Origin of the sequence: Bacteroides sp. D20 (genome assembly GCF_003436255.1) — a bacterium.
GTDB lineage: Bacteria > Bacteroidota > Bacteroidia > Bacteroidales > Bacteroidaceae > Bacteroides > Bacteroides uniformis.
Genome location: NZ_QSOO01000016.1, coordinates 1 through 57,671, shown reverse-complemented (window position 1 = coordinate 57,671; position 57,671 = coordinate 1). Strand labels below are relative to the sequence as shown.

The window sequence follows — 57,671 nt, the reverse complement described above, 5'->3', positions numbered from 1 at the left end:
GGTGACGGAATGGAATCTGCGGTGGTGTAGCAGATGGATAGAGGTAGATTCTGATAGGGGTAGTTGCTTCGGTTACGAACTTCCAAAGACAGTTTGTAGTAGGTCAGTGAGTCGGTGACCTTCACGTCGAAAGAGAGCGTGTCTTCGCGCAGCCAGCCTTCGGTGGGAAGGGATTGGAAGGAATGGTATACAGTCTGTTTGTCGCAAGCGCTCAGCAGGCTTGCGACAAACAGTAGTATGATACCTTTCAGGCAGAGATTCCTATTCTTGAGCCGGTTTGTCATTTTGGGCAGGTCTTTCACCTTGAGGTTTGGGCTTATTGTTACGGGGCGGACGACGGTTGTTATTGTTCCGTTGTTGACGTTCGCCTTGTTGCTGTTCACCTTGTTTGGGTGCTTGCCGGTCTTGTTTCTGTCTCGGTTGCCGGTCTTGCCTGGATTGTTCTCTCTGGTTGTTGGATTGCGGAGCACCCTGCTGCTCACCTCCTTGCGGACGACCGTTTCCACTCTTTTTCTTTCTCTTGTTACGGCTGTTGTTGCTGTTCTCGCCACCGTTGCCGTCACTGCCACTCTTGCCTTTCCGGTTGCGGTCAAAGCGAGTGAGACTCTCTTGTTCCAGCAAGTCCACCGGCTTTTTGGGTTCGGAACGATGGGTTTCTTCTATCAGGCTGTCGGGCTTGATGCCACGTCTGTTCAAACCGATAATCTCGAAGGCGCGTCTGCCGCTGATGGTCACCAGGTTGGCGGGGATGTTCTTGTCGCTTGAGTAGGTTATCTGGTTGCTCAGAATGTCGGCTTTGAAGAAGAAGAACTCACCGTCTTTGGTCTCTAAGGTAATCTCGCGTGAGGGCAGGCGTTTCTGTGCTTCCACGTAGCAGTCTACTTCGTAGTTGAGGCAGCACTTCAGTTTGGCGCATTGTCCGGCAAGCTTCTGCGGATTCAGTGAAATGTCCTGGAAGCGCGCCGCGCTGGTGGATACCGATACGAAGGAGGTCATCCAGGTGGCGCAGCACAGCTCGCGTCCGCAGGGACCGATACCGCCGATGCGTCCGGCTTCCTGGCGGGCACCAATCTGTTTCATCTCGATACGCACGCGGAAAGCGTCGGCAAGTACCTTGATGAGCTGGCGGAAGTCCACCCGTTCGTCGGCTATGTAGTAGAAGATGGCCTTGTTGCCGTCTCCCTGATATTCCACGTCTCCAATCTTCATGTTGAGGTTGAGGTCCAGGGCTATCTGACGCGAGCGTATCATGGTGGAGTGTTCACGGGCTTTTGCCTCGTTGTACTTCTCCATATCCACAGGCTTCGCCTTGCGGTAGATGCGTTTGATGTCTGCCTCAGACTTGATATTGGCTTTCTTCATTTGCAGCGGCACGAGACGTCCGGTCAGGGTCACCACACCGATATCATGTCCGGGGGTGGCTTCTACGGCTACGATGTCGCCTTTCTCCAGAGGTATCTTGTTGCTGTTGCGGAAATATCCCTTGCGGGTATTCTTGAACTGAACCTCTACCAGCTCGCTCTCATCGGCATTGCCCGGAATGTCTGCCAGCCAGTCGTAGGTGTTCAGTTGCTTGTCCTGCCTGCCGCAACTCTTGCAGCAGAGACCTCCGCTTCCGTTATGTAGTTTAAATTCCATCATCTATTTATTTACTATTTACTATTTACGATTTGATACTTTGCATTTCATTATTTTGCCACTTTTCATTGTTTCAATAAAACAATCATTTTGAGAGAGAAGTCGAAAAACACCATGCGGGCGTTTACGTTCTGCTCGATGTGGCGTTGCGCTTCACTTAGTTCGTCCATGATACCCATGACGTTCCGTTCGTTGACAAAGGGGGCGAAACGGGTGGCGAAGTTCTGTTCGGGCAGCGTCATGTAGTTCATCTCCTTGCGGTGCAGGTTGTAGATGAAGTTCTCGCGGGTCATGCGCTGGCAGTAGTCCAGGAAGTTCTTCTGCCGTTCGCGTCCCATGGCAGCAAGCTGCTCGCTCCATTGTTTCATTTCCCGTATCTTGCGCTGGTAGGAGAGTCGCATCAGGCTGACAAAGAGGTTGAAGAACAGTTCGTTCTCTTCGTTCAGATGGATGGTCTCCAATGCTTTGATGAAGTCTCCGTTTGCCAGGTGGGCTATCGTCTCGCTGTCGCGGGGCTGCACTCCGTACTTCTGCTGCAGGGCTTCGGCTATGTCGGCTTCTTCAATCTTGGGAATGTTGAAGCGCTGCGTGCGGCTGAGGATGGTGGGCAGTATCATTTCCGGAGCTTCGGAGATGAGGAGGAATATCGTTTTCTCGGGTGGCTCTTCCAGCAGTTTCAGCAGCTTGTTGGCGCATACTTCATGCAGCTTTTCGGGTAGCCATACGATGGTGACTTTGTAACCTCCTTCACTGGATTTCAGACTCAGCTTGCGGGTTATCTCGTCGCTTTCCTTGGCATAGATGATGGCTTGTCCGTTTTCGGCATCCATCTCGTTCAGCCAATGGTTCAGTCCGAAGTAGGGGCTGTTCTGCAGCAGGTGCCGCCAGTTGGCGATATAGTCGTCGCAGACTTCCTTTTTCCCTTTGGCACTCTTGACGATAGGGTATACGAAGTGTACGTCCGGGTGCACCAGCTTGTTCCATTTCACGCAGGAGGGACAAGTACCGCAGGCATCGGTTTCCGTCCGGTTGGGACAGCAGATGTAGCGGGCATAGGCAAGTGCCAATGGGAGTTTTCCTACTCCGGCAGGGCCACAGAAAAGTTGTGCGTGGGGAATACGTCCTTCCTGCACTTCTTGTATCAGCCTTTGTTTGGCTGCCTCTTGGCCTATTATGTCCTTGAAACTGAACACGGGTTAATTAGTTATAAGTTATTACTTGTGACACTGCCAGTTGTCAATTGTCAACTGTTGATTGTCCATTGTTTAGTAGATTTGTTTGGCTACTTCCTTGATGCTGTCTGTAGCTCCTACCGAGTAGAAGTGGAGGCTTGGGACGCCATGGGCTATCAGCTCTTTGCACTGCTGCACGCACCATTCGATACCCACTTGCTGAGCTTCCGCATCGGTGTTGCACTTCAGAACCTCTTGGGTCAGTTCCTCGGGCAAATCTACTTTGAACGTCTTGGGTATCATGCTGAGTTGTGACAACTTCTTGAAGGGCTTGATGCCCGGGATAATCGGGATGGTGACACCGGCTTGACGGGCACGTTCCACGAAGTCGAAATATTTCCGGTTGTCGTAGAAGAGCTGGGTCACGGCATACTCTGCACCCATTTCCATTTTCTTCTTTAGCCAGTAGATGTCTGTATCCATGTTGGGGGCTTCTTCATGCTTTTCCGGATAGCACGCCACACCGTATGAAAACGGGGTATTGGTAACTTTCATCTCGGAGCCGTCCACAAAAATACCTTTATTGAAGTTGTTGATTTGCTCTTGTAGTTCGACGGCGTGGTGGTAACCGTTGCCCACGGGGATAAAAGAGGATTCGTGCTTTGCCTTGTCGCCACGAAGCACCAGCAGGTCGGTGATGCCGAGGAATTGCAGGTCGAGCAGCACGTACTCCGTCTCCTCGCGGGTGAAGCCGCTGCAAAGGATGTGCGGCACCATGGTGATGTTGTACTTGTTCTGGATGGCAGCAGCTACGGCTACGGTGCCGGGGCGGCGGCGCAGGCGGTTTCGCTGGAACAATCCGTTGCCGAGGTCTTTGTACACGTACTCGCTGCGGTGCGTGGTGATGTTGATGTATTTGGGGTCGAATTCCCGTAACGTATCTATGGTTTGATACAGCTTTTCGATGCCCGTACCTTTCAGTGGTGGCAATATTTCAAAGGAAAAAGCTGTTTTTTCGTTACTGTTTATCAGGTCGATTACTCTCATTTCTCTTTCGTTATCTTTGTCCGATTGGCAAAAATCTTGCACATTGGGAACAAAAATACAAAAAAGAAATGAGAAATGCCGAAATTGCCGGCTATTCTTTTATACAGCGGATGGAAAGAGCTTTATAGTAGGGCTTACCGGTGACATGGGCAGCGCTTGATACAAACTCGTCGCTTTCGCCGAGAAAATAAATGGTGCTTTCCGAAAGGGTATGCTTTGTATGATCCCAACTCCAAAAGGCGGTCATTTTATTGGGGCTGTTGTGTCCTTTGTTGTACCACATTCCTACCGGGAAAGCATTGAACCGGGTATGGTTGTTGACGGGGGCAACTTCACCGGATACCATTGCCTGCCATTCTCCTGCTTTTAGTATGGAGGCATCGTTGCCGGTGTAGTTTTTCAGCTGTTCCCAGTCTGCATCCGATGGAATTTTCCAGCCCTCGGGAGCCAGCTCTCCTGCCAGTATGGATTCTCCATTGTAAAAATAAATGTCATATTTGTCCGGCTTGTAATATCCGGCTTTGTCTGTTCCCAAGTCACTCTGTTTTTTCAAGGGAGCTCCGTCACGGTAGGTGGTGGCATGGAGCTCTTTACCCATCCAGTATTGGGCTCCAATCTTGACAATGGGGTATTCGGTAGACACTCCTTTTCTGATGTCTCGAAGGGTGTAGCATGCCACATTCACTTTGATGGCGTTTTCCGGTTTATCCAGAAGTAGCTTATGGTTATTGTCTATATAGAGCTTGTCTATGCCGGTATATTCCCCTTTAGTGTAGGTAAATCCATAGTCGTCTGTATTCCAGCTTATTCTTCCTCCGCAGATGGTGTCTTTACGGTCTGCAAGCTGTAGGATGACTCCATTGCTCAGGTCGGTCTTTTCATTTTCGCCTATGGGATAGGCTATAACGGCTCTGGAAGTCAATGACGCTGATTTGAGATATTCCTTGCAGACTTCTGCAATGGGTATCCCTTCGTGATAAATTCTGTACACATTTGAAAGAGAAAAGGAGAGAGCGGAGATATGTATGGCAGTGTAATCTTCCATATTGTCGGTGTCGATGGGAGGGAGGCTGCTCCATTCCTTGATTTTTCCGGCAAAACTGCTCAGTACGTTGCTGTTGCTCTGCATGGCTGATATGTTAATGATACATTGCGTGCTGCTACTCATTTCCACTTCGGGTATTGCACAACTGTATATACGTCCGCTCCACTCCATAATGAAGGATTGCTTGCCATCATTTATCGTTTGGGGTATGATGATGAATTCCTTGCCGGTAAGTTTGTTGTCTTTGACGCTCCATTCGCCGGAGGCTATGATGTCTTGTGTCCCCGTAAGATTACTGAAAGTCCCGTCTTCCAGATTATAATCGGCCGAGGTCTTGAGCCCGGTTGCGATGATACGCGGATTGGCTTTCAGCAAATCATTGGTGGAGTTGCTTGCGTCGGGTGTCAGAGAGATTGCCAGTTTGGACAGCTTGTGTTGGAACTCCAGGGTTACAGATTTGGTTTTACTGGTGATTCCCTGCGCTTTAGCTACCAAGAAGTCACTTTGTGCGCGGTTTTTCTCATTGCTCTGGTCTATCTGCACAGATACGGGAAGAACGGGTGTACCGGCAGCTACCCCTTCGGTTTGGTAAGGGTGGTAACTGATAAAGTCCAGTGACACATCTCCTTCCGGATAGAATACTGTCTTTTTGGGAACCAGTGTGGAGCCTTCCGTATATTCCAGGGCCAGATTGTCAATATACCGTTTTCCCTTGATGGAGCCGGAGGAAGTGGTTGCAAACAAGCCCATTCTGTCTCCTTTTTCAAAGGCGGTGTTTGTGACCTTGGTACTGGCCTTTTCCATTTTGATAGAGAACGTGATAGGTGTCGTCCCTTCCTCGATTTCCGCTTCTGATTCTTCGTCAATCCGGTTCACACAAGCTGTATTCCCTAAGGACATGCAGCAGAATAAAGAGGCAGCCAAGACTCCTCTTGCAAGAATAAGTTTCTTCATTATATTATTATTGTGGGGCAACGGTTTTTCCGCTTTCCCAATTATACTCAATGAACCTTGTCTTAAAAATGTGGATTTAGCAGAGCTATAACCGGTATGGAAAAGTCTTTTACGCTTTTGGATGCTAATTATCAGTATCACGCTTGATGCCGCAGTGCTTTTTAATCTTATTTTTAATAACTTTTAATAGGTTTCGGGTACAAATGTAATTAAACGTGTTAAATGAAGAGGGATAAATCGATAAAACTTTTATAATTTATTTATCACACTCTGATTTTTTGCCTAACTTTACACGCTAAAATCGTAGACAGTAATAAGTTAAACCATAGATATAAACTCATGCCTTTAAATTTACCCGATAAACTACCCGCTATCGAGTTGCTGAAAGAGGAGAATATATTTGTCATTGACAATTCCCGGGCAACCCAGCAGGATATCCGTCCGCTGCGTATCGTGATTCTGAACTTGATGCCGCTAAAGATTACAACGGAAACGGACCTGGTGCGTCTGCTTTCCAATACTCCGCTTCAGGTGGAAATCTCGTTCATGAAGATAAAAAGCCATACTTCCAAGAACACTCCGATAGAACACATGAAAACATTCTATACGGATTTCGACAAGATGCGCGGTGAAAAGTACGATGGCATGATTATCACCGGTGCTCCAGTAGAGCAGATGGATTTTGAGGAGGTGACTTATTGGGATGAGATTACTGAAATCTTCGACTGGGCGCGTACGCATGTCACCTCTACGCTCTACATCTGCTGGGCGGCGCAGGCAGGGCTCTATCATCATTATGGAGTGCCGAAGTATGCACTGGATAAGAAGATGTTCGGTATCTTTGAACATCGTACCTTGCAACCGTTGCATCCCATTTTCCGTGGATTTGATGATATGTTCTATGTGCCGCATAGCCGCCACACGGAAGTGCGCCGGGAAGATATACAGAAGGTTCCGGAATTGACGCTGCTTTCCGAGTCGGAGGATGCTGGTGTATATATGGCGGTGGCCCGTGGAGGGCGTGAGTTCTTCGTGACCGGCCATTCGGAATACTCCCCGCTGACATTGGATACAGAGTATCGCCGTGACTTGAATAAGGGCCTGCCCATTGAGATACCCCGTAACTACTATGTGGACGATGACCCGGACAAAGGAGTGCTGGTGCGTTGGCGTGCCCATGCCAATCTGTTGTTCTCCAATTGGCTGAATTATTTTGTATATCAGGAGACGCCGTATAATATTAATGAAATAGGGTGAGTTACTCGTAACTAAACGATGATAAAGCAACGTAAAATAGAGCTGCTGGCTCCTGCCAAGAATTTGGAGTGTGGCATAGAAGCAGTGAATCATGGGGCAGATGCGGTATACATCGGTGCACCCAAGTTCGGTGCGCGTGCGGCTGCTGTCAACTCTTTGGAGGATATTGCCGCTTTGGTGGAGCATGCCCATCTGTATAATGCCCGTATCTATGTGACGGTCAATACCATTCTGAAAGAAGAAGAGCTGAAAGAGACGGAGAGGATGATTTGGGAGCTGTACCGCATCGGTGTGGATGCACTGATTGTACAGGATATGGGGATTACGCGGTTGAATTTGCCGCCCATTCCGTTGCATGGCAGTACGCAGATGGATAACCGTACGCCGGAGAAAGTACGTTTCCTTGCCGATGCCGGTTTCCGTCAGGTGGTGTTGGCACGCGAACTTTCTTTGCAGGAGATACGCGGTATCCATGAGGCGTGTCCCGACGTGCCGCTCGAAGTCTTTGTACACGGGGCTCTTTGCGTCAGTTATAGCGGGCAGTGCTATGTCAGCCAGGCTTGTTTCGGACGGAGTGCCAACCGGGGGGAATGTGCGCAATTCTGCCGTTTACCCTTCAGTCTGGTAGATGCCGATGGCAAGACCATTGTGCGTAATAAGCATCTGCTTTCTTTGAAGGACCTCAACCAAAGCGAGGTGTTGGAAGAACTGCTGGATGCCGGAGCCACTTCGCTGAAGATAGAAGGCCGCTTGAAGGATGTGACCTATGTGAAGAATGTGACGGCGGCTTACCGTAGGAAGCTCGATGCCATTTTTGCCCGTCGCAAGGAATATACCCGTGCTTCTTCGGGTACTTGCCATTTCGACTTCCAACCGCAGCTTGACAAGAGCTTCAGCCGTGGTTTCACGCATTACTTCCTACAAGGCAGGGGAGGGGAAATCACTTCATTCGATACGCCCAAATCTTTAGGAGAGGAGATGGGCACTTTGAAGGAACAGCGCGGTGGATATATTACGGTGGCAGGCGTGAAGCCTTTCCACAACGGAGACGGCGTCTGTTTTTTGGACGAGCAAGGACGTTTGCAGGGTTTCCGTATCAACCGGGTGGATGGTAACAAACTCTATCCGGCAGGGGAAGTGCCTCGCATCAAACCTCGTACACGGCTTTATCGCAATTTCGACCAGGAGTTTGAACGTATCCTTACCCGTAAATCCTCCGAACGCAAAATCGGTGTTTGTTGGGAGTTGGCAGATACTTCTTTCGGGTTTAGCCTGACGGCTGCGGACGAGAATGATAACCGCGTGACACTTTCTTTCCCTTATCCGAAAGAACCGGCACGCACGCCACAGGCGGATAATCTGCGCAGCCAACTGGCTAAGTTGGGGAATACCCCTTTCGAGGTAGCCGGGCATTTATCAGAAGAGGCGTCGGGTATCAGGCTCAATCTCTCTGAAAACTGGTTTCTTCCTGCTTCCGTGGTGGCAGACTGGCGTCGGCAGGTGATAGATAGGCTGATTGTGGCTCGGCGTGTTACTTATCGTCGTGAGTTGGCTGTCTGGAAACCGACAAGCCATGCTTTCCCTGCTACTTCACTGACCTATCTGGGCAATGTGATGAACAGTGCTGCCCGGAGTTTTTACCGTGAGCATGGACTTTCGTCTATAGCACCTGCCTACGAGGCACAAGCGGTTCCGGATGCTGTACTCATGTTCTGCAAACATTGCCTGCGTTTCAGTATGGGATGGTGTCCCACCTATCAGAAAGGACATTCTCCTTATAGGGAACCTTATTATTTGGTTGGGACGGACGGCAAGCGTTTCCGCTTGTCTTTTGATTGCAAGAATTGCCAGATGAAAGTCATTGCTCATGAAGAGCCGCTTTAATGAAGGACGAAGAATGAGGAATTACTAATAAAGACTTGAAAATGAGGAGTGAGGAACGGGCACATAATGAAAGGCTGGCAAATGACCGGTACCGGGAAGCGGGCAGGGACAAACATCCTTTGCGTTCACTGCGTTCCCTCCTATTCTGCATTCTTTATTTTTCATGCTTCATTGCTTTAGTTTCCTGCCATTATTCCCGTCCTAATCTTGAAGATGAACATCTGTCTAAGGAGACGCGTGATTCGCTGGCCTATCTTTTTGAGCGGCATTATACTTGGAATACCAATCTGGAAGTGCTGGCAGATTCTGTGAATTTGGCTTGTCTGCCCGTGAAGGACTGCTATAATATGCTTTATCGGGGAGACCGCGTGGTGGTTGCCGAGTTCGCCATCCATCCTGCCGACAGTGTGGATAGTGTATGGGTGAAGCTTGCCCATTCGCAGGAAGTGCAGGGTTGGTTGCGGGAGTCCGAAATGATGCATGCCTTTGTTCCTACAGACAGCATTTCGCAGGCCATCTACTTGTTCAGTGATACCCATGCCTCTTATTTTATCATTATTTTTGCCTTGTTTGTGGCAGTCTGGCTGTTCCGGGCTTTTCGGCGCAAACAGTTGAGGATGGTGTACTTTAATGATATAGACAGTCTCTATCCGTTGTTGCTATGTCTGCTGATGGCGTTCTGTGCCACTATTTACGAATCTATACAAGTGTTTGCGCCGGAGACGTGGCAACACTTCTATTTTAATCCTACCTTGTCGCCGTTCAAGGTACCGCTTGTGCTTTCTGCTTTTCTGATGGGTATCTGGCTGTTTATAGTGGTGTTGCTGGCGGTACTCGACGATTTGTTTCGCCAGTTAAGTCCGGCGGCGGCCGTATTCTATCTGTTGGGGCTGGCCTCCTGCTGCATCTTCTGTTATTTCTTCTTTATCCTGACTACATCTATCTACGTCGGATACTTGTTTTTGACCGCTTTTGTATGGGTATTCCTCAAAAGGCTTCGCATTTCGCTGCTGGCTTCACGCTATCGTTGCGGCAGATGCGGGCAGAAACTGAGGGAGAAGGGAGTCTGCCCACATTGCGGAGCTATCAATGAATAAAAAAGCTTTGTAACTTTTCCATATTCAGTAGGAAAATGTAACTTTGTAGTTGAACTTTTAAAAGGAGGAATTGATTATGAGTAGTTTGGAGTTGGAAGCCGGAAAATTGGAGTTGATTCGTGAGATAGTCAATATCAATAGCAGTACTGCATTGGAGAGCCTCAGAAAATATATGAAGGAGGTTTTGAATAAGAATAGTCATTCCATTCCGACAGCGGCAGATAGCAAATTGCTGACTAAGCGTATGCTTGCAAAGTATGCCGGTAGTTGGAAGGACAATCGTGATTCTGATGAAATCAATGATGATATATATGCATCACGCCTTTCTCGAAAAGAAGAAAACTTTAGCCCCTTTGACGAATGAAACGATATTTGCTTGATACTAATATTTGTGTTCGCTTCATGCGTCAGAAATTTGGAGTAGACGAACATATTGAAAAGGTGGGCTGGGAACATTGTTGCATTTCGGAGGTTACGGTAGCAGAGTTGTTGTTCGGTGCAGAGCGAAGTAATAATGTGGAGAGAAACTTGCAGCTTGTTACTGATTTCTGCCAAGATATCAAGGTAATACCTTTGTCCTCGGCTTTATGTTGTTATGCCCGGAGTAAGGCTGCCTTATAGTCAAGGAACTCCCATTGAGGATTTGGACTTATTTATAGGATGTACAGCGGTGGCTAACCAAATGATAATGGTTACTGAAAACAAGAAACATCTGGAAAGAATACCTAATATTGAAATTGAAAACTGGGTACATAGAGGATAACTTCTCCTCTGTCAGATAGAAACATAGAAACGGTCGTTCGGGTATGCAATGTGTAAGTACCCGAACGACCGTTTCTATTTTCCTTTACTTTCGGAGGGACAAAGCTCTCCAATCAGAACCTGCACCTCAACTCTATTCCCGCCTGCACAGGCCGTCCTTTCTGCATAAATCCGTTCCCCATACTCTCAAAATAGAACGAAGCATACTCTTTGTCCAGTGCATTGCGCACCCAGAAATCAATCTGTCCATGTCCTTTCTGGAAGCTGATACGTCCGTTCAGCGTGCCGTAGAAGGCTTGGCTCACGGTATTCTTCTCGGTCCAGTAGATGCGCCCGGCACCGGTGTAGTTAGCGTTCAGCTGGATGCGGTCCAGCCAGTGTCCCGGACGGATGCGGAAGATGTACTGACCGCCCACGTTCATGGTATGCTTGGGAACAAAGGGTACGTGCTTGCCGTTGTAGCTGATTTCCTGAAGCTCCCCATTCACTTTCTCGTTGGTGATGTAATCCTTAAAGGTGGCATAGGTATAACCATAACTTGCATTCAGCGTGAAGTCCGTAGCAACGGCAGCCGTCAAGGCAACCTCTGCCCCCTGGCTGCGGCTTTTGCCGGCATTTGCCGTTTCGCGTCCCAGTCCGCTTGGGGCGAAGCGTGAAATCTGCTGGTCGCGGGTTTCCAGCCAGAAGATGGCGGCGTCGGCATGCAGACGTCCGTCCAGCAGATTCAAGTGTGTTCCTATTTCGTAGTTCCAGGTCTGTTCGGGCTTGTAGACGGTGGCGGATTTTGCATCCGGATTCTCTCCCGCATCGGGGAAGTATTTGCCCACCAGCTCTTTGTAGGCATCCGGCACGTTGGGCATAATCGCCTCTTTGCTTTGCCGCATCATGTCATTCTTCAAACTGGATTGCAGCAGGTCGGAGAACATCTGCACGTTGTAACCTCCCGAACGGTAACCTTTGCTGACCGTTGCATACACATTTCCTCTGTTTCGCGCAAAGTCATACTGCAAAGCAAACTTGGGCAACAGCTGAAGATAATCCTTATCAATGTTTCCTTGGTAGCGCGACTCTACGGTCAGCGCCGTCTCCGGCATCATCTCTATTTCGCGGATGACGACGTCGCCCCGCTTCATTTCTCCCTTGATGCCCACCTTGTAGTCCAGGCTGGTGCCGGAGTTGTAATCCATCTTCATACGCTCATAATCCAGGCGTAACCCGGCAGTGAACGACACTCCTTTCAGCCCGAATAAATCTCTGAAGGTGGATTGATGGAAGAGTGCCCCATTCAGCAGCGGAGTGTTGAAACTGCCCCCGATGGGCATGGTCCGGCTGCTGATGCCCAGTGAGGGCAGGATATTCATACTCATGGATGGTCCCATCTCTACTTGTATTTGCGATGGGATGACACTGCCCAACATCTGGTTCAGCATCCCCATTCCGGCTTCCCTGAAAGTGACGGGAGCTTCCGTATTCAGCCATTGGTAGAAGCCGAAGGCGCCGGTGGTCCATTGCCAGCGGCTGCCGCTTTTACTCTTCAAGATGATTTCCTCGCTCAGTGCGTGGGAGCGTTGTTTCTGTTGCAGGGTATAGATGTCGTTGGCGGTGAAGTCTTGGTCTATGTCCATGCAGTCCTTTAGAAACTGGTAGCCGGTGACCATGCTCAACGTGAAGTGCTGTGCCTGGTATTCCAGGTTCAGACCCGTGTTCAGCAGGTTGCGGTAGTAGTTGCTACGGGCGTTATTGGAGATTTTTCCGATGTAGGGCTTCAGCGGCTCGCTCTGTGCTTCGGGGGCCAGGCTGCCTTGGTAGAAATACGGGTAGCCACCCTGGTCGCTGTATTCGTAGTTGATGTTTAGGTCCACCTTCCAGTTGTCCGAGGGGAGGTAGATGGCGCGGATGCGTCCACCTGCCGATTGCCCCTTGTCCGCTTTCTCGTCCCTCACCGTGTTGCGGAAGAATCCTCCTTGATAATCGTAAAAACCTCCGGTGGAAAAGGCGAACCGTTCCGAAAGGCGGTGATAGTGGGTCAGCGAGGTATTATAGGCATTGTACGTACCTGCCCCCATGCGGAAGTCCGTCCCCTGGTAGGAGAAGGGCGATTTGGTGTGCACCTTAATCAATCCACCCATGGCATTGCGCCCGTAGAGCGTGCCCTGCGGACCGCGTAGCACGTCGATGCGCTCTACGTCGGCATAGCTGAAGTCGAAGGCTGACTTGTCTATATAAGGTATATTGTCTACATAAAGTCCTACGGAGGGAGTGTTGATGCGCGAGCCGATGCCGCGGATATAGACTGCCGAAGTCAGTCGCGAGCCGTAGTCGGGGATAAACATATTGGGCACTACGGATGTCAGATTCTTGATGGAGTTCACCTGTGCGTTCTGCATGTCCTGCTGCGAAAGCAGGGTGACGGCGGCGGGCTGCTCGCGCAGTTTCCGGTTTTCTTTGGGGGCGGCGATGACGGTTATTTCCTCTACATCCACCACTTTCAAGGTGTCTGCCTCTTCGGCAAGTACGTTGCCGGTTGCCAGGAGGCAGAAGATACCGGTCAAAATTCTATATCTATTCATAAACTGGTTTTTTAGCGCCTGCAAAGTAAAGGGATTCTTGCGGAAGGGACAATCCTCATTTATTAGGATTTCGTTCCTGGAGTGCTAATCTTAAATCGTTCCATCATGCGGAAAATATCGTTCCTCCGTGGGGTAAAAATCGTTCCACCATGGTGGAACGATTTTTACCCCACGGAGGAACGATTAGATGTTAGCACATTAGCACACTAATTGGGGCGAAGTTTTTCTGAAAAGACTTCGCTTCTGATGTATCCGGTTGTAGGATTATATTCTGTCCGCTTCCACATATCCGTGCATCACGGCATAGATAGTCAGCCCGGACACGGACTTGATACCCAGCTTCTCGGTGATATTCTTGCGGTGTGAGATGACGGTGGTCAGGCTGATGTTCAGTTTGTCGGCAATCTCCTTGTTGATGAGACCTTTGGTAATCAGCACCAGCACTTCTATTTCGCGGGCGGAAAGGTCGTGCCCGGCGGCTGTATTTATTGCCATATCCGAGTGTCTGGCGGGTGCCGGCTTTCCGTGGTTTTGTCTGTATTGGTTTCCGTATTGGCGCAGCTGCAGAATGTTTTTTGCCAGATTTTGTTCGTCCTGATAGATGTTTAGCGTCGGCATGCCCGACAGTTGGGGGACGGTTTCACCATTGACCAGCACAATGGTTTTGGGCTTGCGCTCCAGAAAGAAAGCGGTATGCTCGAAGTAAATCTGTGAAGAGATGAAATAATGCACATACATGTCAGGCGTATCATCCATCAGTTCGCCAAAGGAACGGAAAGAGCGGATGATGGCTGTCGGGATGATTTCCTCCAGCAAGTTCTGCAGTCCCAGACAGGAGAGGGTGTTGGAGTCGACGATTGCTATTTCAGGAGTCATTCTCGTTTTTTTGTTTCTGCAAAAATACGGATTATTTTTTAGGGTTTGTCTGTGCGGGGCTGCAAAATGAAAAATTCTCCTATGCAGAACTATTCTCCCTCTCCTTTTGGGGAACGGGGAGTGTCTCCTTTCGCATATTGGCTGGGGCTGACATTGAAATATTTCTTAAAGACTTCCCGGAAGTATTTCCCATCGCAGAAACCGGTTCTTTCTGCTACTTCAGTCACGGAATATTTCCCTTCTTTCAATAGCTCGGCAGCATGTTTCAAACGGATATTCCGTACGAAATCTGCCGGTGCCTGGCCGGTCAGCGCTTTCAGTTTACTGTAGAAACTGGTACGGCTCATATTCAGGAGCGAGCACAATACGTCCACTGTGAAATCGGGATTATCCATGTTCTCCTCGATATGTCTCTTTACATTCGACATGAATTTCCAGTCGAGACTGTTGGAGCAAGTGGTAGTTGTGGAGGGCTCTTCTTCTGTATTGATTTCCAAATTCGCATATCTCTTGCGCAGCAATGCGCGGTTGGCAAGCAGATTGGCAATGCTGGCTTTCAGTATGTTTATGCTGAAAGGTTTTACAATATATTCGTCCGCACCGATATGGAGTCCTTCGAGAATGTTCTTTTCATCTCCCAGTGCCGTCAGCAGTACTACCGGGATGTGGGATGTTTCAATATCGTTCTTGATGGCGATGCATAATTCGTCGCCTCGCATTTCCGGCATCATGATGTCGGAAAGAATCAGTCCCGGCCAGAATTGTTTTACAATGGTCAGCGCTTCCTTGCCGTTGTTGCATACTTGTACATTGTAAATCGGAGAGAACGACTGGAAGAGATAGTTGCGCAGCTCGTCATTGTCTTCTACAATCAAGATGCGATGCAGTTTGTCATTGTCTTCAGTCCGGAGTTCTCCGGCAAGTTTCAAAGGAACGGTGGGGACATCCGGTTCATAGAAGGTCTTCTTATCCTTAACGGACAGAGTGAAGTTCTTGAACTGTTCTTTCTCTTTGGGAAGGATGATTCTGACAGTACTGCCTTGGCATTCGGTGCTCTCAATGTATATTTTTCCATTGTGCAGGCTTACCAGCTTCCGCACCAGCATCAGACCGATACCGCTTCCCGTTATTTTGGAGTTGATGGCATTTGTTCCACGGAAGTGCATCTTGAACAGTTTTCTTTGTTCTTTGGCGGGAATTCCTATTCCATTATCTTTGACTTCTAGTCTCCAGGAGCTTTTCATGTCATAAACAGAAATGAGTATATCGCCATTTTTGGGAGTATACTTCAGAGCATTGGATATGACATTTTCCAGGATAGAGTCCATCTTCTCTTTGTCGAACCATACATTCATGTAGCTGAAATTGCTTTCGTATCTGAAAGTGATATGTTTTATGGTGGCATAGGTCTGGAAATTGTTGTATATCTCCTTGATGTAAGTATTCAGTTCATATTCTGCTATGTACAGATGAGGGGAATATACTTCTGCCCGTTCAAAGTTTATCAGATTGGTAGTCATGCGCAGGAGGGAGTTGACATTTCTCAGTGCCATGTGCATATTGTTGGTCTCGGCTTCGTTCAGTGTCTTGTTTTCAAGCATTTCTTCCAGAGGTGCCTTTATCAGTGTCAATGGCGTGCGGATATCATGCGCGGTATTGACAAAGAAACGGGTTTTCTCATCGGATATCTTTTTCTGTTTTCTCAGTGCCATGACACGGAAACCGACAACGGACATCAGTACTGTCAGCAGGACATAGCAGGCTATGGCCCAAAAACTGAACCAGACGGGGCGCGCAATGCTGATGTCGATGCTTCGCTCTTCAAAATAAAGATAAGGCTCTTCCTTGGATACCGCCCGTATGTAAAGTTTGTAATCGCCCGAGGCAAGGTTGGTGAAGCGGAGATGCCCTTCTTCACCCAGGCGGTTCCAGTCATCGTAAAAGCCTTTCAGCTTCCAGTAGAAAGTGACATTGTCCGGCGCGTCATAATTGATGGATGAAATGCTGAGGGAAAAAGTGTTCTGGTTGTATTTCAGCTTTAACCGGTCTGTCTGGTTGATATTTTCCTTCAAGGGGGAATTCGTACTGCCGGGAACGACAGTCTGATAGAGTATCTGAAAATCGCTGAGTATCATAGGAGAGTAGACATAGTCCGGCAACTTTGTCCCTTCGGGGAATTCGATGGCTCCGTCTGTGCTGCCAAAGACAAAACCCTTGTTCTTGCGTAACGTTCCGGAAGAGGCACTGAAGCAGGAGGACATCAGCCCTTGCTCTTTGGTCCAGTTGTGGAATGTCTTCTCCGTAGGGTGGAAACAGCTGATTCCGTTTTCGGTACTCATCAGGATATGCCCGTCCGACTCGGGGAGTATGGTGTAGATGTTGTTTGAAATCAAGGCACAATTGTCCTTGTGATAATGCTTGAACGTATTGTCCTTTGCGTTGTAGACAACCACTCCGGAGCCGTTTGTTCCTATATATAGAGAGAGGTCTTCCGCTTGGTAAAGTGTGTTGATGTAGGTCGTCTCTTCCTGCAAGGCGACATATTGGAATCTACCCGACTCTTTGTCCAGCAGATACAGTCCGGCACTTGTCCCAATCCACATGTGTCCGTCGTCCTTTTCTGTAATGGCGGTGACGGAATTTATTCCGGGATACAGACGGACAGAATTCAGAGACAAATCGAAGCATTTCAGATTATAGAATCCTCCGGACCAGATATATCCTTTGGAGTCTTTAACAATGTCTCGGATATACTTGTCAGGACGTATGTTATCCGGACTGAGCAGGTAAGGGGAGAAATATTCTACCGAGAGTGTCCTTTTATTTATTTTGTATACTCCCGAAGTATATCCTCCTGCCCAAATAATGCCGGGTGATACCTCGCATAGCGTAATGAATATGTGGTTCTTGTCTTTCAGTTGATGGTCGAAGGAACTTAGGAATGAGTGCCACTGCCCGGTTTTCGATTGATAAAGGCTGATTCCGTTGCTTGTTCCGAACCATAGGTCTCCGTCACTGTCTTCAATGACAGAGTGTACCTGATCGTTGACCAGCGATTGTCTGTTTCCGATGGAATGCTTTATCCAGTTATAGTTTTTGTACCGGTTGTCTATAATGGTAATCCCTTCCGGGTAGTTGGCTATCCATATCCGCTTTTCTTCATCAATATAAATGTCATTGATGTTATTGCTGTTCATCTCATTGTAACTTTTGTAGCTGGAGGTGATGTACGGTTCCGAGATGCACGAGTTCACATTGATTTTGTGTATGCCCATACCTTCTGTCGCTATCAATAGCTCTGTCCGGTTCAGAGGTCTGATTCGGGCAATGTTTACATCGCTCAAATCCGTATTGGAGTGTATAATCCGTTGTTGCCGTATGTCGTAGGCAAAAACTCCTTTTTCAAAAGTACCGATGAAAAGTCTTTGTGATTCTTGATGGAAATGGAGTGCACTGATTTGTGCCTGGATTTTGTCAAGAGGTTCAAGAGGGACAATCTGCAATGCTTCGTTTTCGAGTTTGACGTATCGCACTCCCTTGTTGGTGGCCATGAAGAAGTGGTCGTTGTCCACTTGTTCGATACTTGTAATGCTACTTTTCAGTTCATTGGGCATTTGATGGGTCTCTCCGGTTTGTGTGTCGTAAAGAGCGATACTGTATCTGCTGCACAGCCAAATCCTATGATTGTGGTCCATATAGCCGTAGCTGATATTGACCGGTGTCTTGGGCAGTTTATATACTTTATTGAACACATCGTGTTCTTGGTTGTATTGAAAAATGCGGCCGGCTTTACCTATGACCCATAACTTCCCCTTCTCTTCAAAATACAACCAGCCGAGATGGATGGGGGAACTCGATTCTTTGTTTTCTCCTATTAATTTATAATGTTTGATGTCTTTTCCATTGTACCGGTCTATGCCTTCGTTGGTGAGGAACCACATGTAACCTATCGAATCCTTTTGAATGTCGAAGATTCTGCGGTTACTCAATCCGTTTTCTACTCCTATGTATTTATAAGTTTGCGCCGTGGCAATGAGGGGTAAAAGGAATAGAAAGCATACAATGTTTATGATGAATCTCATATAAATATTTATCTATAAATACAATATAACAACATGCGTGTGATAATAGTTTACAAATTAAACGAGAAAAAGTGAGATTTCAAAATTTAAATGTCAATATTGCAGCTTAATCAAGGAATGCCTTTGCAGCTTCTGCACACCGTTCGCCGTCAATCCCGGCAGAAACGATGCCTCCGGCATATCCGGCGCCTTCTCCGCAAGGGAACAATCCTTTTATACGTACATGTTGCAGTGTTTCCTTGTCTCTTGTTATGCGTACCGGTGCCGATGTGCGGGTTTCCACTCCAATCATTGTCGCCTCGTTCGTCAATAACCCCCGGCTGTATTTCCCGAATAGCTGGAAACCTTTGCTCAGGCGTTCTGCAATGAAAGAGGGCATCCAGAAGTGGAGAGGTGAGGATACCAAGCCTGGTGCGTATGAGGTTTCCGGCAGGTCGTAGCTTAGTTTCTTCTTGGTGAAGTCCACCATTCTCTGTGCCGGTGCTGTCTGCTTCATATTGCCTTGTTGCCAGCAGAGGTACTCTAGATACTCTTGAAAATGCATCATACTCAATGGAGAATTGGCAGTTGACAATTGACAATTGGCTGCGCTGTCGTGCTGCATAGCAATTGTAAATTGTAAATTGTCAATAGTAAATTGCTCCAAGTCTTCCGGGCGTAGCTCTACCACCATTCCCGAATTGCTCCAACGGGAACCGCGGTTGCTGGGACTCATCCCGTTGACTACAATCTGCTCGGGACCGCTGGCGGCGGGCACAACGAAGCCGCCGGGACACATGCAAAAGCTATATACTCCTCGTCCGTCCACTTGGTTTACAAAACTATATTCGGCGGCAGGCAGATATTTTCCCCGTCCGTTCCGGTTGTGATATTGTATTTGGTCTATCAAGGTGGCAGGGTGTTCCAGTCGTACGCCTACGGCAATGCCTTTAGCTTCAATCTCTACATTGTTGGCGGCAAGCCAGCGGTATACGTCCCGGGCAGAGTGACCGGTGGCAAGTATCACCGGGCCAAGGAAAGTCTTGCCGGTATTTGTTTCAATGCCTTTGACTTCATCCTTCTCTATGAGCAGGGCGTCCATGCGTGTTTCAAAGTGGACTTCGCCACCGCACTGGATGATAGTGTTCCGCATGTTTTCAATAACACGCGGCAGTTTGTCCGTACCTATGTGCGGATGTGCATCTACCAGTATGGAAGTGGAGGCTCCATGTTGGCAGAAGACATTCAGAATCTTGTCTACATTGCCGCGCTTTTTGCTGCGTGTGTACAGCTTGCCATCCGAGTAGGCTCCGGCACCTCCCTCTCCGAAGCTGTAATTGGACTCCGGGTTAACGAGTTGCTGGCGGCTGATTTGCGCCAGGTCTTTCTTGCGTTCTCGTACGTCCTTTCCACGTTCCACAATGACGGGGCGCAGCCCCAGCTCTATCAGTCGCAGGGCGGCAAAAAGTCCTCCGGGGCCGGCACCTACCACTATCACTTGGGGCTTTCCTTCTACATTATTATATAAGGTATGTTGGTATTCATCCTCTTTTGGCATTTCGTTCAAGTAGGCACGCACGTTGAGGTTGACGTAGATGGTCCGTTGGCGGGCATCGATACTGCGCTTCAAGATGCGCGTTGCTGTTATCTCCCGTGCATTCAGTCCTTTCTCATGTACTAAGTACTCTTTCAGGCGTTGCTCGTTTGCCGCTACTTCGGGCAATACGCGCAGTTGGTATTCTTGTATCATAATGATTATCCGAATAGGGCACGGAATGCTTCTTCCACCTTCCGTACCGGTATCAATTCCATTTTAATCTTCTTCGTGTTCAGTCCTTGCATATTATACTTGGGAAGTATGAATCGCTTGAATCCAAGTTTCTCTGCTTCTCCGATGCGCTGCTCTATGCGGTTCACTGGGCGGATTTCACCTGACAGACCTATTTCTCCCGCCATGCACACCTCCGGCTCTATGGCCGTGTCCATGTTGCTGGAGAGGATAGAGCTGATGACGGCAAGGTCTATTGCCGGGTCGTTCACTTTCAATCCGCCGGCAATGTTGAGAAAGACGTCTTTCTGTGCCAGCTTGAAGCCTACACGTTTTTCCAATACGGCCAGCAGCATATTCATGCGGCGGATGTCGAACCCTGTGGCAGAGCGTTGTGGGTTACCATATACGGCACTGCTGACCAATGCCTGCGTCTCGATGAGGAACGGTCTGATACCTTCTATCGCGGAGGCGATGGCTATGCCGCTCATACCTTCATGGTCTTGGCTCAGCAGCAGTTCGGATGGGTTGCTCACCTGCCGTAATCCATCTTGCCGCATTTCGTAAATACCCAGTTCGGCAGTGCTTCCGAAGCGGTTCTTGATGCTACGCAGGATGCGGTACATGTAGTGCTGGTCGCCCTCGAACTGGAGTACGGTATCCACGATATGTTCCAGTACCTTGGGGCCGGCTATGCTTCCTTCCTTATTAATATGCCCGATGAGGATAACCGCCGTATGCGTTTCCTTGGCAAAGCGCAGGATGGAGGCGGAACATTCCCGTACCTGGGCAATACTCCCCGGCGACGATTCAAGGGTTTCGGTAGAAATCGTCTGTATGGAGTCGATGATGACGATGTCCGGGCGGATGTTCTTGATATGGACGTAAATCTGTTCCAGGGAAGTTTCGCACACGATGAGGCAATCACTGGAAGCACTTGTCAAACGGTCGGCACGCAGTTTCAACTGACGGGTACTTTCTTCGCCGGAGACGTAGAGGATACGTTTCTCCGGTATACGGAGTACGGTTTGTAGCACCAGGGTGGATTTCCCGATGCCCGGTTCGCCGCCAATCAAAACAAGAGATCCTTGTACAAGACCACCACCTAGTACCCGGTTCAGTTCGGCATCATGGAGGTCAATGCGCGGTTCGTCATCGGCTACAATTTCATGGAGGGTTATGGGTTTGGCTTTGGCGGTCTCTATGCCCGATACGGGACGCTTGTTCACCACTTCTTTCCGTACCACCTCTTCCACATACGTGTTCCACATTCCGCACGACGGACACTTGCCTACCCATTTGGGAGAGTCTTGTCCGCAGTTGCTGCATACATAAACCGTCTTCTCTTTAGCCATAGTTGTGCATTCTCTTCTAAAATGATTGCCCAAAGGTACAATTTTTCGATGCAGGGCTTGCAGACTCCCATAGAGTTTTTTTATTTTTGTGAGTAGAAAACAATAACATGTTATAAAAGCCATGATAGAAGATATTCTTGCATACAACAAGCGTTTTGTAGCCGAGAAGGGGTATGAGAAATACATCACGAATAAATACCCGGATAAGAAGATTGCCATCCTCTCTTGTATGGATACCCGTTTGACCGCTTTACTGCCGGCAGCCTTGGGCATCAAGAACGGCGATGTGAAGATGATAAAGAATGCGGGTGGAATCATTTCACATCCGTTCGGTAGTGTCATTCGTAGCCTGATGGTGGCCATTTACGAGTTGGGCGTGACGGAAGTGATGGTTATTGCCCACTCCGATTGCGGTGCGTGCCACATGAGCAGCGCCCAGATGATAGAGCATATGAAGGCCCGGGGCATCAAGCAAGAGACGATTGATATGATTCGTTTCTGCGGAGTGGATTTCGAGTCTTGGCTGTATGGATTCGAAGATACGGAGAAATCGGTAAAAGGTACGGTGGAAGCTATTATCAATCATCCGCTGATACCGAATGATATCAATGTCAGCGGTTTCATAATAGATTCTGTGACGGGAGAATTGACCCCGGTGCAGTGATAGTTGTGCTTCACACGGTAATTTCCCCTGCCAGCGGTCGTCCCATCAGTTCGCGTATTTCGGCAGGCGGATAATCGTGCCCCAGAAGGAACATCAGCTTGGTTACGGCAGATTCCGTTGTGCTGTCATATCCGCAGACAACTCCTGCCTGCATCAGTTGGTAACCGGTTTCATAGCGCTCCATTTCAACAGTGCCGGCACTGCATTGGGTGACGTTGACAATGATGATGCCTTGTTCGCAGGCATCATGCAGGCGGCGTAGAAACCATTCCTTTCGGGGAGCGTTGCCGGAACCGTAGGTTTCGAGGACTACGGCCTTCAGTCCTTTAGTGGCAAGTATGGCTGCCACGACATTTTCCTGAATACCTGGAAAAAGCTTCAGTATGGCGATGTTGGTATCAAGCAGATAATGAGGCTCCAGTTCGTGGGGAGTGCCGTGCGTATGAATTTGCACATTATTATATTTAATATGTATACCGGCGGAAGCGAGTACCGGATAATTGAAGGAACGGAAAGCATTGAAGTTCTCCGCGTTCATTTTGGTGGTACGGTTGCCGCGCATCAGGTGGTTTTCGAAGAAGATGCAGACTTCGGGTACGATGGGCTGTCCGTTGGAGTGGCGGTCGGTGGCTATTTCGATGCTGGTCAGCAGGTTTTCCTTGCCGTCTGTGCGGAGCACGCCAATGGGCAGTTGCGAGCCGGTTAGGATGACGGGCTTGTTCAGCCCTTCAAGCATGAAGCTGAGTGCAGAAGCTGTGTAGGCCATGGTGTCTGTGCCATGCAGGATGACGAAGCCTGTATATTGGTTGTAGTTGTTGCTGATGATGCGTACCAGTTTGCGCCAGGCATCGGGGTCCATGTCCGAGGAATCCATGGGCGGGTCGAATTGATAAGTGTCGATACGGAACGCAAATCTCTGAAGTTCGGGAACATGTTTCTGCAACTGCTCGAAGTTGAAGCTTTCCAGGGCGCCGGTTTCTGCATTCTCTATCATTCCGATAGTTCCACCGGTGTATATTAGCAAAACGGAAGTGTTTTCTGGGTTCATGCGCACTTTTCTTTCATGTTTTCCATGCAAATATAATGATATATATTGAGAATGATAGCAAAATGTTAGAAAAGAATAAACGGATATACAGAAAAAAGGTATGGAAAGTGTGAAAGTGTAAGCCGTAAGTTGTGCATATTTCTTGCTTTTTTAGAGGCTTTCTGCATTTTTATCGCAAAAAAGTCGCAAAAAGTGATAGATTGAATGTTTTTATTGTTACTTTTGCAACACTTATCATAAATGATAGAAACAAGAGACTATGAACAAGTACTATCAACATACAGTCACATCCATGTGGACCATGACCCTTAGGGGTTAGGGATAGTATTTTGTGTTTCTACGTGTTACACCATTTTCAAGCAGTTTTTCCATTTAATTAAAGTCAATGCAAGCCGTAGCAGCTTGTTTCCGACACATTGTATCAACCATCTCAACAATATAAAGAGAAATGAAAGTAATGAAATTCGGCGGAACGTCCGTAGGTTCCGTGAACAGTATTTTGAGCGTCAAGAGAATTGTAGAAGCAGTCGATGAACCGGTTATCGTGGTGGTGTCCGCATTGGGCGGCATCACGGACAAGTTGATAAACACCTCTAGAATGGCGGCAGCCGGTGATGCTTCTTACGAGAATGAGTTCCGGGAGATTGTCTATCGTCATGTGGAAATGATTAAGGAAGTGATTCCGGCAGGCGAGGCGCAGGTTGCCTTGCAACGCCAGATTGGTGAGCTGCTCAACGAGCTGAAGGACATCTTTCAGGGCATTTATCTGATAAAGGACCTTTCGCAGAAGACGTCCGATACGATTGTGAGCTATGGCGAACGTCTTTCATCTATCATCGTTGCCCAGTTGACGGGAGCGGAGTGGTTTGACTCACGCAAGTTTATCAAGACGGAAAAGAAGCATTCCAAGCATGTGCTGGATACGGAGCTGACAAATTCGTTGGTGCGCGAGACATTCAGTAGCCTGCCCAAACGCGTATTGGTTCCGGGTTTTATCTCCACAGACAAAATGACGGGAGAGGTAACGAACCTGGGTAGAGGTGGCTCTGACTATACGGCGGCAATCATTGCTGCTGCACTGGATGCCGACAGTCTGGAAATCTGGACGGATGTAGACGGATTCATGACAGCTGACCCGCGTGTGATTTCCAGGGCATACACTATCAATGAATTGAGCTATGTGGAAGCTACGGAGCTTTGTAACTTCGGTGCGAAAGTGGTCTATCCGCCTACAATCTATCCGGTTTGCCACAAGAATATCCCCATTCTGGTGAAGAATACCTTCAATCCGGAGGGTGTGGGAACTGTCATCAAGCGAGAGGTTTCCGACCCGCAAAGCAAGGCCATCAAGGGTATTTCATCCATCAATGATACGAGCCTAATTACAGTGCAAGGCCTTGGTATGGTAGGTGTCATCGGTGTGAACTACCGTATCTTCAAGGCGCTGGCAAAGAATGGCATCAGTGTGTTCCTTGTGTCCCAGGCTTCTTCGGAGAATTCAACGTCTATCGGTGTGCGCAATGCGGATGCTGATCTGGCTTGCGAGGTGCTGAACGAGGAGTTTGCCAAAGAAATAGAGATGGGAGAAATTTCTCCTATTCAGGCAGAAAAGAACCTGGCTACCGTGGCCATCGTAGGCGAGAACATGAAGCATACGCCGGGTATTGCCGGAAAGCTGTTCGGTACGTTGGGGCGTAACGGTATCAATGTGATTGCTTGTGCGCAGGGTGCTTCGGAAACCAACATCTCGTTTGTAGTGGACAGCAAATCATTGCGCAAATCGCTGAATGTCATCCATGATTCTTTCTTCTTGTCGGAATATCAGGTACTGAATCTTTTTATCTGCGGCATAGGAACCGTAGGCGGCAGCTTGATAGAGCAAATTCACAGCCAGCGCCAGAAGCTGATGCAGGAGAACGGCCTGCAGCTGAATGTAGTGGGCATTGCCGATGCAAACAAAGCCATGTTCAGCCGCGAAGGTTTCGATTTGGGACGTTTTCGTGAAGAACTGCAGGAGAAGGGAAAGGACAGCTCTCTGGAAACGCTGCGTAATGAGATTATCGGTATGAACATCTTTAACTCTGTCTTTGTGGACTGTACGGCAAGTGCAGGCGTGGCTTCCCTTTACAAGGACTTGCTGCTGCACAATGTTTCGGTAGTGGCTGCTAACAAGATTGCTGCTTCTTCCGAATACGAGAACTACCGTGAACTGAAACAGATTGCCCGCCAACGCGGTGTGAAGTACTTGTTTGAAACCAATGTAGGCGCCGGACTCCCCATCATCAATACCATTAACGACCTTATCCATAGCGGTGATAAGATATTGAAGATTGAAGCCGTGCTGAGCGGTACGTTGAACTATATCTTCAATAAAATCAGTGCCGACATTCCTTTCAGCAAGACCATTAAGATGGCGCAGGAGGAACGTTACTCCGAGCCCGATCCGCGTATCGACCTCAGCGGAAAGGATGTTATCCGCAAACTGGTGATTCTGGCACGCGAGGCCGGTTACTGTTTGGAACAGAGCGATGTTGAGAAGAACCTCTTTGTGCCCGATGACTTCTTTGAAGGCTCCCTGGATGACTTCTGGAAGAAAGTGCCGAGCCTCGATGCCGATTTCGAAGCCCGCCGCAAGGTGTTGGAAGCCGAGAACAAGCATTGGCGTTTCGTAGCCAAACTGGAAAATGGCAAAGCATCTGTCGGTTTGCAGGAAGTCGGCGCCAACCATCCGTTCTACGGGCTGGAAGGCAGCAATAACATCATCCTGCTGACCACGGCACGCTATAAGGAATATCCGATGATGATACAAGGCTACGGAGCCGGTGCGGGTGTAACGGCTGCGGGGGTATTTGCGGATATTATGAGCATTGCAAACGTTTAATCTAAATCGTAATATAGAAAGATGAAACACATCATTATATTGGGTGATGGTATGGCCGACTGGCCCGTGAAGGCTCTGGGAGGCAAAACCTTGCTGCAGGCGGCTGCAACTCCCTATATGGACAAGCTGGCACGCATGGGACGTGTGGGAAGGCTGGTGACGGTGGCCGAGGGATTTCATCCCGGCAGTGAGGTGGCGAATATGTCCGTTCTGGGCTATAACCTGCCGAAGGTGTACGAAGGCCGCGGTCCATTGGAGGCGGCGAGTATCGGTGTGGACTTGCAGCCGGGTGAGATGGCGATGCGCTGCAACATTATCTGTATCGAGGGAGACAATATCAAGAATCATTCTGCCGGGCACATTACTACAGAGGAAGCGGATGTGTTGGTAAAATACCTTCAGGAGCATTTGGGTAATGACCGCGTGCATTTCCATACGGGCGTGCAATACCGCCATCTGCTGGTAATAAAAGGAGGGGACAAGCGCATTGACTGTACGCCGCCCCACGATGTCCCTTTGAGGCCTTTCCGTCCGTTGATGGTGAAGCCGATGGAGGGTACGGAGAATATTTCGGTCCCCGAAGGCGGTGCAGAGCTTACTCCGAAGCAGACTGCCGATTTGATTAATGATTTGATTCTCCGTTCGCAAGTGTTGCTGGAAAACCATCCGGTCAGCATGAAGCGGAAGGCCGAGGGTAAGGACCCTGCCAATAGCATCTGGCCGTGGAGTCCCGGTTATCGTCCGCAGATGGAGCGCCTTTCAGACAAGTTCCCGCAGGTGAAGCGTGGTGCTGTGATTTCTGCCGTGGATTTGATTAACGGCATCGGCTACTATGCCGGATTGCGGCGCATCACCGTAGAAGGTGCGACGGGGCTTTATGATACCAACTATGAGAATAAGGTGGCTGCCGCCCTTGATGCATTGCGGACGGATGATTTTGTCTACCTGCATATCGAGGCCAGTGATGAGGCCGGTCATGAAGGAAACGTCCCCTTGAAGATTATGACGATTGAGAATCTGGACAGCCGTGCCGTAGGTCCTATCTACGAGGCTGTGAAGGATTGGGAGGAACCCGTTGCTATCTCCGTATTGCCCGACCATCCCACTCCCTGCGAACTCCGTACGCATACGGCCGAACCTATCCCGTTCCTCATTTGGCATCCGGGTATCGAGGCTGACGAAGTACGGACATTTGATGAAGTGGCAGCCTGCGAAGGCAGTTACGGACTGATGAAAGAAGACGAGTTTATTAATGAATTTATGAGTTCCACCACAGAGTAACACAGAGTTTTACGGGGTTTTATTTATAGAGAATTCTGTGAGACTCTGTGGTGAATAAAAAAATACCGCAATGAAATATTATAGCACCAACAAACAAGCCCCCGAAGCCACTCTTGAAGAGGCCGTGGTAAAGGGGCTTGCCGCAGACAAGGGGCTTTTCATGCCCTTTACAATCAAAACTCTGCCACAAGAGTTTTACGATAGCATCGATACACTCAGCTTTCAGGAGATAGCCTATCGCGTGGCAGATGCTTTCTTTGGCGAGGATGTTCCTGCCGATACGCTGAAACAGATTGTTTATGACACACTCAGTTTCGATGTCCCTCTGGTCCGGGTGACAAAGAATATTTATTCGCTTGAGCTGTTCCATGGTCCGACGCTTGCCTTTAAGGATGTAGGCGGTCGCTTCATGGCGCGTTTGCTGGGATACTTTATCAAGAAAGAGGGCAAGAAGCAAGTCAATGTGCTTGTTGCTACCTCCGGTGATACGGGCAGTGCCGTTGCCAATGGTTTCCTCGGTGTGGAAGGCATACACGTCTATGTGCTCTACCCGAAGGGAAAAGTCAGTGAAATCCAGGAGAAACAGTTCACTACCTTAGGGCAGAATATCACGGCTATTGAGGTCGATGGTACGTTCGACGATTGCCAGGCTTTGGTTAAATCCGCTTTTATGGACCGCGAGCTCAACGAACATCTGCAACTGACCAGTGCCAATTCCATCAACGTGGCGCGTTTCTTGCCGCAGGCATTCTATTACTTTTATGCCTATGCTCAACTGAAACGTGCCGGCAAGGGAGGCAATGCCGTCGTGTGTGTACCCAGCGGTAACTTCGGTAACATCACTGCCGGCCTCTTCGGCAAGCGTATGGGACTGCCCGTGGAACGCTTTATCGCTTCCAACAACCGCAATGATATCTTCTTCCAATATTTGCAGACAGGTGTTTATACGCCGCGTCCCAGCATCGCTACCATTGCCAACGCGATGGATGTGGGCGACCCGAGTAACTTTGCCCGTGTACTCGACCTTTACGGAGGCAGCCATGCCGCCATCTCTGCCGAAATCAGCGGTGCCACTTATACCGACGAGCAGATTGCCGAAACCATGCGGGAAGTGTGGAAGAAGGACCATTACCTGCTCGACCCGCACGGAGCCTGCGGCTTCCGGGCCCTGGCCGAAGGACTGAAACCCGGCGAAACGGGCGTATTCTTGGAAACGGCCCATCCGGCGAAGTTCAAGGATACAGTGGAGAAGATTATCGGTGAAGCCGTAGAAATACCTGCCAAGCTTCAGGCCTTTATGCGCGGCGAGAAGAAGAGCCTGCCAATGTCGAAGGACTTTGCGGACTTCAAGCAATATCTGATGCATGTATAAAGAATGGGACGTCAGTAAAGAAAAACACCGGATTGCTTGACATTGCCTTTCGGATGTTGTATCTTTGTAACTGCAATCTTAGTTCAGATTCAATTTTAAATTAGCATAAAAGGAGAGGCGTCGCTTCTCCTTTTTTGTTGTGTTCTTCCGTCACTTCATTTGCCAAACCTTAGGGTCTACTCTCCTAAACCAGTGTTTTGCAGATTTAATCCTCCACTTCAGCAAGCGGAATGGTGGGCATTTGCTTGGAAAATCCCGGCGGTTTTGACGAAAAGCTCGGATGTTTTTGACGAAAAGTCCGGATGTTTCGGATGAAAAGCTCCGAGCTTTCGGATGATATGTTCAGCGCTGACAGATGGTGTGTCGAGGATAAACGGATGATATGTTCGGGACGGATACATGGTTTGTTCCGGCTATATGAACGGACGATCATGCGTCTGTTCCGTTAATCTTCCATAAATCTGCTCTTGACAAGATTGGCTGCTTTATTCTGTATCGGGTTCTTCCCGGATGATGTTTATCATGCTGCCCAACTTATGATGGTTGTTCCATAGCACAAGCACTTCAATCTTCCGGAGACTGTGCCGGTAAAGAAGCGTATAGTCGGGATGCGGAATGATGTACCGTATGTTCTCTGCTTCGGTGGGCTGTCCGATAAACGGATTCAGCGTGACACGGTACAATGCATTTTGGAACAAGGTGTACAGAGTCCCGCCACACCGTTTGTTGCCATCTCCTTCTTGCGAGGAAATCAGCAGGTCCTTCAGAGCTTCTTTGGCAAGTGGCGACCAGATTATTTGTTTAGCCATGCTTCCACCTCCTTACTGATTGTGACATCCTCTTGTCCTTCTCCCTCATCCAGTTGCCGGCAGGCTTTCTTAAGGTCATGGCGTAGCCGGGTGGAGAATGCGAGGACTTGCTTTGTTTGCTGGGACGATTGCTCTTCTTTAACTTTTGCCATAACGTTATCTCCTTTTTCCTTAAAACATTTCAAAGTAATGAATTGTTTGAGGGGAAAAATACGAAGCTGATGAAAGATAAGAAACTGGAAGCCAATCTCAGTATGGTTGCATCGCGCGTCATGGCGGGGTTGAATATGAATGGATTGAAATTTCTGCTCCCTTTGTGGCTGGGTGCATTGACGGGTGTCACGGTGCGTTGTGTCTTTGCTGCCGTGGCATTTTGGATAACAAGCTGGTTTGTAAAGGAGGCACCGGTCACAAGGCGGCAGCGGATAGGGCTGTTCTGTCTGGGAGCTTTCGGACTCTACGGGTTCATGTTCTACTATCTGCTGGGTATCAGTAAGACGACTCCGGTTTCCAGTGCCATCTTCAACTCCATGCAGCCCATTTGGGTTTTTCTGATATCTGTCTTTTTCCTGCACGAAAAGGCTACGCTGATGAAGATAATCGGCATAGCGCTGGGTTTTGGCGGTGCGTTGTTGTGCATCCTTACGCAAGGCAGTGATGACCTGGCGCACGATGCGTTTACGGGCAACATGCTCTGCATGGTGAGCTCGCTGGTCTTTGCCGTTTACCTGATTGTGAGCAAGAAACTGCTGGAAGAGGTCGGGGTAGTGACGATGATGAAGTACATCTTTGGCGGTGCGGCAGTAACGGGATTGATTGTGTCGTCCATTATAGGTTGGGATGCACCCTTGCTTACGGATGCCTTGCATGGGAAGTGGCACTGGGTGCCGTGGGCGGTGTTGGCGTTTGTGCTGGTTTTCCCTACTTACCTCAGTTACTTTCTGGTTCCGGTGGGCTTGAAGTATCTCAAGACGACGGTTGTAGCCATGTACAGCTATCTGATACTGGTGGTGACTACCGTTGTTTCCCTCACCTTGGGGCAAGACCGTTTCAGTTGGACGCAAGCCGCTGCCATTGCCATGATTTGTATCAGCGTGTACTTTGTTGAAGTGGCGGAAGCGAAGAAGTAGTGACGAATACCAGGTATTCCCCTTCCGCTTCGATGGTGAATTCTGTACTGGTGCATTCGTTGAGTGTGCCTTGCCACCAGTTGGTGAAATCGCTGAGGGGATAGACCAGTCCTTTGCCATGCAGACCGTGTGCAGTGAAGTTGATGATGGATACTTGCTGTCCGGGATGGCTTGGGAAGGTGCGGGTACTCCGGCAGGGGATGAAGATGCCGTAATCGGTATAGGTACGTACATCGGCTCCGGCACGGAGATAGTCGATGAGCAGGCTGATATTTCCCAGTGTATGGTCTTCACGTTTGCCCGTGGCACCGATGATGGCGATACGGCGTTTGCCTTTCGCCAGCAGGAAGTTGACGGCTTTAGTCTGGTCGTTGGTCTCCTGGTCGCTGATACGGTGTAGGATATGTCCGAACTTCCGGCGGTTTTCATCACTGAGGGAGTCACCGTCGCCGATGATTACGTCGGGAGTATGGCCCCGGCGGATGTATTCGTCCGCTCCACCGTCGCAACAAACCACATAAGGCGCTTCCGCCAATATCTTTAAAGGTAGGGGACTTGCAGGATATTCCCCATTTGCCAAAACTACGGCATCAATAGTTAATAATTGCTCGTTGCTCGTTGATAGTTCGTCTTTCATGTCTTTCTTAATCCCTAATCTCTAATCCTTCATCCTTGTTCATCATTTTCCTCCATTTGAAGTAGCCAAAGATAGCTATAATTGTGTAAAGGGCATATAGTCCGGCTGTAAAATCAAGTCCTTTGTAGATGTACAGTCCGGCGCTAACGGCATCTACCGCAATCCATGCCCACCATTGCTCTACATATTTCCGTGCCAGCATCCACATGCCGGCTATGCTCAGTGCGGTGGTGAAGGAGTCCAGCCAGGGCACATTGCTGTCCGTGAAGTTTATCAATATCCAGGCAATGCCAAGCAGAGCGGCGATGAATACGGCAGTAAGTGGCAGCCGATAGCGCGCCGGCATATGGGTGATAGGAAGTTCCAGTTTTTGTTCTTCTGTTCTTGTGTCCTCTCCTTTCTGTCCTGCACCTTTCCGCCGCAAGATAGTCCGGCGCAGAAATGCTCCGTACTTCCACATCATCCAGCCGTAGATGGCAGCACCCAGATAATAGATGTTGATGCCGAAATCTGCATACAACCCCGCATCATAGTAGACAAAAATATAGACGGCAGGCATAATGATGCCCGCTATCCAAAGATAAATGCTTGCCCGGTACTCCAACCAGAGATAGAGAATCCCGACCACAGTGCCTATAATCTCAAGAGTATGTTCCATCAGAAATTGATTGCTATATGTCCCAATACATTCGTTCCCGCCTGGGCAGCGTAGCCGGCATAGTTGTAACGGACTTTTCCTCCGTTGTCGTCGTGATAGTATCCGCTGCCTGCGTATCCGTTGTTTTCGTATTCTTCATTGAACAGATTGTAGATGGTGCACCCTACGGTTACCGACTTTACTTTAGGCAACTTGAAGGTATAGGACAGATTCAGGTTGCTTACGAAATAAGCATCTAGTGTGCACTCCTCTTGCTTGGCGTTACTCATGTATTGCTTGCTGATATATTGTGACTGTAACGAGGCCTCGAATCCCTTGAACGTATAGCCGAAGCGGTTGTTCAGTATGAAGTCGGGAGAGAATGCGATGGGGGTATCCCCGTGTTTGATGACCCATGCTTCCGACCCAGCCTCCTCGTTTTCAAAAAGTGTCTCGGTAAAGTTCTGCACACGGTTCTTGCTGAGTGTGGCATTGATGTCCCATTGCAAGCCGCAGTCCAGTTTGATGCCAGCCATCAGTTCAATACCCGTACGGTAGCTGTCGGGCACGTTGCTGGCCATGGCTTCGCCTATCTCGTTCAGCTCTCCCGTCAGTACCAGCTGGTCTTTATAGTCCATATAGTAGAAGTTGGCACCCGCATGGAGCCATGAGTTGGCGAAGGTATATCCCAGTTCGTAGTCGAACAAACGCTCAGCCTTGGGATGTTCGGTGAAGTAGCCGTCGGTGTAGTTGTTGCGCGTAGGTTCTTTATGGGCTACGCTGAACGAACCGTATAGGCGGTGGTTGCGGTCGATTTGCCAGGACAGTCCGGCTTTCGGGTTGAAGAAGTCGAAGTCTTCGTCGATGTCCAGCTTCTGCATTCCCGGAGTGGCGGCAGTCCAGTTGTACTTGTCGTTCAGTCCGTTTATCTTGTAGTTGATGTGGCGGTATTGCAGGTCGAGGTAGGCGCTGAGGCCGCTTACCAGTTCATAATTGGCTTTCAGATAAATATTTCCGTCATTCTTTGTGGCGTTGTTGCGGTAGTAGTCGTGGTCGGGGTTCAGATGGCCGATATAATTCTTTACCCAAAGCACCCTGCCGAAGTGGTCGCCGTCATAGCGGTTCAGTGCACCGCCTAGCGAGGCATGCAGACGGTCGGCTTTGTAGCTTACGGAGAAGATTCCACCGCCAAACCAGTTGTCCATTGCCTTCTTGCGGATAAGGTCGCTTACTTCTACCTTGCCGCCATTGTATTCGAAAGGAGACATGCCGTACTCTGCTAACGAGCGTTCACCTTTATATTCTTGATAGTATCCGTCGCCTTTGGTGTAGTGCAGGCCGATATTCAGGTTCCATTGTGGGGTGAAATTGTGGTTGAATAGCAGCTGGTAATTCTTTTGCGTATAGTTGTCGGTCTGGTCGTCATAGAAATGCAGTGCACCTCCTTCGTCCGTGAGGTAATGCTTCTCGCCGTTGTCGTCTTTATAATATTCTTTGTTGTATACATGGCCGTCCCGGTCGGTGGCGTACATGAATCCGCAGGAATTATAACGCCGTCCGTAACGTTCCATCTCTTCCTTGCTGGCATAGTTCCATGCGTGGTAAGTGCGCTCTTTGCCGGCAAAGGTTATCAGCTTGATAGAGGTGTTGTCATTGTAGTACCCTCCTTGCAGGTAATAGGAGTTCAGTCCCACAGACGCCCGGTCTATATATCCGTCTGTACTGATGTTGGAGAGCCGCGCGTCGAACGACCAATGATTGTTGATGAGTCCCGTTCCCACTTTCACCGTCTCCTTGTGCGTATGGAAGGAGCCGTAGGAACCGTTGAATTCTGCATAGGGTTTCATGGAGAAATCACCCGTCTGCATGTTGATGCTGGCACCGAAAGCTCCTGCACCGTTCGTTGAGGTACCAGCTCCGCGTTGCACCTGCATATCCTTGACGGAGGAGGCGAAATCCGGCAGGTTGACCCAGAATACCGTGTGGCTTTCCGCATCGTTGATGGGAATACCGTTAGCGGTGACGTTGATGCGTGTGCCATCTGTTCCGCGGACTCTCAGTGTGGTGTAACCCACCCCGGCACCGGCGTCGCTGGTAGTAATGGCGGAGGGTGTCATACTCAACAGATACGGCAGGTCTTGTCCGAAATTCTGTTTTTTCAGTTGTTCTTTGCCTATATTGGTGAATGCCACCGGTGTGCTGTTTGTGGCACGTGTGGAGATGACTTCCACTTCCTGCAGGTTTATCACCCGCAGACTGTCTTGCTCTTGTGTCTGCGCACAGACACCCAGTGCTGCCATAAGGAGGCAGGTCGCCATTGCATGTCTCTTCATTTGCAATTGTTTCGTTTAGATGAATACAGAAAAGGGGAACTTTTCTTCTTTTCCCTCCGCCGGCATTACCCGGATCAGGTTAATGGGTATGATCTCAGCCCGTCGTATTAGGGCACCCCTTAGTTGAAATCGGGAGCAAAGGTAGGAGTTTTCGTCGAAAGTGGCAAGTTAAGTGAACGAAAGTCAGAGTTATTTGTTAATTTTGCAGCATTAATTTTAAAAAAAGAGTATAGTTATGTTATCATCTTTATTCATGGCAGCCTTTGCTGCCCAAGTTGCTGACGATGGTTTCAGCAAACTGCAGATATTCCTTCAGCAATTGATAGATTGGGGCGTAAGTGCCGGTGGACGTATTATTGGAGCTGTCATCATCTTTGTGGTAGGACGGTTCTTGATTTCCTTTCTTAGGAAAATGCTGGCGAGGTTATTGGCAAAAAGACATGTGGATGCCAGTATCCAGAGCTTTGTGAAAAGTTTAGTCAATATCTTGCTGACCATTCTGCTGATTATTGCCGTTATCGGCAAATTGGGAGTGGAAACTACTTCTTTTGCAGCTTTGTTGGCATCTGCCGGTGTGGCTATCGGTATGGCACTTTCCGGAAACTTGCAGAATTTTGCGGGTGGATTGATTGTACTGTTGTTCCGTCCTTTCAAGGTAGGCGACTGGATTGAAAGCCAGGGAGTGTCCGGAACGGTACGTGAGATTCAAATCTTCCATACGATTCTGACCACAGCCGACAATAAGGTAATCTATATCCCTAACGGTGCGTTGAGCAGTGGTACAGTGACTAATTACAGCCGTGAGGATACGCGTCGTGTAGATTGGGTGATCGGTGTAGAATATGGTGAGAATTATGACAAGGTAGAGAGCACCGTGCGTCGTATCATCTCCGAAGACAGCCGTATCTTGAATACTCCCGAACCGTTTGTAGCTCTTCATGCCTTGGATGCCAGCAGTGTGAATGTGGTGATTCGTGTTTGGGTGAAGAGCGGAGACTACTGGGGCGTTTATTTTGATATGAACAAGAAGATTTACTCCGTATTCAATGAGGAAGGTATCGACTTCCCATTCCCGCAGTTGACGGTGCATCAGGCGAAAGACTGAGTGGGCTACAAGTTTCAATTTACTGGCTATCAGCTACTATAAGTTACGGGCTACAAGTGTACTGCATTATCATACTGCAGGACACTTGTAGCCCGTAACTTAATAGTAGTCGGTAACTCCGTAATTTATTTATAACTTAATTCTGCCTCTATTTCTTCGCAGACATCTTGCTCCAGGTTGAGCAGCTGATTGATTTCTTTTCGTTTTTCCAAATCCGTGAAATAGCTCTCCACTACTGCATAGATGTTGAAGCCGGTTGTGGAACCCGCAGCCAAATCCAATGACTCAACCATTTTCTCTACTGCTTGATGAATGCGTTTCTTACTGATAAAATGCAGTTCATTACTATGAATTAAGCTCTTTTCCATGATATTTTCTGTTTTAGTTATTGTAGTTATAACATTCTATCAAGCAAGTAAGTTCATGTAGATTGAACAGATTTGACAGTCGGTCGAATGATATTTTTCCTATATTTGCAAAAAATATAAACGCGGCAATGAAAGAACTGTTTATAAAAATACTCCGTTTTCTGATGTTTGTACTGGTCGTAGCTTTGGGCTGCATCGGATATAACATCTATGAAGATACGTTGGCTGCTGTGTGGATACCCGTAGGGGTAGGACTTGTGGTGGCAGTCGTTACACTTCCTCTATATAAAAAATGGATATGGCTGACAACGATGGAGCAAAAGGCAGTGAATATATTGTGCCATGTGGTGTGCGTGGGTGTCATCAGTTGTTCGCTTTTTCTGGTAGGGAATTATCGGATGGCGGCTCCTGCTTCGACAAAGGAGGTGACGGTTACCGTACTTGAGAAGCTGATAAAAGAACATGAAAAGAGACGTAAAGTAGGCAAGCATCGTTATGTGTCGGACGGAGTACGTAAGGAATATTACTTAAAGGTGGCTTTCGAGGATGGAGCGATAGAGACCTTGCATGTTTCCACAGCCACATACAACAAAGCACGAAAAGGCAAACCGAAAGTCCTGACTTTGCAGAAAGGAGGTTTCGGATTGCCGGTGATAACGAAGGGGCTATAGTTTTCATCCCCCCCATGCAAGACATCAGATGAGGAACTGAATGCTCTTCTTAAAGATTTCTGCGTACAAAATGTCCGTCAATCCAAATGGTGGCATGGTGTCCTTTGAATTTCAGTAATACATAATTGGGAGCTGCCGGGCCTTTATCTCCACCTTACCGGTGAGCACTACGCTGTTTCCTTCTTCCTGAAAGCACAAACCTGCTTTCGGATTGGCTGCACCTTTGTTTTAAGACTGTCTTTGCCGGTTGCCAACCATACGGTGGTGGCCCCTTCCGACTTGATATTGCTCATTGGAACGGGGCTGGGATGATATTCTTTATAGGTTGTAAAGATACAGATAAACTGATAGGGAAATCCCTATGTATAAATAGAGAGAATCACGGAAAAGGAGGTTTTTATCATACTACATTTGCTGTATGGATAAATACTAAAACTTTCTATTATGAAAAAGATGTCAGTTGTTTTAGGCTTGTTACTCGCTGTCTTGGTGATGGGCTGTGGCATTTATGAAAGCTACGGGTTTGATTATAAGCAGTTGAGCAGCATTGAACGTGGTATGAGCTTTAAAGAGGTGTGTACCATTTTAGGAGAGCCTGCATTTAGAGATTTGAATAAGGAGGGAGAGGCTTGGACATTCCGCGCTTATACTCCTGCGGGGTGGTCGGCTGTCAAGGTGTGGTTCAAAGACGGAAAAGTGGACGAAATGAAGAGCTATCTGGAGGATACTTATCCGGTTACCACTTCGCGGGACAAGAGTTTCATGAATGAGAAAAAAGAATCTTCCGACAAGAGTAGCGAAACAAAGGTAATAGTTTCGCCGGAAGGGAAACATTACATCAAAATGGGCTCGGTAGTAGTCACTCCCGAAGGCAAGCATATAATAGTACCTTGATTATACCAACATAATCGTTTCCGGATATAGTATAATGTGAATATACCTTTCTATAAAGTGTTGATATTTATAAAGTTCTATATTTTTTGCAGATTTTAGGTATATGTAGTTCAAAGAATGTTATCTGAAATGAAAAGAATGGGCAATGTTTGTCATTGCTCTGTCTTTATCTTATATTTGAGTAGATAATATAGGATATCATTTTAAGAAAGGAACTAATAATAAGATAATAATATGAAGAGTATTGAGAAGGCGACCAATAATATGAAAATGGTATATTCCATTTTGTGCAATCTTAAGAAGTGTACAATCTTTGAATTGCAGAAACTGACGAAGTTCAGGGATGTGGATTTGTGTTTGGCCTTGGGGTATCTGCTGCAGAATAACCAGATTTATCAGAAGCGTATTGATAACATGGTTTACTATGGAGTCATCGCAAAATGAAAAGAGATACAATAGGTTTACCACACATTTTGCTTACATGCTTGCATGGTGCTTTCTAATTGTTTGTTATACCGCATTTTACAGTATGTAAGCAGATGCCATGCAAGTATGTAGGCAAACTTTGCTTGCATGCTGTTTTTTCTTGTGCAAATGGCTGGTCTTCTTTCCGCAAAGAACAGCTCTTTCTCCTACTAAAAGCTTATTAATGACTATTGTGCACGGTTGTGATGCAGTTTCTTCACTATTGTGGTACGGCTTCTCCATACTTGTGGAGAAGACGTACCACAATAGTGCGCATATCTAACTGTCATTTAATCAGTAGATTAAAATCCTATGTTTGAGTAATGAAAGCCTGATAAACAGTCTTTCATTGGCTGTGTATGTACCTTCAAAAGAGTGTGATATGGTAGTGGATAATGTTCATGTCTTACAGTTTTTCAGTGAAACCAATCATTTTCATTGTGATTCTGTTTACAGAGCTTTGAAGGATATGAGGTACAAGGTTGTCCGTATCAAGGATATAAAAGAGGATTTATCCGATTTTGCCGGATATAAGAAGAAATAATCCGATTTGCCCCTAAAGTAAACTTAAAGGATTTAGAAATAAAGCAGTTCAATCCGGAACATCCTTTAAATGAATTGAACAGATTGAATAAACTGAAAAAGTCCAATCCGGAGGCTTTCCATTACTGGTATCAGATTTATAAGATTATTCAAGAGAATGAAGAGAGTAAATAAATTCAAATAAGAAAAACAGCCGCTACAACTGCCAATCACAGTGTAGCGGCTTTTCTTTTAGAGTTTAAAGCATTAAGAGGGTATATGAAGGTGCAAGTTCATTGTTAATCCTATATAACTTTACTAATAATGTTTTTTTTTGTATTTTTGAAGAATTATAAACCAAGAACTTACGTAAACACACAACCGATATGAAATATAAAACCAGTCTGATAACTATTTTATGGGGAAGCCTTTTATGTTTCACTTTACCTGTTGTAGCACAAAATAGCCTGCAACATCAAAAAGACTCTTTGCGGCAAGTGATTGAACACTCCGAAGGTATTGATAAACTGAAGTCATACAATAGATTGTACTATTTATATATGTCGGAAGTTGCCGACGACCAAAAAATGGATACATTGCTGATGCTGTTCACTCAGGTTGAAGCCGAAGCCATAAAGCAGGGAAATGTAGAAATGCAGGGAATGGTGTATGGAAATACCATCATATCTCACATAAACCGGAAGGAGTATGACGAAATCATTCAAAAAGCGCCCGGCTATCTTGACTTTTATATCCGGCACGAATTGTGGAAGTTCTATTATCAGATCAATATGCAGCTAATCACTGCCTATAATCTGAAAGGGGATTATAAACAGGCAGCCGAAGCGGCGGAACTCATGTTCGACCGCGCCAGGAAGCGGGAGGATAAAGCAGGGATGGCATTGGCGCTCTATGCTACCGGAATCACTTATAATGTCCAGAATAGATGGAAAGAGGAAGAAGAATGTTTCAGAGAGTGCGCCGGCTTATTATGGGAAGTTTCGGGATACGACAATATCCTGACGCAATCCTATGCGTTCTTATGCACTGCTCTCCGGGCACAGGCACAGTATGACAAACTATTGCAACTTGTGCCTGACTATGAAAAAGCGATTGCACGATTCGAGAAATCATCCGGAAGAACACAGCCTGAAGCGCGGGGAAATCTCTATGTAGCATTGATGAATACATACATAGATACGAAAGACTACGACAAAGCCGGGGAATATCTCTCCAAATTGGAAAGTATTGTCAATAACAATATTTCCAAATATGAGTTGGCGCGCGCAAAGGCTCTGATTTTTCAGTCACAGGGAGACTACCGCAAAGCACTTGCCGTAATAGACAGTGCAACGGCCGGGATTGATGAATCGGACTTCAGCCTCAATGATACCAGAAAAATAAAGATGGAGATACTTGCTCGGATGGGACGTGTTGACGAAGCGTTAGCACTATTGGATCAGTTCATAGCTACCAATGATACTATAAAAAACGTGGAGGTCAATGCCCGGTTCGATGAATTACGTACCCAATATGAAGTGGAAAAACATATTGCCGGGAAAGAGCGTAATTTCCATTACCTCCTTTTTGCTCTTGCCATTTGTCTGGTTCTCGCTTTGCTCTTGGCAGGTGCTTTCTATTACAACCGGACTATTGCCCTCAAGAATCGTAAGTTGTATGAACGAATTAAAGAACAAGATCGGTTAGCGGATGAACTATCCCGATTGGAGAACATTCGCCAATCGGAATCCTCCCCGGAGGATTCCGGCAAAACAGCCGGAGCTACGGAACTATTTGCACCTTCCGGCGAACAGCAGAATCTGGTTATTCGATTGCAGGAGTATCTGCTCTCCGATGATAACCTGTCCAATACTGACATTAACCGCGATGATATAATCTCCGCACTTGGCACCAATAAGAACACATTGACAGATGCCGTCAAAGCCGTTACTGGAAAATCTCCCATGGAGTATATGCGTACTCTGAAAGTGGAAGAGGCACGCCGGAAGCTCGACAGCCATCCCGAACTTACGATTGAGGCGATAGCTTTCAGTTGTGGCTTTAATATACCGAGCACTTTTTATCGTCTGTTCCGCAAACAATATGGCATTAGCCCGACAGAATACCGGAAAATGGCAACGTCCCAAGAAAAATAAAAAATACTGCTCCAAAATTCAAAAGCACGGTGAATCCGTGCTTTTTTTATGTCCGAAAGCCTGAAAAACGGCAGAAAAGGACAAAACGCCACAAACTTGGGACAAAATGCAATAGTTTTCAGCCCGTATTTCACATCCTTTGTACCAAGAAAAAGAAATATCTATGGACAATTACATTTTCCTTATCGCACTGGGACTTGTTTTCTGCTCGCTTGCAATTGTGGCTTTGGTCTTTTTGCATTGCCGGAAGATAGTTGAGAAGTGCAATTATTATATGGCGAAAGGCATCCGTGAGCAGGATTGTTTAGCTAAGCAATTGGAACGAACACGCATAGAAAAAGAAATGATGGAAAAGGTGATTAAAGCAGAACTGTCGGAAGCTGTTAAATCTTCCATGACAGGAGAAAAAAACGATGGCTGCACGACTGACTGTAAGAGACAGATATCGCGGATAGAGATAACCTATTTCATTTAATATACATATAATAAATGAACTTTATGAAACAATTACAAGAAAAACTACTGGCTTTGCTTCTGATGGCTTTATTGACCGGAACAGGAGCTTACGCGCAAGAGGCATCGGATAAACAAAAGACACCGGATTATCGGTTTGCCGTCCGCACGAATGTGCTGTATGATGCCTTCCTGCTGCCCACATTGGGTGTAGAGTGGCGTATGAATGAGAATGTCGGCATCAAGCTGGACGGCAGCCTCGCATGGTGGGGTGGCAATCACGGCAAGGTGCAGAAGATGTGGCTCGTCAACCCCGAAGTGCGGTGGTATCTGCTGCGCGAGAAACGCTTCTATGTAGGAGCATCGGGAACCTACGGCGAGTACAATATATATAAGTACCCGCTTGGCAGCATCCTCTTGAAAGACACCGGCTATCAGGGCAAGCTGTGGAACGCCGGATTGACCGTGGGCTACCGGCTTTATCTGTCTCGCGGCTTCTCCATCGACTTCAACCTCGGTCTGGGCTACACCCGTTCCGAATATGACAGTTTCGGCATGACCGATGGCATACGTGTATATAAGGAACGGAACAGAGCAAAGAACCTATGGGGGCCGACACAGGCTGGCATCAGCCTCGTGTGGACGCTTGGCAGCAAATAAGTAGAACTATAAAAATACGATATATGAAAAATTCGATTACATTACTTTGTGTCTGGGCGACAGTCCTCCTCCTTGCAGGTTGCGATGTGAAAGATCCGATTTACAACACTCCGCATCCCGACAAAGGGCAAATCACCTTGACAACAGACTGGACGCGGCGCACAACGGGCGTGGATATACCGGCAAACTACACGGTGGCATCCGGTGAATACATGGCTACCGTGAGCGATGCCACCAACACGCTCGACCGCCTTTTTGAGCCGGGTGTTTGCCACTTGCGTGTTTACAACACGCCGGAGCACATCACCGTGAGCGGCAGTGTGGCAACCGTCGCCGGGGCTTCGGGTAACGTGGACGGAGCGGGGCTATTCATACAAGAAATGCCGGGCTGGTTGTTTACGGGCGTGACGGAAACTACGATAGAAGCGGACACCGACCACACCCTTACCGTTGCGATGCAGCAGCAAGTACGCCAACTGACGCTCTTCATCGAGCCGACGGGCAGTACCACGGAAAGGATAGAGCGAATCGAGGGCTACCTTTCGGGGGTTGCCTCGACGCTGGATATGGATAACGGCACGCATGGTACGCCGCTGAACGTGGCACTGGCGTTTTCGAAAGTAACGGAAGGAGCCAATGCCGGAAAATGGGCGGCCACGGTGCGCCTGCTCGGCGTGGCGGGTGTGCAGCAGAAGCTGGATGCCAAACTCTACTTTGCAGGAGACAGTCCAAAGCCGGTCACTCTCGACAGTGATCTCACCACGGAGCTTGCCACCTTCAACGCCGACAAGCATAAGCCACTCGCCTTGGGCGGGAAAATAGTGGAAACACCTACGGAAGCGGACTTCTCTGCCACCATTACCGACTGGACGCCGGGCAATGGCGAAGACGGTGAAAACGGCTCGGCCGGAATGGAAACGAACAATTGAATCAATAATACTAAGAATGTAAGATTATGAAACTTAGAAATTTATCAATCATTGCCGCAGCAGCCCTTGCGCTTGCCGCCTGCAACAACGACAACGAAGCAACCACCGACAACTGGAACGGCGAAATCCGCCTCACCAGCGGCATCACCTCCCAGACCCGTTCCTACGGCCTCGACACACAGCTTGGCGCAGGCCTGCAAGTATCTGCCTGGGTGGACGACAACAACAACCTCCCCCTCTACCAGAACAACCTGCTCACCGCCGACGGCACCGGCGGCTTCACTTACGCCAGCGACATGTACTACATCTCGCCCGACCCCGTGAACATCTATGCCATCCATGCCAACCCTGCCCCGGTGGGAAAAGCCTTCCCCGCATCGGTGTCCCACGAAGTGAAGGCCGACCAGACCACGAAAACCGCCTACGCCGCCTCCGACCTGCTCTATTCCACCAAGCGGAACGTGGCCCCCACCGCCTCTAACGTGACCCTCACTTTCTACCATTTGCTATCTAAAGTAGAAGTAGTGCTGAAGCGCGGCAACGGCGCCCCCGACCTCTCCGGTGCCATCGTGACCCTGGAGAACACCGCCCTGAAGGCCACCTTCACCCCCAAGAAAGCCGCTGACATGAGTAACAAGACCGAACGCCAGGCGATGATAGCCCTCGCTGCCAACCCCAACCCCGCCACTCCGATTACCATCCCCACGGTGGTGACGACAGACTTTAACGCCACCAATCTCCAGTACGCTGAAGCCATCGTGGTGCCCCAGGAACTAACCGCAGGCACCGTCTTTATCCGCGTGAAGCTGGCGGACAATACGAACTTCGTCTACAAAATCCCCGCCGGAGATGCCTTGGAGCTGCAAAGCGGCAAGCGGTACATCTATAAGATAACCGTGGACTATTACGGCCTGACGCTGGAAACCGACATCAAGAACTGGGAAACCATAGGCGCACCCGTAGAAGGCTCTGCATTTCAGGAGTAATCCGTAAACAATAAATATAAAGAAAAAAATGAAGAAGACGAACATACCAATATATATAATGTACCTGTGGGCAGCCTTGGTTTTGGCTGCCTGCACAGGCGATGACGATGCGGCATGGCCCGAAGGCGGCGTGCCGCTGGAACTCTACGCAGCCGTAGAGGGATATTCCTCCGCCAACGCCCAGACACGGGCTACCACTGAAAACAGGTGGGAAGGGGGAGAAAGGGTGAGGCTGTGGATTAGCTCTAGCTTCTCCGGGCCGGCTCAGGATGTATACTCCTCCGTCGATTCCGATGGAAAGCTGATTATGAATGGAGCCCTATCCAACTGGGTAAGCCCGGATGAGGAAAAGGGGATTCAAGGGTTATATCCGTTGTCGAGGAATATTGTTTCATTCTCTGTACAGGCCGACCAGAGAGATGAAGGATATCAGGATAGCGACTGCATGGCTGCTCCCTACCTCCGCATCGCCGTAACGTCCCCCGATAAGACCCTCGTTTTCCGCCACGTCATAGCCAAAGTGGTGGTACACCTCAAAGCGGGCAACGGCGTGACCGACGATGAACTGCAGCGCGCCACTGTAACCTTTGAAAACCTCACGTGCACGGGAGGGAGTATCGATTTCAGCAATGGAACCGCAGGGCAAGTGACCCCCGACATCGACCGCATCACCCCCAACGAAGTGACCCCTGCCGCCGACGGATACGTACGCACCGTGCGCGCCCTGCTTCCTCCCCAGAACAAGTCGGGACAGAAGTTCGTGAAAATAGTCATCGGAGGAAAGACCTTTTACTACACCCCCGCCGCAGGCGAAGCGGACTTCTTCAGTGGCAAGATGTACGAGTACCGCCTCACCGTGACCTCGGAAGGTATCGAAAATATCGACGTGGAAGGAGAAGGAGGAGGTACGTGGCATCCGGTCGAGTAGAACAGTAACAACTAAATTCATCAATAAAAAAAGAAACCGTATGAAACAACATCATTCCATATTTCCCCCGGCAGCATCCCTGGCCTGCGCCCTCATCCTGATGCTGGCGGCATGCACGTCCGACGCACTGGACGAACTGCCCCCTGCCGGCACCGACCCCGATGCCCGCCCCCTCACCATCACCGTGAGCGACGGCGGCATGTACGCCACCGGACAAACCCGCGCCCAGGAACGCGGTTACAGCACCGTCTTCACCGAAGGCGACCGCATCGGCCTCTACGTGGTGAAGGACAAAACCCTGGAGGTGGAGAACCTCTGCCTTACCCTACAGGGAGGCAAGTGGACGCTGCCTGCCGGCACTTCCCAGCTCTTATACTCACCCGACAGGAGTTATCATGCCTATTATCCCTACCAGGACAATAGCTATATGAGCGGCAGGGTATCGCCCGGCGATGAAGACTTCTTTAAGTCTGTAGTCTATGATTGGCCTGTTAAAATCAACCAGAGTACCTACGCCCAATACACCGCCTCCGACCTGATGACGGCCCGTGGTGTGTATAGCAACCACACGCTCAGCTTCGCGATGGAGCACCGCATGTCTCTGTTCATCCTTCAGGTGCCAGCTACGAAATATACCTATACCGAAAAGATAGACGGCCAAGAGATTTCTAAGAGCTATTACCGCTACACGGCGGTGATCAATAAAAATGTATATTGGCAGGAGAATCCCTGCACGGCCCGCCTGCTGGTGAATACTAACACCCCTACGGCCTCGGATCCGGGACCGTATGAGTATTACTACAAGGGAAATCGGAAGACTTTCTATTTTGACTATTCCCAATTAAATCTTCAGCCCGGAAAATATACCGTCCACGAGATTGACGGCGATGAGGCGATAGAAGAGCGGCCGTTAGCGGCGGGTGACTACTATATGCAGGACGGCAGCATCCTGCCCGGGAATGAAGATGGCAGTCTGTCCCGTGATGAACAGGAGAGTTGTCTCGGCGTAGTCTTCTGGGTGGGTGAGAAGCCTAATCGTCTACTCTACTCCTATCATTGGACGCATACCGCCAATAAGCGGGGCGACCACCTGCTGATGCACGACCATCCCGGCTGCGTGCACGGCATTGTGGTGGCGCTCACGAATGCTGGTAAGACAGAATGGTCTTCTACAAGTATGGGCAATACGTACACATGGCTCGTGAGTTATGCGGCTACCGGACAGGAAGCGGAAAAGAAATTGATGCTTGAGTCTACCCACACTTTTGGTTACAATACTAGCCGCTGTATCCAATGGTATCGGGATTACGGAGGACAACGCACCGAAGCCTATGATGCCATAGAAGTTTTTGCAAGAACCAATCCTACACCGGTCGGTTGCAGCGGTTGGTACTTCCCCAGTGATTATGAGATGTACATCATGACCCGCGGAACGCTCGATCTCGATGAAGACTACCACATGGACACCCTCCTCGATGCCCAATTCGAGAAAGCCGGAGGCAGTAAATTTAATACAGATGACTTCTATTGGAGCGGTACTGATTATAAACACGAGAGCCATTGTATGACATTTGGCTATCATTCTAATTCTTTGGCAGACAAACGGAATAAGTACTACGTCCGTGCCGTGCTGGCCTTTTAGCGGCCTGCGTGCGGAAGCTGCGAAATAAAACGATTTATTAACCCCCGTCCTGCTAAAGAAAGGAGGTTATTGATTGAGTGGATTTAACAAGAACAAACCCTAAACACAAGTGAATTTCTTCGCTTGCATCTAAGGCTCGTTCTATGTCTTTCCCTAAATATTCAATCAAAGGAACTTCGGAGCATTGGTGGGTAATTGGTCGGCTACGGGAATAGAGTTATGAACATATACGCTGCCAACAGAATATGTCTTTTTAATTGACGATGTGAGGTGATAGTACAATTATTAAAGCATTCTTTTTCTCAGTAGGCATAAGGGGGACTAAAAGAGGGGGGCAGTCAGACGGCACGAAGTGCCGGATGGCTGCGCCATCCGTCGCTTCGTTTACTCTTGGTCTAATAGTTCATTTTTGAACCTATCCAATTTGACTTTAGCGCCGTCCTTATTGCTACGCTTCGTATCAAAATAGTCTTTGATGATGGGTTCGGACAACTTGCACATTGTGCCTTTCTTGCCGTCTCCATATCGGGAGTAAGTTATCCCGTGGCACTCCAACAGGTAAGAAATTCTATCAAGCACATCATTTACGGGGATATATAAATCGCTACCCGTTTCAGCTTCAAATTCACTTCTCATATTCAATAAGAACTTCTGGCTTCTTTAACTGAACCATGTAAACCAGTGCGATTTAGGCATAAAAAAAGAGAGCTACTTTGATGTAACTCTCTGAATTTTTGGTGATCCGCCTGGGGCTCGAACCAAACGTTATTTCTTCCTCAATATCAGTACTTTCAGAAATTTAGGCTTTGTGTCCGTCACGCTTTAGTCCTTAAAAACTGTCTGCTGTTGTCCAGTGTCTGTCTGCCAACATCTTGGGTTCAAATGTACGCATTATTTTGGGATTATGCAAACCGTTGAAAATAAACATTCTAAGGTTAGTGCAAGGTGCAAGCTATATATAGATATATACTTACACCTTGCACTAAATGTAACTGTTGTTCGTACCGCCCCCGCAAGGTAGCTACCTTGCGGGGGAGACGGGGTAAATGTAGGGAGGATTTGCGGAAATGCGATCAGGCGGGGCATATTTATCGAAAACGGTGGATTGTCGGGAGGTAAGGGCGGGGATGTTGAAGGAAATGGTTATTTTTGCAACCGGATAAATCGGCTATGCTATGGATATTTGGAGCAAGAAGAAGCGTTCTGCCGTCATGGCGAAGATACGGAGCAAAGACACGAAACCGGAGTGGATTGTGCGTCGTTACCTCTTTTCGCGCGGCTACCATTACCGCAAGAATGTAAAAGGGCTGCCGGGCACGCCGGACATCGTGTTGTGCAAGTATGGCATCGTGATTTTCATACACGGTTGTTTTTGGCACGGGCACGAGGTGGATGGTCATATTCCCCATTCCAACAGTGAGTTTTGGCGCAAGAAGATTGAACGCAACAGGCAACGTGATGAACGGAACAAGGGGGAATTGAAGAAGTTGGGCTGGCGGGTGATGACGGTCTGGGAGTGCCAATTGAAGCCGGTGGTGAGGCAGCAGACGTTGTTGGAGATTGAATATCATATTAATCATACGTACTTGGAGCGTTTTAAATCGGAAAAGGTAAAACCTTATGAGATAGAGGAGAAGGAAGCCACCGGCATGGTGGCTGAGGAAAGAGTAGAATATAGAAAATAGATATTGGTAGATACTGGATTTTTGTAGAGTTGTTATTTCTGTTTTTCACTTTTGTGTGATGAAAGGGGGGATTCTGCAAGATTTAGAGTAACTTCGCAAAATGAAATTAGAATAAGTATCCTATGAGTGATAAAAGTAACAACCAAGGTAGAGCCTATGAATTTGTTTGCCTATTGAGCCTTGGCGAAGAGATTGGCAAATTTCGTCCTGTAAATATTGTCCAAAACAGTAGTTATTTGGCAGCAGAATATGCTTGGAATACCTTGTCTCCTGAAATGAAAAATATATACAAGGTGAGTTCTTATGCTGCTGTCATTCAAATTTTTGAATTGGAACCCCGTATAATGGAAAAAGGAGGTGACGTGTTGGAATTGCGAATACAATCAGATACTAAGGGGAAAGAAGGAGATGTACGAGACATTTTGATTGTCCGTCATAATATTCAATGGGAAATCGGATTGAGCCTTAAACATAATCATTTTGCAGTAAAACATAGCCGCCTTAGCCAAAAGCTGGATTTTGGGGCAAAATGGTATGGAATCCCTTGTTCTCAAAAATACTGGGAAGATGTAAGACCTGTATTTACTTATCTTGTTCAAGAAAAAAACAAAAATACATTGTTTGACAATTTGCCTGATAAAGAAAATGATGTTTATATACCATTATTGCAAGCTTTTATTGCTGAAATAAATCTCCAAAATCAGATACATCCAGATATACCAAGTAGATTAGTTGAATACCTTTTAGGAAAACATGATTTTTATAAGGTTATTAGTATTGACAAACAGCGGACAACGCAAATCCAATCTTACAATTTGCATGGTACTCTTAATCGAAATGGCACATATCGAAAAGCATCTATGGAGATACCTATTGCATCATTGCCTACCCGCATTGTTAGTTTGGATTTTGTCCCTAATAAAGCGAATACGGTTGAGCTTTATATGGATGGAGGTTGGCAATTCTCTTTTCGCATACACAATGCAGAGAAGAAAGTTGTCCCAAGTTTAAAATTTGACATTCAAATAGTAGGCATGCCTACTACTATAATAACTATAAATTGTCTTTGGAAATAAAATAGAAATATAATGGAATTAATTAGTCTTTTCTCCGGTGCAGGAGGTTTAGATTTAGGTTTTCATAAAGCGGGTTTCAGAACTGTTACGGCAAATGAGTTTGACGCTAAGATTTGTCCGACTTTCCGTGCAAACTTTCCGGAAGTGAATCTAATCGAAGGGGATATCCGGGATATTCCTTCTTGTGAATTCCCTGATAATATTACTGGTATAATAGGAGGTCCTCCTTGCCAATCATGGAGTGAAGCAGGTTCGTTAAAGGGAATAGAAGATGCCCGTGGTCAGTTGTTTTATGAGTATATCCGTATTTTACGAGATAAACAACCTTTGTTTTTTGTTGCAGAGAACGTATCTGGAATGCTTGCCAAACGCCATTCGGATGCCGTTAGTGGTTTTATGAAATTGTTTGATGAAGCGGGCTATGATGTGAATTTGAAAATGCTTAATGCCAATGATTACGATGTACCGGAAGACCGTGACCGGGTATTTTACATCGGATTCCGTAAAGATTTGGATATACATGATTTTGAATATCCTACCCCTTTAAAGCATAAACCTACTTTGCGTGAAAGCATTTGGGATTTGCAAGATTCTGCGATTCCGGCACTTGAAAAGAACAAAACTAATGGGAATGCTTGTAAAGTCCCTAATAACGAATATTTTATAGGGGCATATTCACCTATATTCATGTCACGCAACAGAGTACGTTCATGGGATGAACCGGGTTTTACAGTTCAAGCTAGTGGTCGCCAATGCCAGCTACATCCACAGGCACCTAAGATGATAAAAGTTGAAAAGAATCTGCAAAAGTTTGTAGAAGGGAGTGAGCATCTTTATCGCAGGATGACTGTACGTGAAGTTGCACGGGTACAAAGTTTCCCGGATGAGTTCAAATTTGTATACGAAGACGTAAACTATGCCTATAAAATGATAGGCAATGCAGTTCCCGTTAATTTGGCTTACCATGTGGCTATGCAAATAAGGAAAACATTGGTGGAAAAAGGAATTGTCATTGCTTAAAGGAATGAAAGTCGCATCTTTCTTTGCAGGATGTGGCGGATTAGACCTTGGCTTTGAGCAAGCAGGCTATGAAGTTGTTTGGGCGAATGAATTTGATGAAGCAATACATAAAACTTATCAATTCAATCACCCAAATACTTATTTGTGTAAGTCAGACATTCGAAAATTAAAAGGAGAAGATATACCCGATTGCGATGGGTTTATCGGAGGACCTCCTTGCCAATCGTGGAGCGAGGGAGGAAGACAATTAGGATTGGATGATGAACGGGGGCGATTATTTTTTGATTATGTCCGATTGATAAAAGAAAAGCATCCAAAGTTCTTTCTCATCGAAAATGTACAAGGGATTATAAACGACAAACATTTTAGTACATTCCTATCATTCCTTTCTACTCTTGAAGGAGCTGGATATGTAGTAAACTATTCTTTATTGAATGCAGCAGACTATTATATTCCCCAAGACCGTTATCGTGTGTTTGTTGTCGGTTTCTTAAAAGAGTTGAACTGTACGTTCAATTTTCCAAAGCCATTCGGAAAACCTTATGTCACATTAAGAAAGGCAATTGGAGATATAATGGAGAATCCTCACCCATATACAAATGAAGGTGTGGACCAAGAATATAGGAAGTGGCTTAACCATGACATTTTTGCAGGTCCATGGGATGCAAAATTCATGGCACGTAATCGTGTTCGCTCCTGGGATGAAACTTCATTTACAATACAAGCGCAGGCAAAGAACTGCCCCCTTCACCCACAAGCTCCCAAAATGAAATATATATCACAAACCCAACGTGTTTTTCAGCAAGGAGCAGAACATTTATATCGCAGGCTAAGTGTTCGGGAATGTGCAAGAATCCAAACTTTCCCGGATAAATTCCGCTTTTTCTATGAAGATATAAAAGACGGCTATAAAATGGTTGGCAATGCTGTACCACCTCGTTTGGCTAAATTCTTAGCTTTGTCAATAAAGAAAGCATTGGTCTCTGTTGAAGAAAGAAAAGCAGAAACCATTAATGTGTTAGTTGCTTATTACAAGGATAATAATCAACTTCGACAAACTTTGAAAAACAAACTTTATTATGTGCGTGCCGGATTGCGCCGTGGAGCGTTACAAATCCCCATAGGCATGTCCTATCCCATTTATTTACTATTACATAATCATAATAACAAGTTTTTGTTTCGTATCATTCCTGACTACCCAAAACTAATATCTGCATCCGACTTGATTAAATTAGGTTTTATGCCCTCAGGTAAGGAATATTTTGCTTTTCGGTTGGAAAGTGCCCAAAGCATAAACATTGTAGGTGTAGATTTGTCAAAAGTGCAGATTAAAGGAAAAAACCACAATAAAGCTATACCATATATTACTCCTATTCAAGATTTTATTTATAGAATAAATGCCTAATTGCATAAAATCTCGTATTCTTAATACTTTCCCTTCTTTGTTTCTGTTCTGAAGCAAATAGAGTTATTGTAATTTTCTTTAAAAGAATCACTTAGAAATCCATTGTAGACAATAGTCCGTTGTGTGATTGTCTACACCCTCATAATTTTGCACCGCTATGGATATAAATGAAGTTTTTGGAAAGAAAGTGTTGGAGAGAAGACTATCTCTCAAAATATCACAGGAGACATTAGCCAATATGGCTGATATTGATAGAACCTATTTACCTGATATTGAAAAAGGTAAAAGGAACGTGTCTCTAAGAGTTGCGGACAAAATCGCAAAAGCATTGAATGTTTCACTTAAAGACTTATTATAATTATGCCTGATTTTATCAATACAGAACATTGTGTAGAAAAACTATTCCCTGTAGGAACGACCTTTTCTTTTGAGGGGAAAAAATATCAAGTTGCACTTTGTGGGAAACCTCGTCCTGCGCGTGGTGAATGTAAAACAGATGTTTATATTAAAGGGATAGCTTCTGATGGAGAAGCCAGGGAAATAAAAATATCTGTTAAACAAAAAAATGCAGATTTTTTAGAAAATAAGATGTCTTTTGACAGGGCTTGTGAAATATTTGGGAAAGACGCTTCAGGCATCATTAAGCAATGTTTACTTTCTATACAGGATTCTTTTGTTGCCGATAATTTGGTCTATTTTGAGAAAAAAGGTAAAACAGGAGCACATACAATGAAATTAGGCTGGAAGTTTGAACTACTGAATAAATTAAGCGGTGAAAAATCTGGTGCTTTAAAACTTACTGAAGAACAAAAATACGATATTTTTGCAGGAATTAACCTGTCAGAAAATAAGAAAAATAGTTCTGTAAATGGTCAAATTATTAAGAATTCAGGAGTGGCGAATTATATTTTGAATATTGATGATGAGAATCTAACTCAAGATACATGTTTGAAAATGTTACAACCAATAGAAGAATATGCAAAATTCCAAACTATCTATTTTGCTTGTAAAGCTTTAAACTACAGATTTGATAGAAATAAATGGGATGGACCAAGACCTTTGTCTGTATATGTAGATTGGTTTGTTGATAATGGAAAATTGGACGCACACTTGGCTTTCGACAATCCTTTGGAACATAATGGAAATGAAGTTGGCGAGAAATTAAGAAATATTTTGAACGAATTGAAAATTAAAAAATTTGATGATTTGAGGGGTGTATTATCTCCTAATGTAAAATGTTATTTTGGTAAGTAGCCATTCTTATAGAGTGCTGCCGTTCACCGTGCCGGACAGGTCGAAAAAGACAATATCCGGCACGTGTCCGGCTGTGGCTACATACTCGTCAGCCGTGACTATCGCCTTTTCGGGCGAACTGCACGGCACCGGGTAGGCTTTCTTCCCCAGCCGGGTAAACTGTTCATACGCCATGCGCTTGTAATCTTCATCTGCCCCGACCTGCTCGGCATCCCGATTGCGCATCCCGGCAATGGAGTGTTGGGGGTAGTCGCAATCCACCACCGCCACATCGTAGCCTTTGAGGTAGTAGAGGTAACTCGCCGCCAGCACGGTAAAGGTGGTTTTGCCGACCCCGCCCTTTTGGGTGGAAAAGGCGACATAAAGGGGTGTTTTCTCGTTTTCCATATTGCTTTCTTTCATTATTGGTTGATAGATTTGTTCAATCCAGCCATATTGAAATCTTGCTTTCAATCAATCAAGCTATCAATATTTCAATAAAACAAGATTGCAGAATTACAAAAATAAACTCATCGGTCGGGGAACGCCCAGCGGCAAGGGGCGGGACCACCCGTCCCGACGAGCGAAAAAATCTTTAGTTAGGGAATGTCTTTCTTTCATTGGCAACACGACTTCGGAGTGAATTTGCCCAAGGTGTTTTGCGGCACGGAAAACAGATTTGTGTGCCACAAATCACACCTTGCTGTTATCTGACGATAACATGATTTCATCGGCTGGCAATCCTGTGTGCAGCGTCCAGCTTTTGAGCCAACATTTCCATGTCGTTACTTACCTTCAAATTGGTAATCCTCGCATAAATTTGAGTAGTCCGGATATTGGTATGACCTAAAATCTTAGATACCGTTTCAATGGGAACACCATTGGCAAGCAGTACCGAAGTCGCACAAGAATGCCTTGCGACATGATAGGTTAAGGTCTTTTCAATTCCGCAAATGGCTGCGATTTCTTTTAAGTAATCATTCATTTTCTGATTGCTGATAACTGGTAAAATCTTACCGTTTGGCAATTTGTCTTTGTACTTTTCCAATATGGCTTTTGGTATATCCAGCAATCGGACGGTAGATGTAACATTTGTTTTGTGTCTTTTCCGTATAATCCACAAATTACCGTCAAATCCGGTGCGAATGTCCTCCTGCTTTAACTCGCATACGTCAATGTAGGAAAGTGCCGTGTAACAACTGAAAATGAACAAATCACGTACCTGCTCCAACCGTTTAGAGCTAAACTCGTGGTTGTAAATGGTGGTAATTTCTTCCATAGTCAGGTAATCCCTATCGGTACGTTCAAACCTTACCCGATAACTCCCGAAAGGGTCGGCAGTCACTAAACCCGTATTCTTGGCAAAGTTTACTACCGTGCGAAAACGTTGTACGAACTTCATAGCCGTATTATGGCTGCACCCATAGTTATTCTTGATATACAACAGGAAATCTTCAATGAATACCACATTTATATCTTTAATGAGCATATCGGAAACGGAGTATTTAAACTTCATAAACTCCATAAGCCGTTTCTTTGTCAGTTCATAACGTGAATAGGTCTTGTCTGCGGTATTCATTTTGACCTTTTGCAAATACTGTTCGTTGTGCTGTTTGAAGAACTCTATCAAAGTCCGTTCCCTTGCTATCTTGCCTAAAAAAGCGTTCTTTACCAGTTCTGCGGTTACATATCCGTCTTGCGCCATTAACGCATGGTAATGTTGATGAACTGTGCTACGAATACTTTCCAGCATGGAATTGATGTGTACGGCTTCTGCGGTTCTGCCGGAAGCCTTGCCTAATTCCACGCTCCAGTGAGCCGGATTTATTTCCAGTTTGGTGTTAAACTGGGCTACAACTTGGTCGATAGTGATACGTGCGATAATCGGTGCATTACCGTTCTTCTTTACTGCATTTCGTTTGACGAAATAGAGTAGCTTAAAAGTACTTCTCATAATCTCTTTTTTTTAGTTACAAACTTAAATTGATAAACTGAAAATGAGATATTTGCAGTACGGACAAATCAAGACAACAAACCGCCAATTTGGGACATTCCGTGACCTAAAATCTTAGAGGGTGGACAGGTCACGAATTGGTCACGAAAGTGTGTCTTTTTGTGACCTTTTCGTGTCTTAGGTCACAGACATTATATAAAGAAAAACTCCTACAATACCTTGATATTGTAGGAGTTGTACATTTACTGTCCATTTCTGTCCAGCGTTTCTGTGATCCGCCTGGGATTCTCCTAAGAGAGTTACCACGCTGATATTTAAAACTTTATATTTCTTGCTTCAAGCATATCCCATGAATTATCCCACTAAATTTCTACGTGCTTTTGCGGTAGTTTGCTCATGGAGAATACTGGGGGCAAAGTTATTTGTTTTTATTGTATTAGCAAATAAAAATATAAAATCTATTCTTCATCTCTAAAGAAAAGCTTATAGAAATTTAATTTGCGATGTTCATCGAAACCTTTCTCTAAATATCTAATATCACCATCTATTGTTATTTTGAAGTTTTTATCTAATTTGATTATGTTTTTAATGCTTCTTGATTGTTTCTTAGTCGCATTTTCTGAAATTGTAAAATCATCCGCAATTACAACTTCTCTTTCTTCTTCAAATGTTTTCTTGTAGCTTTGAAATTCATCTCTAAGACTTTGTTCCTGAATTATTTGGTTAGAGAACTCGTCTATATCAAAGAAATCGTTTTTTGAGAAAAACGATACAGCTTTATTAAGTATATCTGCTTTTTGTACATTATCTATATTTTTGTTTTTAGACACAAAATTTTTGCATAATGAAATAATATTGTTAGTATAATAATATTCATCATTTCTCTGCTTTACATGCAAAAATTCATCTTTCCAATAACGAGCTTCTGAACCTTTACTGGAATTATCAACGATACCAACTAAAAAACCTTTCTCTCTCTCTAAATTAAAGATCAAACATCCCTTGTCCAATTTATTAATATTAATACCAAAATCACTATTAATTTCAAAATCATCCCCTGTAGAAAAAACTCTTAGATAGGTTTCTTTGGTTTCAGATTTAAAAATTCCAACTCCATCTGTTAATTGACCATCTATTACACAGTCTTTAAAATATGCAATATAAAGCTCTCCTCCATTAATTTTAGGATGCATAGACTTATTATATAGGTGCTTTGCTATATTTTTAGATTGTTGTAGAATAGAATCTTTGTTGTCAAATATATTGCTTGCATATACGAAAATCTCATTTAAATTGAGATCAGAATCATGAAATAGGTTATAATACTCATTGCTCTTGAAATTAGCAAAAAAATAATTAACAAGCAACTTACTGATATTCTCATTTACACACAATGGTGATTTTGAAAAGATTACGCCTTCCTCTTCTACTTTATTACCTACTTTATGTAAGCATATCTTGTCTAAAATAACATTATCTATATGTATCATACTATTTTTTTGTAATTACAAAATAAAAATCCAAAATCAATCTCAAAGTCATTAATATACAATGAATCAATAAAAATACATTAAATGAGAATAATATTTTCCCGACTAAGAAAGTAGTTGAGAAAAATATTGGATAAATCATGCCAATCAACAGTAAAAAGCCTTCTACTACAACTATATAAGTGAAATTAATAGTAATAGCTCTATATAATGAAACAGGTTCAGAACCTAACTTTACTTTTTCTATATAACTATTTCGAGCTTTTTCTATATTTGCTCCTTCGGAAGTTAGGAATATAGCAAATACAGAAATTGTAAAACCTAATAGAATGCCAATGACTGAAAGAATATCACTCTGAATAGCATCAACAACGCTATAGAAGCGGCATGAATCCGAATACAAAAAAACAATAATACTTACAATCAGTGGAATAATAACATTCACTAAGAAAATCCTTTTTTCACGTGTCCTTAGAAAATCTATAAAAAGTAATATATACTCCATAATTTACAAAGGCAGAATTAAAGATTTAAGAAAACGATATATTTCCATAGTTTGCACTTGACCTGTTGATTCATTTATAGACACCTTAATAGGTTCTATTTTTTCCATAAAAGTTGTATCAATAAATGTATCTTTGTCATTTTCGTTTTTTCCATAAATTCTTATTTTGGAAACCTCTTGTGCATTATTCTTCTTTTGTCTATTCAAGCGATTAAAAATATCAATACCTACTTCTTTTGCACTTTTATTTCTTTCCGCTTTTAAAGTCAATTTAACTTGGTCTTGTATAGCTGACGTTCTTTCTGAAAACTGAAGAGCGCGACTTCCTAATAATGATTTATTGAAGAAGACATCAATAGATGTTGCTCGTTTTAACTTTTCAAGCTCTGATATAAAATTATCACGAGCTATTTTTGTATATTCTACCGTAAAATTCTTCGTTTTTTTCTTTTTCTTCAAATATTCCCGTGTAAATTGATTTAAATAGCTTATGATATTATTGACTGATACACCATTTCCATTAACTTCTACCAATAAGAAAACCTCATCATTTGTTATTTTTATTGCAAAATGTGTTTTTTCTTTTTCTCCTTCTGTTTGTTTTTTAGGACTCTCTCGTTCTTCGTCTGTTTCCGTATCCCAATAGGGGGGACGATATTTATATGCAGCACTTTTAAATAGCCCTGTTATCAAGATAGAAGAATCTTTAGAATCTTGCTTCATACTAAATGACTCCAAAGAACAAGCTTTGTTACTTTTCAACTTTAAAGATCTTCTTTTGCGCCCATCAATGTAATTAAATACTTCTTTTATTTCATAAAAAGGAATTAATCCTTCTAATCCGTCAGCATTATTAGCCCACATATCTTTTACTAAAGTGTAAAAAGCAATTTTTCGTTCTTTGTCCATTGTGTATCAGTTTTAAGTATGCACAAAAATAACAAAAAAACTATTACGTTATGCGATGATCCAAAGAATTTTGTATAAAGTGAGGTTGAAAATATTAAAATTTGCAGAGGTATGCAAAAATGTAGCTTTTGCAGGATACAAAAGCAGTTTATAATTTGCGATATTTCTTCTTTCTCTTTTGGGATATAGGTATTTGTTCTTCTGGAACATTTGAATTAATTAATAAGTTAGCCCCAAATGGAACTAAGGAGACGAGAGAATCAGGAGAAAAATAGTTTTCTTGAGAGGATGTAAATTAAACTGTGTCAGCAAGGAATAAAGTATTAACTTTGCTAAC

General features: G+C 46.1%; 50 protein-coding genes, 2 pseudogenes and 1 riboswitch (1 of these 53 running past the window's edge). Of the genes and pseudogenes, 28 read left to right on the top strand and 24 right to left on the bottom strand.

The features are described from left to right. The 5 genes from DXD78_RS15840 to DXD78_RS15820 all read right to left on the bottom strand — a co-directional run. A protein-coding gene (locus tag DXD78_RS15840) for a gliding motility lipoprotein GldH (RefSeq protein ID WP_009037256.1) crosses the window boundary here: on the bottom strand, positions 1 to 284 show its 5' portion. Its footprint begins 202 nt before the window's first position; the window shows 284 of its 486 coding nt (coding positions 1-284); its start codon is at positions 282 to 284; the stop codon falls past the left edge of the window. After that, positions 262 to 1,638, bottom strand: coding sequence for a regulatory iron-sulfur-containing complex subunit RicT (ricT, locus tag DXD78_RS15835; RefSeq protein WP_009037255.1), 1,377 nt, complete (start codon positions 1,636 to 1,638; stop codon positions 262 to 264). Before ricT ends, DXD78_RS15840 begins: the two co-directional genes overlap by 23 nt. Positions 1,639 to 1,703: 65 nt before the next feature. Continuing rightward, positions 1,704 to 2,831, bottom strand: coding sequence for a DNA polymerase III subunit delta' (gene holB, locus DXD78_RS15830; RefSeq protein WP_009037254.1), 1,128 nt, complete (start codon positions 2,829 to 2,831; stop codon positions 1,704 to 1,706). A gap of 72 nt (positions 2,832 to 2,903) precedes the next feature. Beyond that, positions 2,904 to 3,857, bottom strand: a complete 954-nt coding sequence (metF, locus tag DXD78_RS15825) for a methylenetetrahydrofolate reductase [NAD(P)H] (RefSeq protein WP_016274213.1) — start codon at positions 3,855 to 3,857, stop codon at positions 2,904 to 2,906. A gap of 91 nt (positions 3,858 to 3,948) precedes the next feature. Beyond that, positions 3,949 to 5,856, bottom strand: a complete 1,908-nt coding sequence (locus tag DXD78_RS15820) for a fimbrillin family protein (protein ID WP_009037252.1) — start codon at positions 5,854 to 5,856, stop codon at positions 3,949 to 3,951. A gap of 339 nt (positions 5,857 to 6,195) precedes the next feature. On the opposite strand from DXD78_RS15820, the gene metA reads away from it, so the two are divergent. The 5 genes from metA (at position 6,196) to DXD78_RS21380 (ending at position 10,715) form a co-directional block, all read left to right on the top strand. Beyond that, a complete protein-coding gene (gene metA / locus DXD78_RS15815; protein ID WP_005828529.1) occupies positions 6,196 to 7,113 on the top strand; it encodes a homoserine O-succinyltransferase in 918 nt (305 codons plus the stop codon). 18 nt (positions 7,114 to 7,131) lie between these two features. Beyond that, positions 7,132 to 8,997, top strand: a complete 1,866-nt coding sequence (locus DXD78_RS15810; protein ID WP_009037251.1) for a U32 family peptidase — start codon at positions 7,132 to 7,134, stop codon at positions 8,995 to 8,997. 41 nt (positions 8,998 to 9,038) lie between these two features. Next, positions 9,039 to 10,094 carry a hypothetical protein gene (locus DXD78_RS15805; protein ID WP_005828525.1) on the top strand — a complete coding sequence of 352 codons (1,056 nt, stop codon included), beginning with the start codon at positions 9,039 to 9,041 and terminating at the stop codon, positions 10,092 to 10,094. A gap of 76 nt (positions 10,095 to 10,170) precedes the next feature. Further along, the gene (locus DXD78_RS15800; RefSeq protein ID WP_005828523.1) at positions 10,171 to 10,458 is read left to right on the top strand and encodes a hypothetical protein; all 288 of its coding nucleotides are present in this window, start codon (positions 10,171 to 10,173) and stop codon (positions 10,456 to 10,458) included. Further along, positions 10,455 to 10,715 carry a PIN domain-containing protein gene (locus tag DXD78_RS21380; protein WP_009037249.1) on the top strand — a complete coding sequence of 87 codons (261 nt, stop codon included), beginning with the start codon at positions 10,455 to 10,457 and terminating at the stop codon, positions 10,713 to 10,715. Before DXD78_RS15800 ends, DXD78_RS21380 begins: the two co-directional genes overlap by 4 nt. A gap of 254 nt (positions 10,716 to 10,969) precedes the next feature. On the opposite strand, the gene DXD78_RS15790 is transcribed toward DXD78_RS21380, so the two are convergent. The 5 genes from DXD78_RS15790 to radA all read right to left on the bottom strand — a co-directional run bounded on the left by DXD78_RS15790 (position 10,970) and on the right by radA (position 21,486). Next, positions 10,970 to 13,426 (bottom strand): TonB-dependent receptor, encoded by a 2,457-nt coding sequence (locus DXD78_RS15790; RefSeq protein ID WP_034528894.1) that lies wholly within the window; start codon positions 13,424 to 13,426, stop codon positions 10,970 to 10,972. Positions 13,427 to 13,690: 264 nt separating this feature from the next. After that, positions 13,691 to 14,302: a LuxR C-terminal-related transcriptional regulator gene (locus tag DXD78_RS15785; protein ID WP_005828517.1), complete on the bottom strand. Its 612-nt coding sequence runs from the start codon at positions 14,300 to 14,302 to the stop codon at positions 13,691 to 13,693. Between the two features lie 89 nt (positions 14,303 to 14,391). After that, positions 14,392 to 18,384: a two-component regulator propeller domain-containing protein gene (locus DXD78_RS15780; protein WP_009037247.1), complete on the bottom strand. Its 3,993-nt coding sequence runs from the start codon at positions 18,382 to 18,384 to the stop codon at positions 14,392 to 14,394. 106 nt (positions 18,385 to 18,490) lie between these two features. Then, positions 18,491 to 20,113, bottom strand: coding sequence for an NAD(P)/FAD-dependent oxidoreductase (locus DXD78_RS15775; RefSeq protein ID WP_009037246.1), 1,623 nt, complete (start codon positions 20,111 to 20,113; stop codon positions 18,491 to 18,493). 5 nt (positions 20,114 to 20,118) lie between these two features. Further along, positions 20,119 to 21,486, bottom strand: coding sequence for a DNA repair protein RadA (radA, locus tag DXD78_RS15770; RefSeq protein WP_005834974.1), 1,368 nt, complete (start codon positions 21,484 to 21,486; stop codon positions 20,119 to 20,121). A 121-nt stretch (positions 21,487 to 21,607) separates the two neighbouring features. Here radA and DXD78_RS15765 point away from each other — a divergent pair, with 121 nt between their 5' ends. Further along, the gene (locus DXD78_RS15765; protein WP_005834976.1) at positions 21,608 to 22,150 is read left to right on the top strand and encodes a carbonic anhydrase; all 543 of its coding nucleotides are present in this window, start codon (positions 21,608 to 21,610) and stop codon (positions 22,148 to 22,150) included. 10 nt (positions 22,151 to 22,160) lie between these two features. Here the strand turns inward: DXD78_RS15765 and DXD78_RS15760 are convergent, their stop codons facing one another. Further along, positions 22,161 to 23,198, bottom strand: coding sequence for an asparaginase (locus DXD78_RS15760; RefSeq protein WP_005834979.1), 1,038 nt, complete (start codon positions 23,196 to 23,198; stop codon positions 22,161 to 22,163). Between the two features lie 448 nt (positions 23,199 to 23,646). On the opposite strand from DXD78_RS15760, the gene thrA reads away from it, so the two are divergent. From thrA to thrC, 3 genes are all read left to right on the top strand, one after another. Then, complete coding sequence (gene thrA, locus DXD78_RS15750) at positions 23,647 to 26,079, top strand: bifunctional aspartate kinase/homoserine dehydrogenase I (protein ID WP_005828504.1); 2,433 nt, start codon at positions 23,647 to 23,649, stop codon at positions 26,077 to 26,079. A 21-nt stretch (positions 26,080 to 26,100) separates the two neighbouring features. Continuing rightward, positions 26,101 to 27,360: a cofactor-independent phosphoglycerate mutase gene (locus DXD78_RS15745; RefSeq protein WP_117652818.1), complete on the top strand. Its 1,260-nt coding sequence runs from the start codon at positions 26,101 to 26,103 to the stop codon at positions 27,358 to 27,360. A 70-nt stretch (positions 27,361 to 27,430) separates the two neighbouring features. Further along, positions 27,431 to 28,732, top strand: coding sequence for a threonine synthase (gene thrC, locus DXD78_RS15740; protein WP_005828500.1), 1,302 nt, complete (start codon positions 27,431 to 27,433; stop codon positions 28,730 to 28,732). Between the two features lie 485 nt (positions 28,733 to 29,217). Here the strand turns inward: thrC and DXD78_RS15735 are convergent, their stop codons facing one another. Beyond that, positions 29,218 to 29,541, bottom strand: a complete 324-nt coding sequence (locus DXD78_RS15735) for a type II toxin-antitoxin system RelE/ParE family toxin (protein ID WP_022402259.1) — start codon at positions 29,539 to 29,541, stop codon at positions 29,218 to 29,220. After that, entirely contained in the window at positions 29,526 to 29,693 is a 168-nt protein-coding gene (locus DXD78_RS15730; protein WP_165860120.1) for a hypothetical protein, read from the bottom strand. The genes DXD78_RS15735 and DXD78_RS15730 overlap by 16 nt, the downstream gene beginning before the upstream one ends. 69 nt (positions 29,694 to 29,762) lie before the next feature. Between DXD78_RS15730 and DXD78_RS15725 the strand changes: the two genes are divergently transcribed. Beyond that, entirely contained in the window at positions 29,763 to 30,671 is a 909-nt protein-coding gene (locus DXD78_RS15725) for a DMT family transporter (RefSeq protein ID WP_022402260.1), read from the top strand. Here the strand turns inward: DXD78_RS15725 and DXD78_RS15720 are convergent. Genes DXD78_RS15720 through DXD78_RS15710 form a run of 3 tightly spaced genes read right to left on the bottom strand, consistent with a single transcriptional unit; the run spans position 30,631 to position 34,278 of the window. After that, a complete protein-coding gene (locus DXD78_RS15720) occupies positions 30,631 to 31,308 on the bottom strand; it encodes a thiamine diphosphokinase (protein ID WP_009037242.1) in 678 nt (225 codons plus the stop codon). The genes DXD78_RS15725 and DXD78_RS15720 overlap by 41 nt on opposite strands. A 7-nt stretch (positions 31,309 to 31,315) precedes the next feature. Next, positions 31,316 to 31,966, bottom strand: a complete 651-nt coding sequence (gene pnuC, locus DXD78_RS15715; RefSeq protein WP_022402261.1) for a nicotinamide riboside transporter PnuC — start codon at positions 31,964 to 31,966, stop codon at positions 31,316 to 31,318. Continuing rightward, positions 31,966 to 34,278: a TonB-dependent receptor gene (locus DXD78_RS15710; protein WP_117652817.1), complete on the bottom strand. Its 2,313-nt coding sequence runs from the start codon at positions 34,276 to 34,278 to the stop codon at positions 31,966 to 31,968. Before DXD78_RS15710 ends, pnuC begins: the two co-directional genes overlap by 1 nt. A gap of 33 nt (positions 34,279 to 34,311) precedes the next feature. After that, a riboswitch (TPP riboswitch) is annotated at positions 34,312 to 34,408 on the bottom strand. 105 nt (positions 34,409 to 34,513) lie between these two features. Between DXD78_RS15710 and DXD78_RS15705 the strand changes: the two genes are divergently transcribed. Beyond that, entirely contained in the window at positions 34,514 to 35,383 is an 870-nt protein-coding gene (locus DXD78_RS15705) for a mechanosensitive ion channel family protein (RefSeq protein WP_034528887.1), read from the top strand. A gap of 125 nt (positions 35,384 to 35,508) precedes the next feature. Here the strand turns inward: DXD78_RS15705 and DXD78_RS15700 are convergent, their stop codons facing one another. After that, complete coding sequence (locus tag DXD78_RS15700) at positions 35,509 to 35,751, bottom strand: hypothetical protein (RefSeq protein ID WP_005828479.1); 243 nt, start codon at positions 35,749 to 35,751, stop codon at positions 35,509 to 35,511. Positions 35,752 to 35,879: 128 nt separating this feature from the next. On the opposite strand from DXD78_RS15700, the gene DXD78_RS15695 reads away from it, so the two are divergent. Beyond that, a complete protein-coding gene (locus tag DXD78_RS15695; RefSeq protein WP_005828477.1) occupies positions 35,880 to 36,422 on the top strand; it encodes a hypothetical protein in 543 nt (180 codons plus the stop codon). A 49-nt stretch (positions 36,423 to 36,471) separates the two neighbouring features. Here DXD78_RS15695 and DXD78_RS21375 read toward each other — a convergent pair. After that, positions 36,472 to 36,763: pseudogene (locus DXD78_RS21375) on the bottom strand (pyridoxamine 5'-phosphate oxidase family protein). Positions 36,764 to 36,866: 103 nt separating this feature from the next. Between DXD78_RS21375 and DXD78_RS15685 the strand changes: the two are divergent. The 10 genes from DXD78_RS15685 to DXD78_RS15640 all read left to right on the top strand — a co-directional run bounded on the left by DXD78_RS15685 (position 36,867) and on the right by DXD78_RS15640 (position 46,057). Then, positions 36,867 to 37,316, top strand: a complete 450-nt coding sequence (locus tag DXD78_RS15685; protein WP_005828472.1) for a hypothetical protein — start codon at positions 36,867 to 36,869, stop codon at positions 37,314 to 37,316. A 234-nt stretch (positions 37,317 to 37,550) separates the two neighbouring features. Further along, positions 37,551 to 37,760, top strand: coding sequence for a winged helix-turn-helix domain-containing protein (locus DXD78_RS15680; protein ID WP_005828467.1), 210 nt, complete (start codon positions 37,551 to 37,553; stop codon positions 37,758 to 37,760). A gap of 337 nt (positions 37,761 to 38,097) precedes the next feature. Then, positions 38,098 to 38,325 carry a hypothetical protein gene (locus tag DXD78_RS20970; protein ID WP_009037238.1) on the top strand — a complete coding sequence of 76 codons (228 nt, stop codon included), beginning with the start codon at positions 38,098 to 38,100 and terminating at the stop codon, positions 38,323 to 38,325. Positions 38,326 to 38,689: 364 nt separating this feature from the next. Beyond that, positions 38,690 to 40,459 (top strand): helix-turn-helix domain-containing protein, encoded by a 1,770-nt coding sequence (locus DXD78_RS15670; RefSeq protein ID WP_009037237.1) that lies wholly within the window; start codon positions 38,690 to 38,692, stop codon positions 40,457 to 40,459. A gap of 163 nt (positions 40,460 to 40,622) precedes the next feature. Continuing rightward, complete coding sequence (locus tag DXD78_RS15665) at positions 40,623 to 40,934, top strand: hypothetical protein (RefSeq protein ID WP_009037236.1); 312 nt, start codon at positions 40,623 to 40,625, stop codon at positions 40,932 to 40,934. 62 nt (positions 40,935 to 40,996) lie between these two features. Then, a complete protein-coding gene (locus DXD78_RS15660) occupies positions 40,997 to 41,572 on the top strand; it encodes a DUF3575 domain-containing protein (RefSeq protein WP_370448325.1) in 576 nt (191 codons plus the stop codon). 23 nt (positions 41,573 to 41,595) lie between these two features. After that, positions 41,596 to 42,501, top strand: coding sequence for a FimB/Mfa2 family fimbrial subunit (locus DXD78_RS15655; protein ID WP_009037234.1), 906 nt, complete (start codon positions 41,596 to 41,598; stop codon positions 42,499 to 42,501). A 26-nt stretch (positions 42,502 to 42,527) separates the two neighbouring features. Beyond that, on the top strand, positions 42,528 to 43,487 hold the full coding sequence (locus DXD78_RS15650) for a fimbrillin family protein (protein ID WP_009037233.1): 960 nt from the start codon (positions 42,528 to 42,530) through the stop codon (positions 43,485 to 43,487). A gap of 28 nt (positions 43,488 to 43,515) precedes the next feature. Then, positions 43,516 to 44,415, top strand: coding sequence for a fimbrillin family protein (locus DXD78_RS15645; RefSeq protein ID WP_009037232.1), 900 nt, complete (start codon positions 43,516 to 43,518; stop codon positions 44,413 to 44,415). A 40-nt stretch (positions 44,416 to 44,455) separates the two neighbouring features. Further along, a complete protein-coding gene (locus DXD78_RS15640; RefSeq protein ID WP_009037231.1) occupies positions 44,456 to 46,057 on the top strand; it encodes a fimbrillin family protein in 1,602 nt (533 codons plus the stop codon). A 384-nt stretch (positions 46,058 to 46,441) separates the two neighbouring features. Here the strand turns inward: DXD78_RS15640 and DXD78_RS15635 are convergent, their stop codons facing one another. Further along, positions 46,442 to 46,693 carry a hypothetical protein gene (locus DXD78_RS15635; protein ID WP_009037230.1) on the bottom strand — a complete coding sequence of 84 codons (252 nt, stop codon included), beginning with the start codon at positions 46,691 to 46,693 and terminating at the stop codon, positions 46,442 to 46,444. Between the two features lie 539 nt (positions 46,694 to 47,232). Here DXD78_RS15635 and DXD78_RS15630 point away from each other — a divergent pair. The 6 genes from DXD78_RS15630 (at position 47,233) to DXD78_RS15605 (ending at position 52,497) form a co-directional block, all read left to right on the top strand. Next, entirely contained in the window at positions 47,233 to 47,742 is a 510-nt protein-coding gene (locus DXD78_RS15630; protein WP_009037229.1) for a very short patch repair endonuclease, read from the top strand. 122 nt (positions 47,743 to 47,864) lie between these two features. Then, complete coding sequence (locus DXD78_RS15625) at positions 47,865 to 48,818, top strand: HaeIII family restriction endonuclease (protein ID WP_009037228.1); 954 nt, start codon at positions 47,865 to 47,867, stop codon at positions 48,816 to 48,818. 12 nt (positions 48,819 to 48,830) lie between these two features. Further along, entirely contained in the window at positions 48,831 to 49,838 is a 1,008-nt protein-coding gene (locus DXD78_RS15620) for a DNA cytosine methyltransferase (protein ID WP_008653042.1), read from the top strand. Between the two features lie 4 nt (positions 49,839 to 49,842). Further along, on the top strand, positions 49,843 to 51,243 hold the full coding sequence (locus DXD78_RS15615) for a DNA cytosine methyltransferase (RefSeq protein WP_008653041.1): 1,401 nt from the start codon (positions 49,843 to 49,845) through the stop codon (positions 51,241 to 51,243). A gap of 157 nt (positions 51,244 to 51,400) precedes the next feature. Next, the gene (locus DXD78_RS15610) at positions 51,401 to 51,601 is read left to right on the top strand and encodes a helix-turn-helix domain-containing protein (RefSeq protein WP_008653040.1); all 201 of its coding nucleotides are present in this window, start codon (positions 51,401 to 51,403) and stop codon (positions 51,599 to 51,601) included. A gap of 2 nt (positions 51,602 to 51,603) precedes the next feature. Next, positions 51,604 to 52,497: a hypothetical protein gene (locus tag DXD78_RS15605; RefSeq protein WP_008653039.1), complete on the top strand. Its 894-nt coding sequence runs from the start codon at positions 51,604 to 51,606 to the stop codon at positions 52,495 to 52,497. A gap of 21 nt (positions 52,498 to 52,518) precedes the next feature. On the opposite strand, the pseudogene DXD78_RS15600 reads toward DXD78_RS15605, so the two are convergent. The 5 genes and pseudogenes from DXD78_RS15600 to DXD78_RS15580 form a co-directional block, all read right to left on the bottom strand. Beyond that, positions 52,519 to 52,899, bottom strand: a pseudogene (locus DXD78_RS15600) (AAA family ATPase); the annotation flags it as partial. A gap of 304 nt (positions 52,900 to 53,203) precedes the next feature. After that, the gene (locus DXD78_RS15595; protein WP_009037226.1) at positions 53,204 to 54,430 is read right to left on the bottom strand and encodes a site-specific integrase; all 1,227 of its coding nucleotides are present in this window, start codon (positions 54,428 to 54,430) and stop codon (positions 53,204 to 53,206) included. Positions 54,431 to 54,888: 458 nt separating this feature from the next. After that, positions 54,889 to 55,920: a nucleoid-associated protein gene (locus tag DXD78_RS15590; protein ID WP_009037225.1), complete on the bottom strand. Its 1,032-nt coding sequence runs from the start codon at positions 55,918 to 55,920 to the stop codon at positions 54,889 to 54,891. A 1-nt stretch (position 55,921) separates the two neighbouring features. Then, positions 55,922 to 56,425, bottom strand: a complete 504-nt coding sequence (locus tag DXD78_RS15585; RefSeq protein ID WP_009037224.1) for a hypothetical protein — start codon at positions 56,423 to 56,425, stop codon at positions 55,922 to 55,924. Positions 56,426 to 56,428: 3 nt separating this feature from the next. Beyond that, on the bottom strand, positions 56,429 to 57,334 hold the full coding sequence (locus DXD78_RS15580) for a hypothetical protein (protein ID WP_009037223.1): 906 nt from the start codon (positions 57,332 to 57,334) through the stop codon (positions 56,429 to 56,431). Positions 57,335 to 57,671 lie beyond the last annotated feature (337 nt).

Excerpts from the sequence above, each read along its gene's own strand:
- ricT (WP_009037255.1), bottom strand. The coding sequence starts at position 1,638 with ATGGAATTTAAACTACATAACGGAAGCGGAGGTCTCTGCTGCAAGAGT.
- metF (WP_016274213.1), bottom strand. The coding sequence starts at position 3,857 with ATGAGAGTAATCGACCTGATAAACAGTAACGAAAAAACAGCTTTTTCC.
- DXD78_RS15820 (WP_009037252.1), bottom strand. The coding sequence starts at position 5,856 with ATGAAGAAACTTATTCTTGCAAGAGGAGTCTTGGCTGCCTCTTTATTC.
- metA (WP_005828529.1), top strand. The coding sequence starts at position 6,196 with ATGCCTTTAAATTTACCCGATAAACTACCCGCTATCGAGTTGCTGAAA.
- DXD78_RS15810 (WP_009037251.1), top strand. The coding sequence starts at position 7,132 with ATGATAAAGCAACGTAAAATAGAGCTGCTGGCTCCTGCCAAGAATTTG.
- DXD78_RS15805 (WP_005828525.1), top strand. The coding sequence starts at position 9,039 with ATGAGGAGTGAGGAACGGGCACATAATGAAAGGCTGGCAAATGACCGG.
- DXD78_RS15800 (WP_005828523.1), top strand. The coding sequence starts at position 10,171 with ATGAGTAGTTTGGAGTTGGAAGCCGGAAAATTGGAGTTGATTCGTGAG.
- DXD78_RS21380 (WP_009037249.1), top strand. The coding sequence starts at position 10,455 with ATGAAACGATATTTGCTTGATACTAATATTTGTGTTCGCTTCATGCGT.
- DXD78_RS15790 (WP_034528894.1), bottom strand. The coding sequence starts at position 13,426 with ATGAATAGATATAGAATTTTGACCGGTATCTTCTGCCTCCTGGCAACC.
- DXD78_RS15785 (WP_005828517.1), bottom strand. The coding sequence starts at position 14,302 with ATGACTCCTGAAATAGCAATCGTCGACTCCAACACCCTCTCCTGTCTG.
- DXD78_RS15780 (WP_009037247.1), bottom strand. The coding sequence starts at position 18,384 with ATGAGATTCATCATAAACATTGTATGCTTTCTATTCCTTTTACCCCTC.
- DXD78_RS15775 (WP_009037246.1), bottom strand. The coding sequence starts at position 20,113 with ATGATACAAGAATACCAACTGCGCGTATTGCCCGAAGTAGCGGCAAAC.
- radA (WP_005834974.1), bottom strand. The coding sequence starts at position 21,486 with ATGGCTAAAGAGAAGACGGTTTATGTATGCAGCAACTGCGGACAAGAC.
- DXD78_RS15765 (WP_005834976.1), top strand. The coding sequence starts at position 21,608 with ATGATAGAAGATATTCTTGCATACAACAAGCGTTTTGTAGCCGAGAAG.
- DXD78_RS15760 (WP_005834979.1), bottom strand. The coding sequence starts at position 23,198 with ATGAACCCAGAAAACACTTCCGTTTTGCTAATATACACCGGTGGAACT.
- thrA (WP_005828504.1), top strand. The coding sequence starts at position 23,647 with ATGAAAGTAATGAAATTCGGCGGAACGTCCGTAGGTTCCGTGAACAGT.
- DXD78_RS15745 (WP_117652818.1), top strand. The coding sequence starts at position 26,101 with ATGAAACACATCATTATATTGGGTGATGGTATGGCCGACTGGCCCGTG.
- thrC (WP_005828500.1), top strand. The coding sequence starts at position 27,431 with ATGAAATATTATAGCACCAACAAACAAGCCCCCGAAGCCACTCTTGAA.
- DXD78_RS15735 (WP_022402259.1), bottom strand. The coding sequence starts at position 29,541 with ATGGCTAAACAAATAATCTGGTCGCCACTTGCCAAAGAAGCTCTGAAG.
- DXD78_RS15730 (WP_165860120.1), bottom strand. The coding sequence starts at position 29,693 with ATGGCAAAAGTTAAAGAAGAGCAATCGTCCCAGCAAACAAAGCAAGTC.
- DXD78_RS15725 (WP_022402260.1), top strand. The coding sequence starts at position 29,763 with ATGAAAGATAAGAAACTGGAAGCCAATCTCAGTATGGTTGCATCGCGC.
- DXD78_RS15720 (WP_009037242.1), bottom strand. The coding sequence starts at position 31,308 with ATGAAAGACGAACTATCAACGAGCAACGAGCAATTATTAACTATTGAT.
- pnuC (WP_022402261.1), bottom strand. The coding sequence starts at position 31,966 with ATGGAACATACTCTTGAGATTATAGGCACTGTGGTCGGGATTCTCTAT.
- DXD78_RS15710 (WP_117652817.1), bottom strand. The coding sequence starts at position 34,278 with ATGAAGAGACATGCAATGGCGACCTGCCTCCTTATGGCAGCACTGGGT.
- DXD78_RS15705 (WP_034528887.1), top strand. The coding sequence starts at position 34,514 with ATGTTATCATCTTTATTCATGGCAGCCTTTGCTGCCCAAGTTGCTGAC.
- DXD78_RS15700 (WP_005828479.1), bottom strand. The coding sequence starts at position 35,751 with ATGGAAAAGAGCTTAATTCATAGTAATGAACTGCATTTTATCAGTAAG.
- DXD78_RS15695 (WP_005828477.1), top strand. The coding sequence starts at position 35,880 with ATGAAAGAACTGTTTATAAAAATACTCCGTTTTCTGATGTTTGTACTG.
- DXD78_RS15685 (WP_005828472.1), top strand. The coding sequence starts at position 36,867 with ATGAAAAAGATGTCAGTTGTTTTAGGCTTGTTACTCGCTGTCTTGGTG.
- DXD78_RS15680 (WP_005828467.1), top strand. The coding sequence starts at position 37,551 with ATGAAGAGTATTGAGAAGGCGACCAATAATATGAAAATGGTATATTCC.
- DXD78_RS15670 (WP_009037237.1), top strand. The coding sequence starts at position 38,690 with ATGAAATATAAAACCAGTCTGATAACTATTTTATGGGGAAGCCTTTTA.
- DXD78_RS15665 (WP_009037236.1), top strand. The coding sequence starts at position 40,623 with ATGGACAATTACATTTTCCTTATCGCACTGGGACTTGTTTTCTGCTCG.
- DXD78_RS15660 (WP_370448325.1), top strand. The coding sequence starts at position 40,997 with ATGGCTTTATTGACCGGAACAGGAGCTTACGCGCAAGAGGCATCGGAT.
- DXD78_RS15655 (WP_009037234.1), top strand. The coding sequence starts at position 41,596 with ATGAAAAATTCGATTACATTACTTTGTGTCTGGGCGACAGTCCTCCTC.
- DXD78_RS15650 (WP_009037233.1), top strand. The coding sequence starts at position 42,528 with ATGAAACTTAGAAATTTATCAATCATTGCCGCAGCAGCCCTTGCGCTT.
- DXD78_RS15645 (WP_009037232.1), top strand. The coding sequence starts at position 43,516 with ATGAAGAAGACGAACATACCAATATATATAATGTACCTGTGGGCAGCC.
- DXD78_RS15640 (WP_009037231.1), top strand. The coding sequence starts at position 44,456 with ATGAAACAACATCATTCCATATTTCCCCCGGCAGCATCCCTGGCCTGC.
- DXD78_RS15635 (WP_009037230.1), bottom strand. The coding sequence starts at position 46,693 with ATGAGAAGTGAATTTGAAGCTGAAACGGGTAGCGATTTATATATCCCC.
- DXD78_RS15630 (WP_009037229.1), top strand. The coding sequence starts at position 47,233 with ATGGATATTTGGAGCAAGAAGAAGCGTTCTGCCGTCATGGCGAAGATA.
- DXD78_RS15625 (WP_009037228.1), top strand. The coding sequence starts at position 47,865 with ATGAGTGATAAAAGTAACAACCAAGGTAGAGCCTATGAATTTGTTTGC.
- DXD78_RS15620 (WP_008653042.1), top strand. The coding sequence starts at position 48,831 with ATGGAATTAATTAGTCTTTTCTCCGGTGCAGGAGGTTTAGATTTAGGT.
- DXD78_RS15615 (WP_008653041.1), top strand. The coding sequence starts at position 49,843 with ATGAAAGTCGCATCTTTCTTTGCAGGATGTGGCGGATTAGACCTTGGC.
- DXD78_RS15610 (WP_008653040.1), top strand. The coding sequence starts at position 51,401 with ATGGATATAAATGAAGTTTTTGGAAAGAAAGTGTTGGAGAGAAGACTA.
- DXD78_RS15605 (WP_008653039.1), top strand. The coding sequence starts at position 51,604 with ATGCCTGATTTTATCAATACAGAACATTGTGTAGAAAAACTATTCCCT.
- DXD78_RS15595 (WP_009037226.1), bottom strand. The coding sequence starts at position 54,430 with ATGAGAAGTACTTTTAAGCTACTCTATTTCGTCAAACGAAATGCAGTA.
- DXD78_RS15590 (WP_009037225.1), bottom strand. The coding sequence starts at position 55,920 with ATGATACATATAGATAATGTTATTTTAGACAAGATATGCTTACATAAA.
- DXD78_RS15585 (WP_009037224.1), bottom strand. The coding sequence starts at position 56,425 with ATGGAGTATATATTACTTTTTATAGATTTTCTAAGGACACGTGAAAAA.
- DXD78_RS15580 (WP_009037223.1), bottom strand. The coding sequence starts at position 57,334 with ATGGACAAAGAACGAAAAATTGCTTTTTACACTTTAGTAAAAGATATG.